The sequence below is a fragment of the Acidisphaera sp. L21 genome (assembly GCF_009765685.1).
Taxonomy (GTDB): domain Bacteria; phylum Pseudomonadota; class Alphaproteobacteria; order Acetobacterales; family Acetobacteraceae; genus LMUY01.
Genome location: NZ_LMUY01000096.1, coordinates 2525 through 59692 on the forward strand (window position 1 = coordinate 2525; position 57168 = coordinate 59692).

Annotated in this window: 52 protein-coding genes and 2 pseudogenes (1 of these 54 running past the window's edge); 23 read left to right on the forward strand and 31 right to left on the reverse strand. The window is 65.8% G+C overall.

The features are described 5' to 3' along the window. A partial coding sequence (locus GSQ76_RS19225) for a metallophosphoesterase N-terminal domain-containing protein (RefSeq protein WP_216851169.1) occupies positions 1-1139 on the reverse strand: 1139 nt, incomplete at its 3' end. 93 nt (positions 1140-1232) lie between these two features. Further along, the gene (locus GSQ76_RS19230) at positions 1233-2177 is read right to left on the reverse strand and encodes a 3-hydroxyacyl-CoA dehydrogenase NAD-binding domain-containing protein (protein WP_158745736.1); all 945 of its coding nucleotides are present in this window, start codon (positions 2175-2177) and stop codon (positions 1233-1235) included. Positions 2178-2349: 172 nt separating this feature from the next. Between GSQ76_RS19230 and GSQ76_RS19235 the strand changes: the two genes are divergently transcribed. The 5 genes from GSQ76_RS19235 to GSQ76_RS19255 all read left to right on the forward strand — a co-directional run bounded on the left by GSQ76_RS19235 (position 2350) and on the right by GSQ76_RS19255 (position 6484). Beyond that, a complete protein-coding gene (locus GSQ76_RS19235) occupies positions 2350-2946 on the forward strand; it encodes a TetR/AcrR family transcriptional regulator (RefSeq protein WP_158745737.1) in 597 nt (198 codons plus the stop codon). Beyond that, on the forward strand, positions 2943-4160 hold the full coding sequence (locus tag GSQ76_RS19240) for a polyhydroxyalkanoate depolymerase (RefSeq protein WP_335904920.1): 1218 nt from the start codon (positions 2943-2945) through the stop codon (positions 4158-4160). Before GSQ76_RS19235 ends, GSQ76_RS19240 begins: the two co-directional genes overlap by 4 nt. A gap of 111 nt (positions 4161-4271) precedes the next feature. Beyond that, positions 4272-5912, forward strand: coding sequence for a long-chain-fatty-acid--CoA ligase (locus tag GSQ76_RS19245; RefSeq protein WP_158745738.1), 1641 nt, complete (start codon positions 4272-4274; stop codon positions 5910-5912). A gap of 56 nt (positions 5913-5968) precedes the next feature. After that, positions 5969-6211: a hypothetical protein gene (locus GSQ76_RS19250; protein WP_158745739.1), complete on the forward strand. Its 243-nt coding sequence runs from the start codon at positions 5969-5971 to the stop codon at positions 6209-6211. Between the two features lie 24 nt (positions 6212-6235). Beyond that, positions 6236-6484 (forward strand): hypothetical protein, encoded by a 249-nt coding sequence (locus GSQ76_RS19255; RefSeq protein WP_158745740.1) that lies wholly within the window; start codon positions 6236-6238, stop codon positions 6482-6484. A 19-nt stretch (positions 6485-6503) separates the two neighbouring features. On the opposite strand, the gene GSQ76_RS19260 is transcribed toward GSQ76_RS19255, so the two are convergent. The 5 genes from GSQ76_RS19260 to GSQ76_RS19280 are packed head-to-tail and all read right to left on the reverse strand — an operon-like array spanning position 6504 to position 13832. Then, positions 6504-7646 (reverse strand): acyl-CoA dehydrogenase family protein, encoded by a 1143-nt coding sequence (locus GSQ76_RS19260; protein ID WP_158745741.1) that lies wholly within the window; start codon positions 7644-7646, stop codon positions 6504-6506. A 29-nt stretch (positions 7647-7675) separates the two neighbouring features. Then, positions 7676-8884: an acyl-CoA dehydrogenase family protein gene (locus GSQ76_RS19265; RefSeq protein WP_158745742.1), complete on the reverse strand. Its 1209-nt coding sequence runs from the start codon at positions 8882-8884 to the stop codon at positions 7676-7678. 8 nt (positions 8885-8892) lie between these two features. Further along, a complete protein-coding gene (locus GSQ76_RS19270) occupies positions 8893-10077 on the reverse strand; it encodes an acetyl-CoA C-acyltransferase (RefSeq protein WP_158745743.1) in 1185 nt (394 codons plus the stop codon). Between the two features lie 6 nt (positions 10078-10083). Continuing rightward, the gene (gene pimA / locus GSQ76_RS19275) at positions 10084-11754 is read right to left on the reverse strand and encodes a dicarboxylate--CoA ligase PimA (protein WP_158745744.1); all 1671 of its coding nucleotides are present in this window, start codon (positions 11752-11754) and stop codon (positions 10084-10086) included. Beyond that, on the reverse strand, positions 11754-13832 hold the full coding sequence (locus GSQ76_RS19280; protein ID WP_216851170.1) for a 3-hydroxyacyl-CoA dehydrogenase NAD-binding domain-containing protein: 2079 nt from the start codon (positions 13830-13832) through the stop codon (positions 11754-11756). Before GSQ76_RS19280 ends, pimA begins: the two co-directional genes overlap by 1 nt. Positions 13833-14084: 252 nt before the next feature. Between GSQ76_RS19280 and GSQ76_RS19285 the strand changes: the two genes are divergently transcribed. From GSQ76_RS19285 to GSQ76_RS19300, 4 genes are all read left to right on the forward strand, one after another. Further along, a complete protein-coding gene (locus tag GSQ76_RS19285; RefSeq protein WP_158745745.1) occupies positions 14085-15038 on the forward strand; it encodes a nitronate monooxygenase family protein in 954 nt (317 codons plus the stop codon). Between the two features lie 13 nt (positions 15039-15051). Beyond that, the gene (locus GSQ76_RS19290; protein WP_158745746.1) at positions 15052-15750 is read left to right on the forward strand and encodes a gamma-glutamylcyclotransferase; all 699 of its coding nucleotides are present in this window, start codon (positions 15052-15054) and stop codon (positions 15748-15750) included. A gap of 161 nt (positions 15751-15911) precedes the next feature. After that, positions 15912-16250: a helix-turn-helix domain-containing protein gene (locus tag GSQ76_RS32820; RefSeq protein WP_158745747.1), complete on the forward strand. Its 339-nt coding sequence runs from the start codon at positions 15912-15914 to the stop codon at positions 16248-16250. A 460-nt stretch (positions 16251-16710) separates the two neighbouring features. Then, positions 16711-17544, forward strand: coding sequence for an NADPH-dependent oxidoreductase (locus GSQ76_RS19300; protein ID WP_158745748.1), 834 nt, complete (start codon positions 16711-16713; stop codon positions 17542-17544). Position 17545: 1 nt separating this feature from the next. Here GSQ76_RS19300 and GSQ76_RS19305 read toward each other — a convergent pair whose 3' ends face one another. Then, positions 17546-18346 (reverse strand): DUF3750 domain-containing protein, encoded by an 801-nt coding sequence (locus GSQ76_RS19305; RefSeq protein WP_174247371.1) that lies wholly within the window; start codon positions 18344-18346, stop codon positions 17546-17548. 73 nt (positions 18347-18419) lie between these two features. Here GSQ76_RS19305 and GSQ76_RS19310 point away from each other — a divergent pair, with 73 nt between their 5' ends. Both GSQ76_RS19310 and GSQ76_RS19315 read left to right on the forward strand, forming a co-directional pair. Continuing rightward, on the forward strand, positions 18420-18629 hold the full coding sequence (locus GSQ76_RS19310; protein WP_158745749.1) for a hypothetical protein: 210 nt from the start codon (positions 18420-18422) through the stop codon (positions 18627-18629). Continuing rightward, positions 18626-20023 carry an amidase gene (locus GSQ76_RS19315; protein WP_158745750.1) on the forward strand — a complete coding sequence of 466 codons (1398 nt, stop codon included), beginning with the start codon at positions 18626-18628 and terminating at the stop codon, positions 20021-20023. Before GSQ76_RS19310 ends, GSQ76_RS19315 begins: the two co-directional genes overlap by 4 nt. A 102-nt stretch (positions 20024-20125) precedes the next feature. Here GSQ76_RS19315 and GSQ76_RS19320 read toward each other — a convergent pair whose 3' ends face one another. The 3 genes from GSQ76_RS19320 to GSQ76_RS19330 form a co-directional block, all read right to left on the reverse strand. Beyond that, positions 20126-20320: a hypothetical protein gene (locus tag GSQ76_RS19320; protein WP_158745751.1), complete on the reverse strand. Its 195-nt coding sequence runs from the start codon at positions 20318-20320 to the stop codon at positions 20126-20128. A gap of 160 nt (positions 20321-20480) precedes the next feature. Then, positions 20481-20945 carry an OsmC family protein gene (locus GSQ76_RS19325; RefSeq protein ID WP_158745752.1) on the reverse strand — a complete coding sequence of 155 codons (465 nt, stop codon included), beginning with the start codon at positions 20943-20945 and terminating at the stop codon, positions 20481-20483. Next, a complete protein-coding gene (locus GSQ76_RS19330; protein ID WP_158745753.1) occupies positions 20942-21868 on the reverse strand; it encodes a threonine/serine dehydratase in 927 nt (308 codons plus the stop codon). The genes GSQ76_RS19325 and GSQ76_RS19330 overlap by 4 nt, the downstream gene beginning before the upstream one ends. 100 nt (positions 21869-21968) lie before the next feature. Between GSQ76_RS19330 and guaA the strand changes: the two genes are divergently transcribed. Continuing rightward, entirely contained in the window at positions 21969-23537 is a 1569-nt protein-coding gene (gene guaA, locus GSQ76_RS19335; protein ID WP_158745754.1) for a glutamine-hydrolyzing GMP synthase, read from the forward strand. Between the two features lie 83 nt (positions 23538-23620). Here guaA and GSQ76_RS19340 read toward each other — a convergent pair whose 3' ends face one another. Continuing rightward, complete coding sequence (locus GSQ76_RS19340) at positions 23621-24220, reverse strand: NADPH-dependent F420 reductase (RefSeq protein ID WP_158745755.1); 600 nt, start codon at positions 24218-24220, stop codon at positions 23621-23623. A gap of 40 nt (positions 24221-24260) precedes the next feature. After that, entirely contained in the window at positions 24261-24995 is a 735-nt protein-coding gene (locus GSQ76_RS19345) for an SDR family NAD(P)-dependent oxidoreductase (RefSeq protein ID WP_158745756.1), read from the reverse strand. A gap of 267 nt (positions 24996-25262) precedes the next feature. Between GSQ76_RS19345 and GSQ76_RS19350 the strand changes: the two genes are divergently transcribed. The 6 genes from GSQ76_RS19350 (at position 25263) to GSQ76_RS19375 (ending at position 32437) form a co-directional block, all read left to right on the forward strand. Continuing rightward, positions 25263-26156 (forward strand): LysR family transcriptional regulator, encoded by an 894-nt coding sequence (locus GSQ76_RS19350; protein ID WP_158745757.1) that lies wholly within the window; start codon positions 25263-25265, stop codon positions 26154-26156. 157 nt (positions 26157-26313) lie between these two features. Next, positions 26314-27492 (forward strand): alanine--glyoxylate aminotransferase family protein, encoded by a 1179-nt coding sequence (locus tag GSQ76_RS19355; RefSeq protein ID WP_254070509.1) that lies wholly within the window; start codon positions 26314-26316, stop codon positions 27490-27492. Positions 27493-27520: 28 nt separating this feature from the next. Continuing rightward, positions 27521-28672, forward strand: a complete 1152-nt coding sequence (locus GSQ76_RS19360) for a serine hydrolase (protein ID WP_158745759.1) — start codon at positions 27521-27523, stop codon at positions 28670-28672. Positions 28673-28861: 189 nt separating this feature from the next. After that, positions 28862-30727 (forward strand): ribonucleoside-diphosphate reductase subunit alpha, encoded by a 1866-nt coding sequence (locus GSQ76_RS19365; protein ID WP_158745760.1) that lies wholly within the window; start codon positions 28862-28864, stop codon positions 30725-30727. Between the two features lie 108 nt (positions 30728-30835). Then, positions 30836-31900, forward strand: a complete 1065-nt coding sequence (locus tag GSQ76_RS19370; protein WP_158745761.1) for a ribonucleotide-diphosphate reductase subunit beta — start codon at positions 30836-30838, stop codon at positions 31898-31900. A gap of 333 nt (positions 31901-32233) precedes the next feature. Then, positions 32234-32437 carry a hypothetical protein gene (locus GSQ76_RS19375; RefSeq protein WP_254070510.1) on the forward strand — a complete coding sequence of 68 codons (204 nt, stop codon included), beginning with the start codon at positions 32234-32236 and terminating at the stop codon, positions 32435-32437. An 11-nt stretch (positions 32438-32448) separates the two neighbouring features. Here GSQ76_RS19375 and GSQ76_RS19380 read toward each other — a convergent pair whose 3' ends face one another. Next, positions 32449-33198 (reverse strand): tRNA1(Val) (adenine(37)-N6)-methyltransferase, encoded by a 750-nt coding sequence (locus GSQ76_RS19380; RefSeq protein WP_254070511.1) that lies wholly within the window; start codon positions 33196-33198, stop codon positions 32449-32451. Then, the gene (locus GSQ76_RS19385; RefSeq protein ID WP_335904921.1) at positions 33195-33488 is read right to left on the reverse strand and encodes a DUF2007 domain-containing protein; all 294 of its coding nucleotides are present in this window, start codon (positions 33486-33488) and stop codon (positions 33195-33197) included. Before GSQ76_RS19385 ends, GSQ76_RS19380 begins: the two co-directional genes overlap by 4 nt. A gap of 142 nt (positions 33489-33630) precedes the next feature. Here GSQ76_RS19385 and GSQ76_RS19390 point away from each other — a divergent pair, with 142 nt between their 5' ends. After that, a complete protein-coding gene (locus GSQ76_RS19390; protein ID WP_158745831.1) occupies positions 33631-34566 on the forward strand; it encodes a polyprenyl synthetase family protein in 936 nt (311 codons plus the stop codon). Positions 34567-34597: 31 nt separating this feature from the next. On the opposite strand, the gene GSQ76_RS19395 is transcribed toward GSQ76_RS19390, so the two are convergent. Beyond that, positions 34598-36655, reverse strand: coding sequence for a methyl-accepting chemotaxis protein (locus GSQ76_RS19395; RefSeq protein WP_158745762.1), 2058 nt, complete (start codon positions 36653-36655; stop codon positions 34598-34600). Between the two features lie 444 nt (positions 36656-37099). Here GSQ76_RS19395 and GSQ76_RS19400 point away from each other — a divergent pair, with 444 nt between their 5' ends. Next, positions 37100-37867, forward strand: a complete 768-nt coding sequence (locus GSQ76_RS19400; protein ID WP_158745763.1) for an SDR family NAD(P)-dependent oxidoreductase — start codon at positions 37100-37102, stop codon at positions 37865-37867. Here the strand turns inward: GSQ76_RS19400 and GSQ76_RS19405 are convergent, their stop codons facing one another. The 7 genes from GSQ76_RS19405 to GSQ76_RS19430 form a co-directional block, all read right to left on the reverse strand. Further along, positions 37868-38686, reverse strand: a complete 819-nt coding sequence (locus GSQ76_RS19405; RefSeq protein ID WP_254070512.1) for an alpha/beta hydrolase — start codon at positions 38684-38686, stop codon at positions 37868-37870. Beyond that, positions 38683-39444, reverse strand: coding sequence for an ABC transporter ATP-binding protein (locus tag GSQ76_RS19410; RefSeq protein ID WP_158745764.1), 762 nt, complete (start codon positions 39442-39444; stop codon positions 38683-38685). Before GSQ76_RS19410 ends, GSQ76_RS19405 begins: the two co-directional genes overlap by 4 nt. Continuing rightward, on the reverse strand, positions 39437-40231 hold the full coding sequence (locus GSQ76_RS19415) for an ABC transporter permease (RefSeq protein ID WP_158745765.1): 795 nt from the start codon (positions 40229-40231) through the stop codon (positions 39437-39439). Before GSQ76_RS19415 ends, GSQ76_RS19410 begins: the two co-directional genes overlap by 8 nt. Continuing rightward, positions 40231-41175 (reverse strand): ABC transporter substrate-binding protein, encoded by a 945-nt coding sequence (locus GSQ76_RS19420; RefSeq protein WP_158745766.1) that lies wholly within the window; start codon positions 41173-41175, stop codon positions 40231-40233. Before GSQ76_RS19420 ends, GSQ76_RS19415 begins: the two co-directional genes overlap by 1 nt. Before the next feature lie 83 nt (positions 41176-41258). Next, on the reverse strand, positions 41259-41417 hold the full coding sequence (locus GSQ76_RS30910) for a hypothetical protein (protein WP_174247372.1): 159 nt from the start codon (positions 41415-41417) through the stop codon (positions 41259-41261). 129 nt (positions 41418-41546) lie between these two features. Beyond that, the gene (locus GSQ76_RS19425) at positions 41547-43616 is read right to left on the reverse strand and encodes a methyl-accepting chemotaxis protein (protein WP_158745767.1); all 2070 of its coding nucleotides are present in this window, start codon (positions 43614-43616) and stop codon (positions 41547-41549) included. A gap of 139 nt (positions 43617-43755) precedes the next feature. After that, positions 43756-44748 (reverse strand): glycosyltransferase family 4 protein, encoded by a 993-nt coding sequence (locus tag GSQ76_RS19430; RefSeq protein ID WP_158745768.1) that lies wholly within the window; start codon positions 44746-44748, stop codon positions 43756-43758. 361 nt (positions 44749-45109) lie between these two features. Here GSQ76_RS19430 and GSQ76_RS19435 point away from each other — a divergent pair, with 361 nt between their 5' ends. After that, complete coding sequence (locus GSQ76_RS19435; RefSeq protein ID WP_158745769.1) at positions 45110-47332, forward strand: polysaccharide biosynthesis tyrosine autokinase; 2223 nt, start codon at positions 45110-45112, stop codon at positions 47330-47332. Positions 47333-47341: 9 nt separating this feature from the next. Here GSQ76_RS19435 and GSQ76_RS19440 read toward each other — a convergent pair whose 3' ends face one another. The 3 genes and pseudogenes from GSQ76_RS19440 to secA form a co-directional block, all read right to left on the reverse strand. Continuing rightward, a complete protein-coding gene (locus GSQ76_RS19440) occupies positions 47342-48184 on the reverse strand; it encodes a creatininase family protein (RefSeq protein WP_216851171.1) in 843 nt (280 codons plus the stop codon). Between the two features lie 79 nt (positions 48185-48263). Then, positions 48264-48353: pseudogene (locus GSQ76_RS32825) on the reverse strand (SEC-C metal-binding domain-containing protein); the annotation flags it as partial. 98 nt (positions 48354-48451) lie between these two features. Next, a pseudogene (gene secA, locus GSQ76_RS19445) lies at positions 48452-50981 on the reverse strand (preprotein translocase subunit SecA); the annotation flags it as partial. Between the two features lie 199 nt (positions 50982-51180). Between secA and GSQ76_RS19450 the strand changes: the two are divergent. Both GSQ76_RS19450 and argJ read left to right on the forward strand, forming a co-directional pair. Continuing rightward, complete coding sequence (locus tag GSQ76_RS19450) at positions 51181-52191, forward strand: peptidylprolyl isomerase (protein WP_158745771.1); 1011 nt, start codon at positions 51181-51183, stop codon at positions 52189-52191. Positions 52192-52229: 38 nt separating this feature from the next. Continuing rightward, on the forward strand, positions 52230-53408 hold the full coding sequence (argJ, locus tag GSQ76_RS19455; protein WP_158745834.1) for a bifunctional glutamate N-acetyltransferase/amino-acid acetyltransferase ArgJ: 1179 nt from the start codon (positions 52230-52232) through the stop codon (positions 53406-53408). 48 nt (positions 53409-53456) lie between these two features. Here argJ and GSQ76_RS19460 read toward each other — a convergent pair whose 3' ends face one another. The 5 genes from GSQ76_RS19460 to GSQ76_RS19480 form a co-directional block, all read right to left on the reverse strand. Next, entirely contained in the window at positions 53457-53699 is a 243-nt protein-coding gene (locus GSQ76_RS19460) for a hypothetical protein (RefSeq protein WP_158745772.1), read from the reverse strand. Positions 53700-53859: 160 nt separating this feature from the next. Continuing rightward, on the reverse strand, positions 53860-55434 hold the full coding sequence (locus GSQ76_RS19465) for an outer membrane beta-barrel protein (protein ID WP_158745773.1): 1575 nt from the start codon (positions 55432-55434) through the stop codon (positions 53860-53862). Between the two features lie 13 nt (positions 55435-55447). Further along, the gene (locus GSQ76_RS19470; RefSeq protein ID WP_158745774.1) at positions 55448-56050 is read right to left on the reverse strand and encodes a polysaccharide biosynthesis/export family protein; all 603 of its coding nucleotides are present in this window, start codon (positions 56048-56050) and stop codon (positions 55448-55450) included. A gap of 77 nt (positions 56051-56127) precedes the next feature. Further along, a complete protein-coding gene (locus tag GSQ76_RS19475) occupies positions 56128-56805 on the reverse strand; it encodes an isochorismatase family protein (protein ID WP_158745775.1) in 678 nt (225 codons plus the stop codon). 14 nt (positions 56806-56819) lie between these two features. Then, positions 56820-57168 carry the end of a hypothetical protein gene (locus GSQ76_RS19480; protein ID WP_158745776.1) on the reverse strand. Its footprint extends 626 nt past the window's final position, so the window shows 349 of its 975 coding nt (coding positions 627-975); its start codon lies beyond the right edge, outside the window; it ends in the stop codon at positions 56820-56822.

Below are 57168 nucleotides of genomic sequence, written 5' to 3' on the forward strand. Positions count from 1 at the left end.
GCCACGGGGATGCCACGCTCGTCGTACGGACCGCTCCACCAACTGCCGGACACGGCGGCCAGGACGTGATGGTGATGGGTGGTGCCGGCGGTGTATCCATCCGCGGCCCCGAAATACCAATGCTCGTTGGTGTGGGTGTGACCGCTAAAGCTGACGGTGTTGGGGTGGGTCGAGATCGCGGCGAAGAAATCGGCGTTGTCGATATTGGCGACGCCGGGTTCGGTCCCCTGCTGGGTGCGCAGCGGGATGTGGTGAGAGATCACGACCAGGTCGTCGCGCGGCACGTTGGCCAACACATTGCGGACGAAGGCCAGTTGGTCCGGCCCGAAATGGCCGCGGTACTTGCCGAAGCCGTTGGGGCGCCCGGTGTCGGTCCCCAGGTATTCGACGTTATCCAGCATGAAGAACGTCACGCCGGCATATTGGAACGCGCTGTAGCGAGCGCCGAACACGCGCTTGAACGTCTCGCGCGAGTGGGTGTTGTCCGGGGCCTCCAGATTCATGTCGTGGTTGCCCGGGCAGTTATACCAGGGCAGCCCGATGGTGCCGACGATGCGGTTGAACCGATCGTAATAGGCCAGGTCGTCGAACATCAGGTCGCCATGGGTGATGCCGAACGCGGCCTCGACCCCGGCGGTGGTGATGACGACATCGTCGCGGATGTAGCCGATCTCGGCGATGGTTTCCGGCTGCGGGTCGGTGAACAGCAGGGCGTCGAACGTCGCCGGCTCGTCCTGCTTGCGCAGCGCGAAGTCGATCGAGGCGGGCAGCGGACCGGTTGGCGCGATGCCGGCAAACCGTTGCCCCAGATCGGGCGTGCCCTGCGGCACGTGCAGGTAGGAGAAGCGGGGGAGTTGAGTCGCCGGGTCAACCGGAGTCATGTAGCCGGCGGGCTTGATGACGAACACGCTATCCCCAGCGCGGACGGGTATGGCGTAGCGCCCATCCGCATCGGTCTTCACGACGTCGCGCCCGTTGGAAACCATGACGCCGGGCACGCCGCGCCGGGTGCCGTTCAGATCCTCGAATACCGTGCCATTGGCCGTTTCGCCCGTGGTCTGCGCGGCGGCCCCGTTCACCCCAGCCAGTGCCAGCCCCGCCGCCGCGGCGAAGGTCTGCCGCCGTGTCACGCCCATCATCGCGCTACGATCCTCGGTCCATTTTCCCGGCTTGTAGACGGTGCCCGCGCTGGCTTGGGTGATGTTCTGGTTGCAGCGACGGGCGGGCGGCAGCTATTGGGCCGGACGGCGGGTGCCGATAATCTGCAGCAACGCCACCAGCAGCGCGTCCCGCTGCGCCGCCAGCGCCGGCACGGGCGCGCCCTTCGTCTCCTCCGCCACGCCGTCGATGATGGCGCGGCAGACCTCCGGCGTCAGCGTTGGCTGACCCAGTGAGCGCCACCAGGCCTCGTTCGCCTCACCCAGGTGGTCGATGAAATGCGCCATCCCGCCCTCGCCGCCGGCCAGATGGAACGTCAAATGCGGGCCCATCAGCGCCCAGCGTAGCCCCGGGCCGTAGGCGACCGCGGCGTCCACGTCGGCGACACTTGCCACGCCTTCGGCCACGGCGTGCACGGCCTCCCGCCACAGGGCGGATTGCAGGCGGTTCGCCAGGTGGCCCGGCGCCTCCTTGTTCAGGCGGATCGGGTGTTTGCCGATGTGGCGGTAGAATGCCAGGCACGCGTCGATGGTTTCGGGGGTGGTGTCCTGGCCACCCACCACCTCCACCAGCGGGATCAGGTGCGGCGGGTTGAACGGATGGCCGATGGCGAAACGACCCGGCGTGCGCAAGTCTTGCGCCAGGTCTGTCATCATCAACCCGGAGGACGAGGACGCAACGATCGTATCCGGCGCCATCGCCGCCTCCAACTGGGCGAACAAGGCGCGCTTGGCATCGGTGCGCTCCGGCGCGCTCTCCTGCACGAATTGCACGCCCGCCACCGCCTGCTCCGGCGTGGCATGGAAGCTGATCGCGTCCTGCGAGGCGCAAGGGGCGCCCAATTGCTGGATCGCAGGCCAGGCGTTGGCGATGAAGCGGCGCACGAATGCCTCCCCTTCTGGTGCCGGGTCCCACACCGTCACCTGCAGCCCGCGCGACAAGAACCATGCGGCCCAACTGGCGCCGATCGTACCGGCGCCGATCACGGCGACGCGGCGCACCTTGGCTGGATCGGTCATTTGGCAGGTCTCCCCTCGATTTTCGTCGTAAACTGGGGCGGGAGCCATGGCCTGTCCACAGGGCAGGCCTTCGTTGCACGGATCTAGGCAGCGCGTGCAGCGCAGCATTAATGTGATCTTCACCAAACGATTGTTTGGTGGCAGCCCTACGAGAGTTACCGCAGCTTTGCCCTTGGACAGCACGAAACCCGACAGCCGCCGGCACGACATCCTGCACCATGCCACGCAGCTATTCGGCTCGCGTGGATATGGACAGACGTCGATCCGCGACATCGCGTCAGCAGTGGGGATGTTGCCGGGCTCGGTCTACTACCACTTCGCCTCGAAGGAGGCGCTTCTGGCGGCCGTCTATACCGAGGGGATCGAACGCTCGATCGCCGCGGTGGAGGCAGCGATTGTCGCCAAGACCACCCCATGGGACCGGCTGGAAGCCGCTGCCGTGGCGCATTTGAGCCTGCTGCTGGCGGATGGCGCGCTGGCGGCGATTATCGCCGACGGCCGCAACCAGCCGATCGCGGCCCGCGACGCACTCGTGCAGCAACGCAACCGGTACGAGGCGGTGTTTCGCCGCCTGGTCGCCGATGTCGACCTGCCGCCGGGCGTGCAGTCCGGTCCGTTCCGCCTGGCCCTGCTGGGGGCGCTCAACTGGGCGCTCACCTGGTATCGGCCCGACGGTGATCCGCCGGAGGTCGTGGCGCGCGACCTGTTCGCCGTGTTCCGCACCAATCAGACGACCTACCCCCTTGGGAGCCGTGAAATCCAACCATGATGCTTTATCAGATGTACGACCTGCAGCGCCTCGCGATGCAGCCGATGCGCGCCATGGTTTCGGGCGCGCTGTCCCTGATGGAAGACAACCCGCTGAGGGAGACGCCGTTCGGCCGCGTCACCGCTGCGGCGCTGGACAGTTTCGAGCATACCACCCGCACCTTCGTGAAGCCCGCCTTCGGCCACACCATGACCGTGATCGATGGCGAGCCGGTGGATATCACGGAAGAAATTTCCCTCCGCCTGCCGTGGTGCGACCTGCTGCATTTCAAGCGTGCGGTGAGCCGCCCGAACGACCCGACGCTGCTGATCGTGGCGCCGATGTCCGGGCATTTCGCCACCCTGCTGCGCGGCACTGTGCAGGCCTTCCTGCCGGACCACGAGGTGTACATCACCGACTGGCAGGACGCGAAGGACATGCCGATGTCCTCGCCAGTGTTCGACCTGGACGACTACATCGACTACGTGCAGCAATTCTGCGAGCATCTGGGTCCCAAGACCCACATGATCGCCGTCTGCCAGCCGGCCGTACCCGTGTTGGCCAGCACGGCGTTGATGAATGCCGAGGGCAATGCGCTGACCCCAGCCTCCATCACCCTCATCGGCGGCCCGATCGACACGCGGGAAGCGCCGACCGAGGTGAACAACTTCGCCAAGAAGCACGACCTGGAATGGTTCAAGAACAACGTCATCCAGATGGTGCCCTGGGGCAATGCCGGGTTCATGCGCACGGTCTACCCGGGCTTCGTGCAACTCGCCGGCTTCATGGCGATGAACCTCGGCCGGCACATGGAAGCGCATTGGCAGATGTTCACCCATCTGGTGGACGGCGATGGCGAGCCGTTGGCGTCCAAGCGGGCGTTTTACGATGAGTATCGCTCGGTGATGGACCTGTCGTCGGAATTCTACCTGCAGACGATCAACGCCGTCTTCCACGAGCACCTGTTGCCGCGTGGCCTGCTGGTATCGCGCAACCGCCTGGTCGACCCGGCCGCCATCACCCGCACCGCGATCATGACCGTGGAAGGCGAGAAGGACGATATCTCCGGTATTGGCCAGACCCGCGTTACCCACGCGCTGACGCCCAACTTGCCCGAGCATATGCACGAGCATTGGGAACAGCCAAAGGTCGGTCATTACGGGCTGTTCAACGGCGCCCGCTTCCGCAACGAGATCGCCCCCCGCATCAAGACCTTCATCGCGAAGCATAACTGAGCGACCCGGCGCCCTCTCCCACGTGCGGGAGAGGGTTCGCTGGCAGGACATGCCAGAACCACGCTAGGCTCCGCCGTCAACACCGGGACCAAACCCGGCGGCGGAGGAACCATGCTGAGCCTGATGCAAACGCGACCGCTGATGATCTCGTCCATCATCAAGCACGCCGCATTGAACCACGCGACGACCGAAATCGTATCCCGCACGGTCGAGGATACGATCCACCGGATCAGCTATGCCGCGATCGAGGTGCGGATGCGCCGCCTGGTGCGCGTGCTGCAGCGCCTGGGCGTGCAGCAGGGGGACCGGGTGGGGACGCTGGCCTGGAACGGGTTTCGCCATCTGGAACTCTACTACGCCGCCCCAGGCATGGGCGCGATATTCCACACCATCAACCCACGCCTGGGCACCGACGACATCGCGTTCATCATCGAGGACGCGGGCGATGCCGTGCTGTTCGCCGAGACCAGCTTCGTCGGGCTGATCGAGGCGCTGGCCCCACGCACGGCCGTCCGCCACATCGTCATGATGACCGACCCGGCGAATATGCCGGAGGTGAAGCTGGCGCCGAACCAAACGCTGCATTGCTACGAAACGCTGATGGCGGCGGCGGATGAGGATTACGAGTGGCCGGAGTTCGATGAACTGACCGCCGCCGGGCTTTGCTACACGTCCGGCACGACGGGGCGGCCGAAAGGTGTGCTGTACAGCCACCGCTCCACCCTGCTGCACGCGTTCGCAGTCACCTTGCCGGACACGTTCGGCCTACGCTCCGCAGACCGGGTGTTGCCGGTGGTGCCGATGTTCCACGTCAATGCCTGGGGCCTGCCGTTCGCCGCCCCGATGGTCGGCGCGGCGCTGGTGATGGCGGGGCGGCATCTGGACGGCGCCAGCCTGGCAAGCCTGATGAACAGCGAGCGCGTCACCTTCTCCGCGGGGGTACCGACGATTTGGCTGGGCCTACTGCAGCATCTGCGTGCGTCCGGTGCCCGGCTGGACACGGTGAAGTCGCTGGTGATCGGCGGCTCCGCCTGTCCGCCCATGCTGATCGACGTCTTCGCCAGCGAGTACGGCGTGCGCGTCGACCATGCCTGGGGCATGACGGAGATGAGCCCGGTCGGCACCTACAACAAGCCCAAGGCCGGTGAGGAGGTGCTGAGCGCCGCGGAACAGCGCCAGCGCCGGCTTGGCCAGGGCCGGCCGTTATTCGGCGTCGAGATGAAGATCGTCGATGACACCGGCGCCACCCTGCCACGCGACGGCATCGCGTTCGGCAATCTCATGGTCCGCGGCCATTGGGTATGCCAACGCTACTACGGCGACAACGCATCTGGCGGCGCCGACGAAAGCGGCTGGTTCGCCACTGGCGACGTGGCGACGCTGGATGCCGACGGGTTCATGACCATCACCGACCGCTCGAAGGACGTCGTCAAATCCGGCGGCGAATGGATCAGTTCCATCACGCTGGAAAACATCGCCGTCGCTCACCCGAGCGTGGCGGAGGCCGCGATCATCGCCGCGCACCACCCGAAATGGGACGAGCGGCCATTGCTGCTGGTGGTGCCGAAAAGCGGCATGACCATCGACCCGGCGGAACTACTGGCGAGCTATGCCGGGCACGTGCCGAAATGGTGGCTGCCGGATGGCGTGCTGGTGGTGCCCGAACTCCCCCATACCGCGACGGGGAAACTTAATAAGCTCGCATTGCGGACACAGTATGGACAGCATTTTTTGAATAATGCGGCTGAGTGAATGAACGAACCCGGCAAACCGGCGTTCAGTCATCCGCTGAATTTGGAGAGTGTCCCATGAAGACGATCGTTGCGTTGGCTGCCGTGCTTGCCCTGGGCACTGCCGCCCTTCCCATGTCCGCCCAGGCCGCCGGTTGCGCGTCGGGTGCGGCAGTTGGCGGCGTCGCCGGCCATATGGCGGGCCATCACGGCGTGTTGGGTGCTGCCGCGGGCTGCGCGGTAGGCCATCACGAGAATACCAAGCAGAAGCGCGCCGCGGCTGCCACGACGACGGCAGCCCCACCCGCCACGCAGCAATAACCCCTTAACGGAAAGACCACGCCGATGAAGACGTTTGCAGCGCTTGCAATCCTGGTGGCGGCTGGTTCCGTCGCCCTCCCGCATGACGCCGGGGCGGTTGGGTGCCTGTCTGGCGCCGCCGTCGGCGGGGTCGCCGGGCATTACGCAGGCCATCATGGCATCCTGGGTGCCGCGGCCGGTTGCGCCGTCGGGCATCACGCCAAGGTGGTCCAGCGCCGCCGTGCGGCCGAGGCCGAGCGGCAAGGCGCCTACCAGCAGCCTTACCAGCGTTGATGACGGAGTTGGGGGCGGTTCAAGCCGCCTCCAACACCCCGCTGCCTTCGGCCAGTTGCGCCAGATGCGTATCGGCGTCGCCGAACAAGATTTCGATCATCGACATGCGCTTGAAGTAATGGCCGACCATGTATTCCATGGTGACGCCGATGCCGCCATGAAGCTGCACCGCCTCCTGCCCTAGTTTGCGGCCGGAGCGTCCGATCTGCACCTTCGCCGCGGCTGCCACCTTGTGGCGCTCCACGGGATCGTCCTCCGCCACCATCATCGTTGCCAGCAGCGCCATGGAGCGGGCCTGTTCCAGCAAGACCAGCATGTCCACGGCACGATGCTGCAGCGCCTGGAAGTCACCGATGGCGCGGCCGAATTGCTTACGTTGCTTCATGTAATCCACGGTCGAGGCGTGCATCGCCGCCATGACGCCCACGGCCTCGGCGGCCAGGAACGCGAGCGCCTCGTCCACCACGCGCTCGATCGCCGGCAGCGCATTCGCCGGGTCTCCGAGAGGGATGCCTGTGGCCCCCGCCAGCGAGACCTCCGCTGCCCGCAATCCGTCCTGCGTCGGATAGCCACGGACCGACACGCCCTCGCCCGGCACGTCCACCAGGAACAGGCCGATCCCCGTGCGGTCGCGCGTGCTGCCGGCGGTGCGGGCGGTGACCAAGATCTTGTTGGCGCAATCGCCGTGCAGAACCACGCCCTTGTCACCCTCCAGCCGCCAGCGCGCGCCGTCCTGCCGGGCGATGGTGGCGACGTTGTGCAACTCGTAGCGGGATTGGGGCTCCACATGGGCAAACGCCAACAACAACTCACCGGACGCGATCTGCGGCAGCAAACTGGCCTGCGTCGCGGCGTCGCCGGCGCGGCGGATCAACCCGCCACCGAGGATCACCGTCGCCAGATATGGCTCCAACACCAGGCCGCGCCCAAACGCTTCGGCCACGATCATCGCCTCCACGGGACCGCCGCCGAAGCCACCGTGTTCTTCGGCGAAGGGCAGGCCCAGCAGGCCCAGTTCGGCAAATTGCGCCCACATCGTCCGGCTCCATCCGCCGGGCGCCGCCATGTTCGCGCGCCGTTGGTCGAAGCCGTACTTGTCCGTGATCAGCCGCTCGACGCTGTCCTTCAAAAGACGCTGATCGTCGTTCAGATCGAAATCCATTGATGCCCTCGGTTGCTGATGATGTCGGCTCAGAAGCCGAGGATCGCCTTCGCCAGTATGTTGCGCTGAATCTCGTTGGAGCCGCCGTAGATCGAGATCTTGCGCCAGTTGAAATAGGTCGGCGCCGCCTCCGCCGCATACTCCGGACCGATCGATTGCGGATCGTTATCGCCCTCCGGCTCCGCCCCGGCGTGGTATGGCATCGCATACGGGCCAACGAGTTCCATGAGCAACTCCGTCGTCGCCTGCTGGATTTCCGAACCCTTGAGCTTCAGGATCGAACTCATCGGATTCGGGACGCCTCGGGGTCGATCCCGCTCCCCGGCTACGACGCGAAGCTGGGTCATTTCCAGCGCGCGTAGCTCGATTTCCAACGCGGTCAGTTTCTCCCGAAAATGCCGGTCCTCGATCAGCGGTTTGTCGCCGATCCGCTCAAGCTTGGCCAACTCGCGTAGCCGCAACAACCGCGCTTTGGACACGCCGACGCGGGCGATGCCCGTGCGCTCGTTGCCCAGCAGGAATTTCGCGTAGTCCCAGCCCTTATTCTCCTCGCCAACGAGGTTCTCGTAGGGAACGCGCACCTCGTCGAACCAAACCTCGTTCACCTCGTGCCCGCCATCCAGCGTCTGAATCGGGCGGACGGTGATGCCGGGCGTCTTCATGTCGATCAGGATGAAGGAAATGCCTTGCTGCTTCTTCGCGGCATTCGGGTCGGTGCGGCAGAGGCAGAAGATCCAATCGGCGTGCTGCGCCAGCGTGGTCCAGGTCTTCTGGCCGTTCACCACCCACTCGTCGCCGTCGCGCACGGCCGACGTGCGCAACCCCGCGAGGTCCGATCCGGCGCCGGGTTCGGAGAATCCTTGGCACCACCAGATGTCCAGATTGGCGGTGGCGGGCAGGAACCGCTGCTTCTGCGCCTCACTGCCAAATTCCGCGATCACCGGGCCAACCATCGACGTGTTGAATGCCAACGGTGCTGGGACGGAGTTGGTCTGCATCTCGTCCAGCCAGATATAGGTTTGCACCGGCGTCCAATCCCGCCCGCCCCATGCCCGTGGCCAATGCGGCGTCGCCAACCCGGCCTTGTTCATCGCCTGCTGCGTGGTGATGAGGTCGGCCTTGGACACGTGCTCGCCCTTGCCGGCCTTCTCCCTGATCTCGGCGGGAATTTCGGTCCGGAAGAACCGGCGCATCTCCTCACGAAAGGCGCGTTCTTCCGGGGTGAAGCTGAGGTCCATGACGGCTCCTAATGCAGGATTTCGAACAGCCCGGCCGCGCCCTGGCCGCCGCCGATGCACATGGTGACGATGGCGTGTTTGGCCCCACGGCGCCGGCCCTCGATCAAGGCATGACCCGCCATCCGCGCGCCGCTCATCCCATACGGGTGGCCGATCGCGATCGAGCCGCCATCCACGTTCAGCCGGTCGCTCGGGATGCCCAATTTATCGCGGCAGTAGATCACCTGGCTGGCGAACGCCTCGTTCAACTCCCACAGGTCGATGTCCTCGACCCGCAGCCCCTTGCGTTCCAGCAGCCGCGGCACGGCGTAGATCGGGCCGATGCCCATCTCATCCGGCTCGCACCCGGCGGTCGCGTAGCCGCGGAATATGCCCAGCGGGGTCAGCCCCAGGCGTGCCGCTTCCTCCCCGGACATCATGACGCAGGCGGATGCGCCGTCACTCAGCTGGCTGGCATTGCCCGCGGTGATGAACTGGTTCTCGCCGCGCACCGGCTTCAGCTTGGCCAAGCCATCTAGCGTCGTTTCCGGGCGGTTGCACTCGTCGGAGGTCAACGTCACCGGTTCCCGGCTGACGGCTTTGGTCGCCTTGTCCACCACTTCCTTTGTGACGGTCATTGGGGCAATTTCGGCGGCCAAGCGCCCGGATTGCTGCGCAGCGGCGGTGCGGCGTTGGCTTTCCAGCGCGTATTCGTCCTGCGCCGCGCGGCTGATGCCATAACGCCGGGCCACGATGTCCGCCGTCTCGATCATCGGCATGTAGATATCGGGCGTGTTCTGCGCCAGCCACTCGTCTTGGTAGTGGAACTCGTTCATGTGGAACTGCACGAGGCTGATCGATTCTAGTCCGCCCGCCACCGCTACCGGCGCACCGTCATTGATGATGCGCCCGGCGGCCAATGCCATGGCCTGGAGCCCGCTGGAACAGAAACGGTTCACCGTCATCGCCGACGCGGTGGACGGTATGCCCGCCCGCAGCGCCGCCTGGCGGGCGATGTTGCCGCCGGTCGCACCCTCCGGATTGGCGCAGCCCATCACCACGTCTTCCACGCTGGCCGGGTCGATGCCCGCGCGCTCCATCGCGGCGCGGATCACGTGGCCGCCCAGATCGGCGCCATGGGTGATGTTGAACGCCCCGCGCTGCGCTTTGCCGATTGGCGTGCGCGCGGTGGAGACGATGACGGCTTCGGTCATGCTGGCTCAGGCCTTCTCAGTTTCGGACGCTCGTATTTTTTCTTCTTCGGCCAGTTCCTTCCGCGACAGCTTGCCCACCGCGGTGCGGGGCAAGGCGTCGCGAAATTCGACGGCCGTCGGCAGTTCGTGACGCCCCAGCCGATCCGCCAGGAACGCCCGCAATTCCTCCAGACTGAACGGCTCGGCGCCATCACGCAACTTCACGAACGCCTTGGCGGACTGGCCGCGATAGGCGTCGGGGATGCCGACCACGGTGCATTCCTCGACCGCGGCGTGCTCGTAGACCGCGTCCTCGATCTGGCGTGGATACACGTTGAACCCGCCGGAGATGATCATGTCCTTCTTGCGGTCGACGATATAGAAATTACCCCCCGCATCCATCCGGCCCACATCGCCGGTCAGGAAAAATCCGTCGGCAAAGGCGGTATCGTTCTCCTCGGGACGATTCCAATAGCCGGCGGTGACGTTGGGGCCACGAATGCGGATCTCCCCGGTTTCGCCCGGCGCCAGGACACGATGCGGGTCGGTCAGGTCGGCAACGTCCATCTCGATCTGCGGCAGCGGCAGGCCGATCAGCCCGGGGCGCATCGGCATGTCCGGCAGGATCACAGTGCCGGCGGGTGAGGTCTCCGTCATGCCCCAGCCACCGCCGACGCGACGACCCGTGAGCGTCTCGAACCGTTGGGCCACTTCCACCGGCAGGGGCGCGCCGCCGCAACTGGCGGTGCGCAGGCTGGTCAGGTCGCGCCGATCGATGCCGGGCTGGGCGGCCATGGCGATGAACATGGTGGGCACGCCGGGGAATGTGGTGGCTCGGCCCTTTTCGATATCATCCAGGATCTGCGCGGGCTCGAACCGTTGGCGTAGCAGGATCTCCACCCCGCCCTTTAGGCATCGCAGCAGAACGGTGGTGAGCATGTAGATGTGGAATAGCGGCAACACGCCGATGACACGGTCGTGCTGCTGCCAGGTTCGGCCGGTGCCGGCGTACCAGTGTTCATAGATCGACGTGGCGGCGGTGAGGTTGGCATGCGTGAGCATTGCCGCGCGAGGCAACCCGGTCGTGCCGCCGGTGTATTGCAGCACGGCGACTTCGGCCGGGTCCTGTTGTGGCCAGGGACCGGTGAATTCGGCCTCGCTGAGTTGCGCGAAGGAAAGGATCCGCGCATCCGGGGGGAGCGCCAGGGTTGGCGGCCCGGCGCCCCAGGCGGCGTCCTCACCGACAATCAAATGGTCCAGTGGCTCATCCGCCAGCAACGACAGCGCCTGCGGCAGCAGCGTCTTGTCGTCCGTGGTCACCAGGATGCGCGCGCCACTGTCGGCCAGCTTGCGCGCCAGCGCCCGGGGCGGATCCAGCGGGCTCAGATGCACCACGCGCCCGCCGGCGCGCAGCACGCCGAAGAAGCTGATCGGGTGATACGGCACATTCGGTAGATACAATGCCACCGATACGCCCGGCCCCACGCCCAGCCGGCGTAACCCGGCGGCGGCGCGATCCACCAGGTCGCCAAACGCGCGAAACCCGATCTGGCGGCCACGGAATTCGATGAACGGCCGATCGCCGAACGAAGCCACCGCGCGGTCCAGCAGAACCGGCAATGTGGTGACGTCCAGATCGGCGTCCCATCGCAGGGCGGGCGGGTACGACCGCTCCCACGCGAAGGGACGCGTGCCCATCAGGCGGCGGCTTTCGTCGGCGGGGCGAACCCGGCGCCCTGGTTCGCGAGGTCCCGCAACAGCTTGGCCGGGCGCAGGGTTTCGTCGCCGTTGCGGTCGGCATAAAAATCCAGCCGGTCGGCAATGTGCTTCAGCCCCACCGTGTCGGCGTAGTGCATCGGGCCGCCGGTCCGGATCGGCCAGCCGTAGCCGTTCATCCAGATGACATCGATGTCGGAGGGCCGGGTCGCGATCCCTTCCTCCAGGATGCGCGCGCCCTCGTTGATCATCGGGTAGAACATGCGCTCGAAAATCTCGTCATCGCCGATCGTGCGGGGGTTCACGCCCAGCTTGCGCTGCTGCTCGGCAATGATGCGTTGCACCTCCGGGTCGGGCGACGGCGTGCGTCCGTCATATTTGTAGTAGCCGGCATTGGTCTTCTGGCCGTAGCGCCCGGCCTCGCACAGCGCGTCGGCAATCGGCGCGGTGGTGCCGCGGCCCTGGCGGATGCGCCAGCCAACATCCAGCCCGGCCAGGTCGCCCATCGCGTACGGCCCCATCGGGAAGCCGAATTTCGTCACCACCGCATCCACCTGCTGCGGCAATGCTCCCTCCAGCAACAGCGCCTCCGCCTGGGCGCTACGCTTGTGCAGCATGCGGTTGCCGACGAAGCCATCGCACACGCCCACCACGGCCGACACCTTGCCGATGGCGCGCCCGATCGCCAACGCACGGGCCAGCGATTCGTAGCTGCTGGCCTTGCCGCGCACGATTTCCAGCAGCTTCATCACGTTGGCCGGGGAGAAGAAATGCATCCCCAGCACATCCTGCGGCCGCTTGGTGAAGGATGCGATTTGGTCGACATCCAGGGTCGACGTGTTGGACGCAAGTAGCGCGCCGGGCTTGGCGATCGCGTCCAGCTTGGTGAACACCTCTCGCTTCACCTCCATGGTTTCGAACACCGCCTCGATTACCACGTCCGCGTCGGCAATCGCGCTCCAATCGGTTGTGGCGGTAAACAGCGCCATGCGCTTGGCGACGTCGCCCTCTTGCATCGAGCCGCGGCTGACGGCGGTGCGGTAATTCTTTTCCACCACGCCCATGCCGCGATCCAGCGCGTCCTGCTTCAGCTCCACGATGGTGACCGGGATGCCGGCATTGGCGAAGCACATGGCGATGCCGCCGCCCATGGTGCCGGCGCCGATGATCGCGGCCTTCTTCACCGGGGCCGCTTTCAACCCGGCGGGCATGCCGGGCACCTTGGTGGCTTCCCGCTCGGCAAAGAAGGCGTGGCGCTGGGCTCGGCTTTCCTTGCTGTTGACGAGGTCGCGGAACAATTTGCGTTCGAGTGCGAGGCCTTCGTCGAAGGGCAGGTTCACGGCGCCCATCACCGCCTGCACGCACGCCGCGGGGGAAAGCTGGCCGCGGGCGCGCTTCAGCAGGGGGGCGGCCGCCTCGTCCAACAGGCCGGGATTGGCCCGTGCCTCCTGCAGCTTTTCATCCCGGTCACGCACCCTGGCGAGCGGCTTGCCGATGCACGACCGGGCGAAGGCCACCGCCTCCTCCCGCGTGGCGCACATGGCGTCGACCAGGCCCTCCGCCTTTTCGACGGGAATATGGGTGCCGGCGACAATGGCCTTCAGCGCGGCCACCGGGCCCATCAAACGCGGGAGCCGCTGCGTGCCTCCGGCGCCGGGCAGAATGCCGAGCTTCACCTCCGGCAAACCCAGCTTCGAACCCGGCGCGGCAACGCGGTAATGGCAACCCAGCGCCAGTTCCAAACCGCCGCCCAGCGCCACGCCGGACATTGCGGCGATGACGGGACGGTCGAACGCCTCGATCACGGCGATCACCTCCGGCAGCAGCGGCTGCTTCTGGATGGTGCCGAATTCGGTGATGTCGGCGCCGCCGGAAAACGCCCGGGGTGTGCCGATCAGCACCACGGCCTTCGCCTCCGGCTTGGCGCGCACCGCCTCCATCGCCTGCATCAGGCCGCCGCGCAGCACGTAGCCCAGCGCATTCACTGGCGGGTTGTCCATGACGATAACCGCCACGTCCCCATCCTGCTGCAGATCCACCGCGGCGTTAATGTTGCCCATGCTTGTCTATGTCTCCCGATATGCGGCGACGGGACTGCATCCGGCTGATGCGACTAAGGAGCATCCGAACTGTGCGGCCCGCACGACACCGCCAAATTCCAGCACGGTCGCGCTGACGCCCCGACGCAAATCCCTATTCCCCGTCGAACCGCGGGTCCTTGACCGGACCCGTCGTATTCCTGTTTCGTGATCCTGAGGCCTGACGCGCCATCGCGTCAATGCCGCGCCATCAGCAGCGATCGGATAGGTGTCATGCCGCTACCGCCCATATTCCAGCGCCTGCGCCTGCCCGTGATCGGCTCCCCATTGTTCATCGTGTCCAACCCAGACCTGGTGATTGCGCAATGCCGGGCCGGCATCATCGGTTCGTTCCCGGCGCTGAACGCACGGCCCGAACCAGTTCTAGAGGAATGGCTGAAGCGGCTGACCGGGGAACTGGGCGAGGCGGATGCGCCGTTTGCAGTGAACCAGATCGTCCACCGCAGCAACGACCGGCTGATGCACGATGTCGATCTGTGCGTGAAGTACAAGGTTCCGGTGGTCATCACCTCCCTGGGTGCGCGCGAGGAAGTGAACGAGGCGATCCACTCGTATGGCGGAATCGTTCTGCACGACATCATCAACGATACCTTTGCACGCAAGGCGATCGCCAAAGGCGCCGATGGATTGATCGCGGTGGCGGCCGGCGCCGGGGGGCACGCCGGCACCACATCGCCGTTTGCGTTGATCCAGGAGATCCGGGCCTGGTTCGATGGACCGGTGGCGCTGTCCGGCGCGATCGCAACGGGGAATGCGGTGTTGGCGGCGCAGGCGATGGGGGCCGATTTCGCCTATATCGGGTCCGCGTTCATCGCAACGGAGGAGGCGAATGCCGCCCCCGAATACAAGCAGATGCTGGTCGACAGCGCCGCGCGGGATATCGTCTACACCAACCTCATCACCGGGGTGCAGGGCAATTACCTGCGCGGTAGCCTGGAGCGGGCTGGGCTGGACCCGGAAAACCTGCCGCCCAGCGACCCCACCAAGATGAACTTCGGCAGCGGCCGGACCAAGGCGTGGAAGGACATATGGGGCTCCGGCCAGGGCATCGGTGCGGTGAAGGCGGTCGTGCCGGCGGCCGAACTGGTCGCCCGGCTAGGACGCGAGTATCAGCAGGCACGGACACGGTTGGGTCTGGCACAGGATCGGCCTATCATGGCGGCATGAGTTGCCGGGCCCCATGACGGACTTCGTGTTGACCCGCGCCCTGTTGGAGGCGGGTGGCATCGACGCAATGGTGGCCCGATCCGCCCCGGACATGCGGCTGCTGACCGAAGCCGAGCGGGCGGAGTCATTGCGGCAAACCCTGGCGGCACGCCCGGTGGGTGAGGCGGCCTGGCTGTTCGGCTATGGATCGTTGATCTGGAACCCGCAAATCCATGCGGTGGAACATCGCACCGCGACCGTTCGCGGCTGGCATCGGGCGTTCTGCCTGTCTACCCGTGCCGGGCGCGGCACCTCCGACAATCCCGGTTTGGTGTTGGGGCTGGACGCCGGCGGCAGTTGTACTGGCGTCGCCTTCCGTATCGCCGAAGATGTACTAGAGGCCGAACTCGCTCTGCTCTGGCGGCGGGAGATGCTGGCCGGCGCCTACGTTCCCCGCTGGCTGGATCTGGAGGATGAGCATGGCGCCCGGTTCGGCAGCGCGATTGCCTTCACGGTGGACCCACTGGGCAACCAATATGCCGGACAGCTTGCGCAGGATGCCGTGATCGCGCGCCTGGCCTCCGCCGCCGGTGAATTAGGCTCCTCGGCCGATTACCTGTTCCGAACCTGCGCCGGGCTGCATCAGGTTGGCATACCGGACGCGGAATTGGACGCGCTTGCGGCCGTGGTTGCCCTCGCGCAGCAGCGACCATCGGCACGCGAGGAAACTTGAATGGCGCTCGTGCGCTGATTTGCGAATAATGACGCAGCGCACAAACCACACAACGCCAAATTAACTAAAAATTAACTAAATCTCAAAACTACGAAAATTCGGTGCGTGTTCCTTTTAATCTAGTTTACAAGCACGCTTGCCCAAGCGCGGAGCCTTATTGGATGGGACCAAACACGCCTGACAGCGATGGTGATATACCCGGAAGGTCCGTTGACCGGCATGTTGGGGCTCGTCTGCGCGCTCGGCGCCTGGCGAACGGCCTGGCCGTAAAAACCATCGCGCAAACTCTGGGCGTGACGGAGGAGCGGGTGAGCCAATGGGAAGATGGTTTCTACCGTGTGCCGGCACACCACCTGCTCGCGGTCAGTCACCTTCTATCCTGCCCTCTCGGCGTGTTCTTTGAGGGTTTTCCCGCGGCAGGGTCGCCGGAGGATGAAATCGAGCCGACGGAAAGTCAGATCAATTGGCTTTTCCATCGGTATTCGGGGGCGAAGCACTAGACAACGTCTGCCCTTGCCTGGTTGTGGAATCGAGGATGGCGTAGGCGATATTCAGGTATCGCGTCGCACTTTCAATTCGGCCGGCTTTGTAGGCCGTTTCGGCCAAAGATATCGCCAGTGGCGCCGTTAGCGCCTTTCGGTTGCTTTCCCGGCGGATGAGGGAGGAACCGATATACACCATTCATAACCCTCCGTGCGTTCATGAAAGTCCCGGTAGTCGACCCGAACGCTCGTCGAGACGTCCCATTGTGGAGCAGGCATATTTGAGGTCACAACTCTGTTACGTTTATCATCGGTTCGAGATGCATGGGTTTGAGTATATTTTCTGAGGCTAGCATACATTCGCGACAACATTTGCCGAGGGCGATGATGGTCCAGTAATCCTATCGTGATGGCGAAATTGCGTCCCCAAGACGTGAAATTGCACTCGAACGCGAACTTTTGTCGGAGTGGACGCCAAATGAACGAGATTTCTGCCCGAGTTGCGGCTTTTCGGGCACGCTACGGCGCCGAATCGACGGCATTGCCGGAAGGTCCTTGGAACGCGGTCATTGCCAGCCTGCTTCAGCATCGGTCCGTTCGGGCGTTCCAGCCCAAAGCGGTGCCGCCGGGCACGCTGGAGATGCTGGTTGCGGCAGCGCAATCGGCCGCGAGTTCATCCAATATGCAGGCCTGGTCCGTCGTCGCCGTCACCGACCCGGCAACCAAGGCCGAGATGGCGCGCATCGCCGGGAACCAGGCCCATATCGTGCAGTGCCCGCTGTTCTTCGTGTGGGTGGCGGACGTGGCGCGGCTTGGCCGGGTGGGTGAGGCCGTTGGACAGGATTTCGAGGCGCTGCCCTATCTGGAAACCTTCCTGTTCGCCGCCTTCGACGCCATCTTGGCCGCCCAAAACGCCACGGTCGCGGCGGAAAGCATGGGGCTGTCCACCGTTTATATCGGCGCCCTGCGCAATGATGTGGAGGGCGTGGCCAAGGCGCTGGGGCTGCCGCCGGGCACGATGGGCGTCGTGGGCCTGTGCGTTGGCTACGCTGACGAGAGCGAGACGAAATGGCAGGTGAAGCCTCGCCTGCCGCAATCCGCCGTCCTGCATCGCGAACGCTACGACACCGCCGCCGAGCCTGCAGCGAATGCCGCCTACGACCGGGCGCTGCAGAGCTTCAGTGCGGCATCCGAACGGAACAGCTACACCTGGACCGAGCGGGTTATTTCCCGCGTGGGCAAGCTGAGAGCGCTCGCTGGGCGCGATCGAATCCGGGCGGCGATGGAGCGGCTGGGTTTGCCGCTGCGCTAGATTAGGCGGCGTCGTGCACCGGGGTCTGGCTACCCAGCCCCGGTGTCGCCGGGCCATCGGGGCCGCGCATGCCGAACCGGCCCAGCCCGGGCAGCTTGATCGCCGGGCGGCGCAAATCCACGCCTAGCACGCCGCCGAGGATATTGATCTCGATCCCCTCCACCCAGCCGACGGTTAGCCCGGCATAGCCGTCCAGCGACAGAGCCAGCCCGGTGCCAGATGACGTGCGGCGCAGCCAACGACCGTCATAGGGGTAGTCCTTGCCGATCGCGGTTGGCGGCAGCGTCACGCGAATTTCCGGCACTGCGTCCATGACGGCGGCCACGAAGGTGTTGGAGTTTGGGCCGGGCCAGGCGCGGTAATCGCCCTCGTTGCGCCACGCATACCCCTTGATGGCGGCCTGCATGCGCGGGATCAGCGCCGCGGCAAAGTCCCCGTCGGCTGCGAATACGACACTGGGCACGTGGCCAAACCAACGGCCATCTGGCTCGAACCCGTTCAGGCGGATCGGGCCGCCCCAGGCGGTGTAGTCGTAGCGCGTGTAGCTGTCGGCGCCGGCTGGCTTGAATACGATCCAGCTATGGGTCGCGAAAATGCCGCGCCAGCGAACCGTCTGGGCGGAGAAGATGCGCACCACCGCCGGGCCGTTGCGCGTCGCTGGCGGCAGCAAGCCGGCGCTGGACCGGTCGGCCGTTCGCCACCCTGCGCCGCTGCCATCCATGCGATACAGCACCGCCGACACGCCCAGCGGCAGCAGCCAGCCGATCGTGAACAACAACAAACCGATTTTCAGCATCCCCATGCCGCACAGATTTGCTGCGCTGCGGCAAAAGACAAGTCCCAACCGCTTTACCCCGCCCCCGGATTGGGAAACTGTGACCGCCGCACCGATGGAGGGCACCGAAATGGAAGAGTTCTGGGTAGAAGTCGCCAAGCGCGCTGGCTTGGAAAAGGCCCTGGCCGAGTTCCGCGACGATGTGGAGGCCGCCGCCAAATCCGCCGCCACCGCGGCCGCCGGCATCGGCACGGTTGCCGACACCCGCGCCGAACCCTGGCCGCCGATGCAGATGGAGACCCGCTCGTGACCGAGCTATGGTGGCTGAGCGCCACCGAGATCGCCGCCGCCTACAAGGCCAAGACGCTCTCCCCGGTCGAGTTGATGACGTCGCTGTTCGAGCGCGTGGCCAGGCTGGACCCGGTGCTGCACGCCTTCATCTTGCCGGACCCGGAGGCCGCGATGGCGGCTGCCCGCCAGGCCGAGGCAGAAATGGCGGCCGGGCGCAGCCGTGGCCCGTTGCACGGCATTCCCGTCGGGATCAAGGACATCATCGATGTCGCGGGGCTGCCAACGACCTGCCATTCCAAGATCCTGCTGGGCCAGGTGGCGGCTGCAGATTCGCATGTGGTGGCGCAGCTACGCGGTGCCGGGGCGATCATCATGGGCAAGCTGTCGACCCATGAATTCGCCATTGGCGGCCCGATCTTCGACCTGCCGTTCCCGCCAGCGCGAAACCCTTGGAACCCGAAGCATCATCCGGGCGGCTCGTCTTCCGGTTCGGGCGCCGGGCTGGCGGGCGGGCTGTTTCCGCTGGCGTTGGGGACCGATACTGGCGGCTCGGTCCGCAACCCGGCCAGCGCCTGCGGCATCGTCGGGCTGAAGCCGACCTATGGCCTGGTGTCGCGCCGGGGCGTGTTTCCGCTGTCGTTCACGATGGACCATGTCGGCCCGATGGCCCGCACCGCGGCGGATGCGGCAACCCTGCTGGACGTCATCGCCGGGTATGACCCGGCGGACCCGGGCAGCGCCGCCACCGCCGCCAGCGGGTTCACCAGCCAGATCGACCGTGGCGTGAAGGGGCTGCGCATCGGCTTCGTGCGCCATTTCCACACGACCGACATGGTGGCCAGTCCCGACGTTGCCGCCGCGCTGGAGCAGGTGGCAGCCGACCTCACCCGGCAGGGCGCGGCAATTCGCGACGTGACCTTGCCGCCGTTGGACGTGTTCCGGGCGCTAAACCGCGTGATCCTGCACGCCGAGTCTTGGGCGATCCACGCGAAATGGCTGCAGACACGCCCTGGCGATTACGGCAAGGCGACGCGGCACCGGCTGATGACTGGGGCCTTCCTCTCTGCCGGCGACTACGTGCAGGCGCAGCGCCGCCGGCTGGAGGTAATCGCCGCGGTGAACGAGGTGTTCCGCGAGGTGGACGTGCTGATGCTGGCCAGTGCCATGGACACGCCGGCGGAGATAGAAAATTGGCCGGAAGTGGAGCGCACCTATAGTCGGCAGGCGCGCGCGCCATTCAACGTCACCGGGCATCCGGCAGTGGCCATGATGTCTGGGCTATCGCCGGCCGGGCTGCCGACCTCGGTGCAATTCGTGGGTCCGGCGTTCGCCGACGGCCTGGTCCTGCGTGTGGCCGCCGCCTACGAGCGGGAAGCGACCTGGCACGGCAAGCGACCCGCCTTGGCGGCGTGAACCAGTGAACCGCCGTTAATTCACGACTTGGCGGAGTTTTTAACGGGATCTTCCCGGGGCTCCGCCATCACCTCACCTGCTTTTTGGCAGGTCCGTGACAGTCTAGTTCGACAAACCAGCGGATCCGTAGGCGTTTTCAAACGCGGCGCCAAACAAACGATGCGCAATTTCGACGAGATGCGCGGCATCATCTGCCTTGCCGTCAGCATAGGCCCGCTCCGCCAGGGCGAGAGCGGCGTGAGCGACCGTATGGTTGCTGTTCGAACTACGAAGATTGACCCGATTGACTGCACCCATAACCGTCTCCATCGCGCTCGTATACATCGTTCGGGCCGCCCCATTTGATGAACACGGGTGAACTGCCTATGAAGATAATACTGTTGAATTCTTAACAACGCCTTACGTTAACCCGCAAATGGCTACGATACAGGCTCGTATTAATCGAACCCGAACAAAGCTAGGCCCATATCGTCTCCGGGTCGTGATCCACGGTAAAATTCAATGAATTAGCGATAAAGCATTTCGCGTGCGCATCGTGATGCAGGGCCGCCAAAACCTGTTCGGATGGCGCCCCGGATACGGTGACGCGCGGACGAAGCACGATTTTCGTAAATTTTCCTCCGCCGTCGGCGCCGACTTCCATGAAGCCCTCGGCCCGGTCCTCGTAGGCGGTCACCACCACCTTGGCCGCGGCGCAGAGCCCGAGGAACCAGAGCATGTGACAGGCGGAGACGGATGCGACCAGAAGGTCCTCCGGATTGTGGCATGCCGGGTCACCGCGGAAGGATGGGTCGGACGAACCGGCGATGGCCGGCTTGCCGGCGATCCGGATGTCGTGCCGTCGTTCGTAGCCGACGGGCGTGGCGGTGCCGTTTCCGGTGTTGCCGGTCCATTCGACGGTGGCGACGTAGTGGTGGGTCATGGTAGCGCCACGATATTGGCGCCGCACAGGACCACACCTACCCGTTCCTCAGGCTGTGGCACGTAACGGCCAGACAGCAGGGCCGCCAGTGCCGCAGCGCCGCCGGGTTCGGATGCCACCCGGCAGCGTTCCCACAGGGCGCGCTGGGCGGCGATGATGGCGTCGTCCGGGACCAGCACAGATTTTTCGACATACGCCTGGGCGATCGGGAACATCAGACTGCCGACCCGGCGTGGCGCCAGCGAGTCCGCAGCGATACCTCCGCCCTCGGCATCCACCGGCTTCCCGGCAGCCAGCGCCCGGTTCAGCGTCGGGGCCAGCTCGGGCTCGACGCCGATCACGCGGGTGCGCCCCGCATACCAGGACGCGACGCCACCGATGAACCCGCCGCCGCCGACGGCGATGAGGACGGTGTCCAGATCCGGCGCCTGTTCTTCGAATTCCTGGCCCAGCGTGCCTTGGCCCATCAGGGTTTCCGGCGCGTCGAAGGCATGGATGGCGAGGCCGCCATGGGTGGCCAGGTGGGCTTCGCTGGCGGCCAACGCGTCCGCATAGGAGTCGCCGCCCACCACCAGGCGCGCACCGTAGGACCGGATGCGGTCCAGCTTGGCGGCAGACGCGATGGACGGCACGAAGATCGTCGCCGGCACCCCCAGCACTTGCGCCGCATACGCCACCGCCGCGCCGTGGTTGCCGCCGGACGCCGCCACCACGCCCTCCGCCGGCACCTCCCGCGTCAGCAGGCTGGCAAACGCGCCCCGCACCTTGAACGACCCGGTGTGCTGCAGGAACTCCAGCTTGAACGTGAGACCTGCGCAGGCCAACCCGAAATCCGCCGGCGCCAGCTGCATCACCGGGGTTTGCCGCACATAGGGGCGGATCCGCTCCCGTATCGCGTTGATGGCGGCGCGGTCGATGGTCATGGCGTGTCGTCTCCAGCGTTTGCGCCCGTATAATCCGCATGGCCGCCCAGCGGGAGAGGTTCGGGCTGGCATTTGCCCGCGCGTTGTGCTGGAAGGCGACATGATAGAGCTCGACAGGCATGACGAGCGTGTGCTCGTCCTCGATTTCGGTAGCCAGGTCACCCAGTTGATCGCGCGCCGCCTCCGCGAGAGCGGGATTTACTGTGAAATTTGGCCATTCAGCGCGGCCACCGACCGGATCGTGGCGTGGAAGCCCCGCGCGATTATCCTATCCGGCGGGCCGGCCAGCGTCACCGACCCGGCCAGCCCCCGCGCGCCCGACATCGTTTGGACGCTCGGTGTGCCGGTGCTGGGCATCTGCTACGGGCAGCAATTGATGTGCGCCCAGCTCGGCGGCGCCGTCGAGTCGCACGGCGTGCAGGAATTCGGCCGCGCCTTCGTCGACATCACCCATGCCTGCCCGTTATTCGAGGATACCTGGACCGTTGGCGAGCGCGAACAGGTGTGGATGAGCCACGGCGACCGCGTCACCGCCCTGCCCCCCGGGTTCCACAGCGTCGCCGCCAGCGAAGGCGCCCCGTTCGCCGTGGTGGCCGACGAGACCCGGCGGTTCTACGGCGTGCAGTTCCATCCCGAAGTGGTGCACACCCCGCACGGCGCCGCGTTGCTGCGCAACTTTACGCACGCCGTCGCCGGGCTGCAGGGTGACTGGACGATGGCCGAGTTCCGGCAGGAAGCCATCGCCCGCATCCGCACCCAGGTCGGCACCGGCAAGGTGATTTGCGGCCTGTCCGGCGGCGTCGATTCCTCGGTGGCGGCGGTGCTGATCCACGAGGCGATCGGCGACCAGCTCACCTGCATCTTCGTCGACCACGGCCTGCTGCGACGGGGCGAGGCGGAGGAGGTCGATGCGATGTTCCGCGACCGCTACAACATCCGCCTGGTGCACCGCGACGCGTCCGAACTGTTCCTGAATGCGCTGGATGGCGTGGTCGACCCGGAGCAGAAGCGCAAGACCATCGGCGGCCTGTTCATCGATGTGTTCGAGGAGGAGGCGGCCAAGATCGGCGGCGCCGACTTCCTGGCGCAGGGCACGCTGTATCCCGACGTGATCGAGAGCGTGAGCGTGACCGGTGGCCCGAGCGTCACCATCAAGAGCCATCACAACGTCGGCGGACTCCCCGCCCGCATGCGGATGAAGCTGGTGGAACCGCTACGCGAGCTGTTCAAGGACGAGGTGCGCAAGCTAGGCCGCGAGTTGGGCCTGCCGCATTCGCTGGTAGGGCGGCATCCCTTCCCCGGCCCCGGCCTCGCCATCCGCGTCCCCGGCGCCGCCGTCACCCGCACGAGCCTGGACACACTGCGCCACGTCGACGCGATCTTTCTGGAGGAGATCCGCACGGCCGGGTTGTACGACACGATCTGGCAGGCGTTTGCGGTGCTGTTGCCGGTACGCACGGTCGGCGTCATGGGCGATGGCCGCACCTACGACCAAGCCTGCGCCCTCCGCGCGGTGACAAGCACGGATGGGATGACGGCCGAGTTCTACCCCTTCGACATGGGCTTCCTCAGCCGCGTCGCAACACGGATCGTGGGCGAGGTCCGCGGCGTGAACCGCGTGACCTACGACATCACCAGCAAGCCGCCTGGGACGATCGAGTGGGAGTGAGGGGATATTGGGTCGCGCGCGCTGCCCGAACCAGCTAGCGCGCGCGACCAGTTCTTGGCGTCGATCACACCGTCGTAGATCGATTACTGCACCGTCTTGAACAAATCCTGGAAGATGAGCGGGCCCCAAACCCGGCCGCGAGCGTGCACCAGCGCCCCACCTTCGTTGAGCTTTCCCAACTTGACGGGTGCGAACCCGAGTTGCTTGGCCAAGGCCGCCACGGGTGCGATCGCGTCGTCGTCGTCGCTCGATAGAAATATCACGCGGTGGCCGCCCTCGACGGCCGGATCCGCGGCCAGGGTGGCCGCGATCAGGTGATTGAAGCCTTTGACGAATTTGGCGCCGGTGAATGCCTTCGCGACGTAGGCGGAGGACAGGAGGCCGTCCAGTTCTTCCAGGGGCACCTGTGCATTCATCGCGTCGATGACTGTCTTGCCGTTCCAACTCGGCAGGGCCTTGGCAACCTCGCGATGCTCCCCGAACGGGACTGCCAAGATGATCGTGTCGGCCTCAAGTGCCTCCTGCAGCGACTTGGCGATGACCGTGGGTCCAATCACTCGGGCCTGTGGCGCCAATGCCTCGGGTGGCCGGCGGCTCGCGACGGTCACGTCGATGTTTTTACGGGCGAAGGCGTGGGCGAGCGCCTGGCCTATCGCGCCGAAGCCGACAATCGCATAGCTCATGATGTTGCTCCAATTCGTATTGATATTGATTTTCAACCGTTCAGATGGCCGAGAAGCCGCCGTCGACGGACAACTCCACCCCATTCACGAAGCTCGAATCGTCCGACGCGAGAAACAGCGCGACCGCTGCAATTTCCTCAGGGCGACCCATCTTGCCGCGCGGTATCAGGGATTCGAACATCTGCTTCGCCTCCTCGGTGAGAACTTGGTCCTGCATTGGCGTGGCGATCGGCCCCGGGCTCAGCACGTTCACCCGGATGTTCCTGCCCTTCAATTCGTTGAGCCAAGTGCGGGCGAACGAGCGCAATGCCGCCTTGCTCGCCGCATACACGCCGTAACCAGGAAAGCCTTTCACCGACGCGACCGACCCGGTCATGAAGATCGATCCGCCATCGTTGAAGAGCGGCAACGCCTTCTGAACCGTAAACAGCGTGCCGCGCGTATTCAGGCCGAAGGTCGCATCGAAATGCTGCTCGGTGATCTCGCCCAGCGGTACGGCTTCGCCGATGCCAGCGCTTGCATACAGGACGTCGATCCTGCTCTTTTCCCGCTTCACCGTGTCGAACAGACGGTCTAGGTCGTCGAGATTGGCAGCGTCGCCGCGCACCCCGGTGACGTTCCGGCCGATCAGCTTGACGGCCTCGTCGAGCGTCTCCTGCTTTCGGCCCGTGATGAAAACATAGGCGCCTTCTTCGACGAACAGCTTGGCGCTCGCCAGGGCCATGCCGCTCGATCCACCCGTCACGACTGCAACCTTACCCTCAAGCTTGCCCATAACTTATCCCTTCGTGGTGTCGGGACAGCATCTGCCCCGGAGACCCCGAGTTGGGTCTGTCGGCGCCGGGCGTTGAGTGCAGAAGCGCGCACATCGGTGGTGCAAAATCGAACCGGCTGGACGATTGACCCGATTCGGTTTGGCCAGCGTCCGCGGCTTGCACCTGGGCCGCTTTTGTCTGCACAATCGATGAAGACCGCCCGCCCTGCCGGTCCATGTGTTAGACCTGAGCCTCGGAGGGCGCACCGCGCGGTGCGGGATTGCACCATGATCGACTGGGACGACGTTCGCTATTTTCTTGCCGTCGCACGCGGAGGCTCGGTGCGGGCGGCCGCCGAGCGCCTCGGCGTGAACCACGCCACCGTGCTGCGACGCATCGCCCAGCTGGAGGAACGCCTCGGGGTCCAGATGTTTGATAAGCGGCCGTCGGGCTACCGTCTGACGGAGGCCGGCGAGGAAGTCCTCGAGTTTGCCGACCAGATGGAAGCGTCGTCGCACCGGCTGGAGACCCGCGTTTTCGGACGCGACCAGAGCGTGCGTGGACTGCTGCGGGTTACGCTGCCGCCGCCCCTCGCGACACACCTGCTCATGCCGGGCTTCGCCGATTTCGTGCGTCTGCATCCGGAGATCGAGATGGAAATCCTGTCGTCCGGCGAGCTGGCAAATCTGACCAACCGAGAGGCCGACGTCGCGATCCGCGTCGTCTACGACCGCAAAACCCTGCCGCTCAATCTTCACGGCATGAAGGGACCGGAGTTGTTCGGCGGCGTCTACATGTCCCGCGATGCACTCGCCGCGTGGCGTGAGGATGCGCCTTACCCCCTGCGGTGGATCGTCATAAGCCTTCATGGAATCCCGAGCTGGGCGAGCGAGGGGGAGGTTCGCACCACAGGGGTGCCATTCAAGACCACGGACGCCGAGGCGCAGATCGTTGCTGTGCAGCAAGGGATCGGGATAACGACACTGCCGTGCTTCGTTGGCGATGCCGACCCTCTTCTTGTGAGGGTGCCGGGAACGGATCTGCACCTGTACGGCGCGGTGTGGCTCCTCACCCAGGGGGAGGCACGTAAGACAAAGCGCGTGCGGCTGTTTACCGAATTCGTATCGCGCAGGCTCGCGGCTTACGCGCCGCTTCTCGCGGGATTGCCGAACACGCCGTGACGCTCCCTCGGCAGGGCACAAAAGTGGTCGGCAGCTTTGCCGCCGACACCCTCGCGGATGACAAACCGCCCCCATCAATCGTCACCTCCACCGTTAGCGGCTTTGACCGGCCAATTCGTTTGCCGTAATCGCCTACGATCGAATGGGAGTAAGCACCGTGGCACGTAAGACAGGCCGTCAGTTCTTCGCCAATCCGGGGCCGACGAATATCCCCGACAGCATTCTGCGGGCGATGGACCGACCCACCATCGACTTCATGGACGGCGAATTCGCCGAATTATTCAACACCGCCGTGGGCGGCCTGAAGCGGGTCCTGCGCACGACCGGGGACGTGTTCATCTACACCGCCTCCGGCCATGGCTCGTGGGAGGCCACGCTGGTCAACCTGTTCTCCCCCGGGGATCTGGTGCTGGTCGTGGAAACCGGGTGGTTCAGCGAGGGCTGGGCGGCCATGGCGGCCAAGTTCGGGCTACGCACCAAAACGGTCGCGGCCCCCGATTGGCGCCGCGGCGTGGAATATGCCGCGATCACCGCGGCGCTGAAGGAGACGCCCGAGGCGAAGGGCGTGCTGTGCGTGCATAACGAAACGGCGACCGGCATGATGCTGGACCTGCCCTCGGTCCGCGCCGCGATCGACTCCGCCGGGTCGGACGCGCTGCTGCTGGTGGACACCATCTCCTCCCTCGGCTCGCTGGAATTCCGGTTCGACGATTGGGGCATCGATGCCGCCGTGGGTGGCAGCCAGAAGGGGCTGATGCTGCCGACCGGCTGCTCGTTCACCGCGGTGTCGGCCAAGGCGATGAAGGTGCATGCGTCGTCGACGATGGCCCGCCACTATTTCGACTGGTCGGAGATGACGAAGCGCTCGTTCCGCGCCTTCATGGGCACCATCCCCACCGGCATGTTCTACGGCCTGGCCGAATCGGTGCGGTTGATCGAGTTGGAGGGGTTGGACGGCGTCATCACCCGGCACCATCGCCTGGCCGAGGGCGTCCGCCGCGCCGTGCGCACCTGGTCCGGCAATGTCGGCGGGCCTGAGCTGTTTTGCCTGTCGCCGGATCGCCTGTCCGACTCGGTGACCGCGATCAAGTTCCCCGAGGGCTTCAACTCCGACGCCGTCCGCAAGACCGCGCTGGAGAAGTTCAACGTGTCCACCGGCGGTGGATTGGGCAAGCTGGGCGGCCAGGTGATGCGGATCGGCCATCTGGGCGATCTGAACGAGCCGATGATCCTGGGCACGCTGGGCGCGGTGGAAATGAGCCTGAAGATCAACGGCGTGCCGCACGGGCGCGGCGGCGTGGATGCGGCGATGGAGTATCTCGCCGAAGCCGCCTGATCCACGCCGAACGGAGGAAACGACCCCAATGAGCCAGAGACTGGCCGATATACTACAGGCGGCGGTGGCTCGTGGGGACGTGCCCGGCGCCGTGGCGATGGCGACGGATGGCACCAGCACGCTCTGCCAGGCGGCCGCCGGGGTGCGGCAGTTTGGCGGCGACGTGCCGATGACGCTGGACACGATCTTCTGGATTGCCTCGCTGACCAAGGCGGTGACCTCGATCGCGGCGATGCAGTTGGTGGAACAGGGCTGCATCGGGCTGTGGGATCCGTTGGGTCCGATCGTGCCGAAGTTGGCCGATCTGCAGGTGCTGACCGGGTTCGACGACGCCGGGCAGCCGGTGCTGCGCCCTGCCCGGCGTGAGGTGACGCTACACGACCTGCTGACCCATACCTCGGGCTTCTGCCAGGAAGTCTGGAACCCCAACATTCGCCGCTACATCGAGGTGACGGGCGTCCCCACCTCCGCCAGCGGGCTGAACGCGGCGCTGGATCGCCCCCTGGCCTTCGACCCGGGGGACCGCTGGGAATACGGCATCGGCATCGACTGGGCCGGCAAGGTGGTGGAGGCGGTGAGCGGGCAAGGGCTGGGCGCCTATTTCGCCGAGCATATTTTCGGTCCGCTGGGCATGGTGGACACCCAATTCGGCCGGCCGGACAGTGACCGGGTCGCGTCCAGCCATACCCGCCTGCCAGATGGCGGGCTGAAGCCCGGCAGTTCCGGGCGTCCTGGCAAGCCGGAGCTGGAGGGCGGCGGCGGTGGCCTCTACTCCACCGCATCCGACTATTTGAAGCTGTTGGCGATGTTGCTGCGGGGCGGCGACAATTTGCTACGGCCAGACACGGTGGCGTCGATGATGCGCAACCAGATCGCGCCCATCGCGGTGCGGGCGCTACCAACCGAGATGCCACACCTGTCGAATGACGCGGAGTTCTTCCCCGGAGTGGCGAAAGGCTGGGGCTACGGGTTCATGACGACGAGCACTGCCGGGCATGCCGGTCGTGCGGCCAACAGCGTCGCGTGGGCCGGGCTGGCCAATTGCTACTACTGGTTGGACCCAAGCAGCCGCATAGCTGGCGTGCTGATGGCGCAGCTTCTACCCTTTGCCGACCCGGCGGTGCTGGGGTTGTTCGACGCTTTCGAGACGAGCGTCTACGAGGCCCAACAAAACCGCTAGTGTTCCCGTTTTGTTTTCGTGTTAGACCCCTGTTCGTCGCTCTGTTGGGGTTCTTAGCATCATGATCCAGCGCAAACCGAACCGCCACATGCAAGCTCAAAAACCTTCGCAACACATTATATAGCGGTTGGCGGCGGCTCCACGACTACATAAGGTGGGGGCCGTTCTGTGGGTGATGGAGTCGGTGCGATGAATGAGATGACGAAGCCAATGCCCCTGTTGAGCACCGACGACGTGCAGATGCCGGGTTGCTTTCCCGTCCATGTCGACCGCTCCCGCGACGCCCTGCTGACGGATTTTGGTCGCGCCACGCTGGATGACCGCTACCTGATGCCGGGGGAGAGTTACCAGGATCTGTTCGCCCGGGTTGCCAGCTTCTACGGCGACGATGCGGATCACGCCCAGCGGATCTACGACTACATCAGCAAGCTGTGGTTCATGCCCGCCACCCCCGTGCTGTCCAATGGCGGCACCAAGCGCGGCCTGCCGATCTCCTGCTTCCTGAACGAGGCGTCGGACAGCCTGGACGGCATCGTCGGGTTGTGGAACGAGAATGTGTGGCTGGCGTCCAAGGGCGGCGGCATCGGCTCCTACTGGGGCAATCTGCGCTCGATCGGCGAGAAAGTCGGGCAGAACGGCAAGACCTCCGGCGTGATCCCGTTCATCCGGGTGATGGACAGCCTGACGCTGGCGATCAGCCAGGGCTCGCTGAGGCGCGGCTCGGCGGCGGTGTACCTGCCCGTCAGCCATCCGGAGATCGAGGAGTTCATCGAGATCCGCCGCCCCACCGGTGGCGACCCGAACCGCAAGGCGCCGAACCTGCACCACGGCATCCAGGTGTCGGACGCATTCATGCGCGCGGTCGAGAATGACGAGGCGTGGTCCCTGCTGTCGCCGAAGGACCAGACCCCGGTGCGGCAGATCAGCGCCCGCAATTTGTGGATCCGGATCCTGACGGCCCGCATCGAGACCGGCGAGCCGTACATCGTCTATTCCGACCACGTGAACAACGGCCGGCCGGAGCATCACAAGCTGGCCGGGCTGGAGGTGCGCACCTCCAATCTGTGCAGCGAGATCACCCTGCCGACCGGGATCGACCATCAAGGCATGCAGCGAACGGCGGTGTGCTGCCTGTCCTCGCTGAATCTGGAGACCTGGTTCGAGTGGAAGGACCACCCGCTGTTCATCGAGGACGTGATGCGCTTCCTCGACAACGTGTTGCAGGATTTCATCGACCGGGCGCCGGACGAGATGGAGCGGGCGAAATATGCTGCGGCACGCGAGCGCTCGGTCGGTCTGGGTGTGATGGGCTTCCACTCGTTCCTGCAGGCGCTGAACGTCCCGTTCGAGAGCGTGATGGCCAAGGTGTGGAACAAGACGATGTTCAAGCACATTCGCGCCGGTGCGGACGCGGCGTCGATCCAGTTGGCGACCGAGCGTGGCGCCTGCCCGGATGCGGAAGAATACGGCGTGCACGAACGGTTCTCGCACAAGATGGCGATCGCGCCGACCGCCTCGATCTCGATCATCGCGGGCAACGCCAGCCCGGGGATCGAGCCGATTGCCGCCAACGTGTTCCTGCAAAAGACGCTGTCCGGCTCGTTCACCGTGCGCAACCGCCACCTGCAGAAGCTGCTGGCCGAGAAGGGCATGGACCAGGACGAGATCTGGTCCTCCATCACGCTGAACAAGGGCAGCGTGCAGCATCTGGACTTCCTGTCCGATGACGAGAAGGCGGTCTACAAGACCGCGTTCGAGCTGGATCAGCGTTGGGTGGTGGAGCACGCGGCCGACCGCACGCCGTTCGTCTGCCAAAGCCAGTCGGTCAACCTGTTCCTGCGCGCCGATATTCACAAGCGCGACCTGCACCAGATCCACTTCCTCGCCTGGAAGCGTGGCGTGAAGTCGCTGTATTACTGCCGCAGCCTGTCGATCCAGCGGGCCGACAACGTCAGCGAAAAAGCGGTGGCGCCGACTGCCATCCTGCAGGCCGCCGTGGCGATGCCCATCGTCCCGGCGTCAACGAACTACGAAGAATGCCTCGCCTGCCAATAGGCTAAAGCTCGCCGGACTACTCTTACGGCCGAATGGGATTGGGACCCGCGCCTGCGCGGCGCGCCCGCCCGTTCGGCATTCCACCAACCCGATACAGGAGCCTCCCGCATGGATGGCAGCATCTCCCCCGCCGAGCCGACCCGGCAACCCAGCGTCCAAATGGACCTTCTGACCGAGAACCCGGTCTACAAGCCGTTCCGCTACCCCTGGGCGTATGAAGCATGGCTGACCCAGCAGCGCGTGCATTGGCTGCCGGAGGAAGTCCCGCTGGCCGACGACGTGAAGGATTGGCACCGCAGCCTGACCGCGCCGGAGCAAAATTTGCTGACGCAGATTTTCCGCTTCTTCACCCAGGCGGATGTCGAGGTGAACAATTGCTACATGAAGCACTACAGCCAGGTGTTCAAACCGACTGAAGTGCTGATGATGCTGTCCGCATTCAGCAATATCGAGACGATCCACATCGCGGCGTATAGCCATCTGCTCGACACCATCGGCATGCCCGAGCTCGAATACACGGCCTTCATGAAATACAAGCAGATGAAGGACAAATTCGACTACATGCAGGGCTTCCGTGTCGATAATAAGCACGAGATCGCCAAGACCCTGGCTGCATTCGGTGCGTTTACCGAGGGGCTGCAGCTATTCGCGTCGTTCGCAATCCTGCTGAATTTCCCACGCTTCAACAAGATGAAGGGCATGGGCCAGATCGTCACCTGGTCGGTTCGGGACGAGACGCTGCATTGCCTGTCGATCATCCGGCTGTTCCGCACCTTCGTGCAGGAAAATCCAGAGATCTGGACCGAAGCGCTGCGCACCGAGTTGGTCGAGATGTGCGCCACCATCGTCGACCACGAGGATGCGTTTATCGACCTGGCTTTCGAACTTGGCTCGGTCGAAGGGCTGAGTGCGGAGCAGGTGAAGCGCTACATCCGCTACATCGCGGACCGGCGGCTGATCCAGTTGGGTCTCGATCCACTGTATCTGGTGGAAACCAATCCGCTACCCTGGCTGGACGACATGTTGAATGCGGTGGAGCACGCGAATTTCTTCGAAAACCGCTCCACCGAATACAGCCGCGCCTCGACGCAGGGCAGCTGGGAGGAAGCATTCTCCTCCCAGGTGTTCGAGGAGTCGCAGCCGAGCGGTGCCATAACTCTGCCGCCGGTTTGACCTTGGGGGCGGCTGATTCTGGCACGATCCAAAATTAGCCGCCCGTCCAGTAAATATTGTTTTGACGCAGGGCTGTTTCATTAGTTAGCATACCGACATGAAACACGTAGTCTGCTTGTCTGATTAACACGTTAATCAACAAACATTGCGCCCTCTCTTCAAGAATGTGAACGTCTAGGTTCGATTGTGAATGCACCGCACGGCACGAGCGTGAAATACTTTTTGTATGGTGCCCTTTGACCAAAATCTGTTGACGTGATGCCGGTGACAGCATCGAGCGAGAGCGATTCGGCTCGCGACTCACCGCAATCTGTCCCACGGCTGGGGCGCCGGTTGTCGGACAAGATCCTGGTCGCGTTCCACCATGCCTGCGATATTTCCGATCTGGAGATCGCGGAGGCATTGCTGCACGCGTTGGAGATCATGGTGACGCGCAAGCCGGCCCCGCAGCAGAGCGGCCGGCGCCGCGATATGGAAAGCCTGGTCGCCGCGCACGAACGTCTATGGCAACTCCGCAACCCCGAATCGGACGAATAGGGCGCCATCCGCTAGCGCCAGGTGAGCGCGGCGCCTTCCCACAGGATCGCCCGTGCCTCGGCCGAAAATCCGTCGCCCTCGTGCAGTACCAGGCCCGGCAGGATCCGGCAGGGGCCGCGGCCGGTCTTGGTCGCCCGCAACAGCAGCAGGCGTGCCTCCTGCCCCGGTCGCGGCCATAGCGGCAGCAGCGTCGCACCGCCGCAGCCGGCCTTGGTCACGGCGTCCAGCGCCTGCGCGGTCAGCGTTGCGGGTACCAGCAGGGTCAACGTACCGCCCTGTCGCAGGCTGCGGCCCAGCCGGCCGGTCCATGCCTCCAACAGCCCGGGCGTCGCGCGCTTTGCCGCCTCCCGCATCGGCGTGGGGGAGGCCGTGCCCAGCGGCTCGTGCCAGGGCGGGTTGGCGATGGCGTGGTCGAAACGCGGCTCCGCCGGCAGGTCGCGGATGTCGCCGGCATCGACCCGCGCCAGTGCGAAACCATTTGCCTCGATATTGGCCTGCGCCAATTGGGCCAGGGCGGCATCGCGCTCGACCCCGATGGCGATCACGCCGGGAAGGCGGGCCGCCAGGCACAGCACACCGGCGCCGGCGCCGGTGCCGCCCTCGACCACTCGCTCCCCTGGGCGGGCGGCGACGCTGGCGGCCAGCAACACAGGCTCGATCCCCGTGCGATAGCCGGCGCTTGGCTGGCGGTAGGTCACACGGCCGCCCAGCAGCGTCCCCTGCGTCAACGTGAACCCGGCGGAGATGCTGTCGGTGGTCACGGCAGTTCGCCAGCCTCCCGCAAGACCCGCCGGGCCGCGCCGGCGTCGTCGTCGGCTACTGCGAGTCGCCGTGGGATGGCGCCGATGCTGCCCTCCATCGCGCTGACATGGGCGTCCAGCACGGTGGCATCGATTCCGGCATCGCGAAGCAGCGCGCCCAAAAAGCTCAATCGAACCGGGTCATTGGTGATCACGACGACGTGCATGGGCCTCATTCCGCCTGTCTGAATCGCTTCCGGTCGCCTTGACCGTTTTTTCGCGCCGCCGATATGGTAGAAGCCGAACACCATCCTACAATCTCGTCACTCACAAGTCGGAGTTCTCCGTTTGGGCGCCCTCGCCAGCCCTTCGCTACACGATCCGGTGCGCGGCCCGACCGCCGGTGGTGGAGGTGACGTGCTGACGCGACTGTCCGTGCTGATCGCCGATGACATGGTCGCGTGTAATCGCGCCATTATCGAGCAGATGGACAGCCCGGTCGCGCTCATCCCGCAACTCGCAGCCCACATCGTCGCGGCGGGCGGTAAACGGCTGCGGCCGATGCTGACGATCGGCTGCGCGCGGATGTGCGGCTATTCCGGCAAACGACACGTCCAGCTCGCCGCCTGCGTTGAATTCATCCATACCGCCACGTTATTGCACGACGATGTGGTGGATGAGAGCGTATTGCGCCGCGGCCTGGCCAGCGCCAACGCGATTTTCGGCAACAAATCCTCGGTCCTGGTCGGCGATTTCCTGTTTGCCCGCGCTTTCCAGCTGATGGTTGGTGACGGCTCGTTGGAAGTGTTGGAAATCCTGTCCCGCGCCGCGGCAACGATCGCGGAGGGTGAGGTGCTGCAGCTGACGACGCAGAACGACCTATCGACCTCCGAAGAACGGTATCTGGACGTGATCGGCGGCAAGACTGCGGCGCTGTTCGCGGCGGCCTGCCAGGTGGGCGCGATCGTCGCCGGGCGGCCAGCCAACGAGGTTGCGGCGCTAGCGGCCTATGGCGACAATATCGGCATGGCGTTCCAGCTTGTGGATGACGCGCTGGACTACTCGGCCGATCAGATGACGCTGGGCAAGACCGTTGGCGACGATTTCCGTGAGGGCAAGATCACCCTGCCCGTGCTCGCCGCCTACGAGGCCGGCAGTCCGGTGGAGCGGGAGTTCTGGACCCGCACGATCGAGCAGTCCGAGCAGGTGGACGCCGATCTGGAACACGCTCTGATGCTGATGGGCCAGCGCGGCGCGTTGGAAGCCACGCTGGAGCGGGCTCGCCGCTTTGCCCTGGCGGCGCAGCGTGCGCTGGAGCCGTTCCCGCCGGGTGAACTACGTCAGTGCCTGCACGACGTGGCGGATTTCACCGTCAGCCGGGGGGCTTAACAGCGGTCCGATAGCTATGCAGGGCGCCAGGCTAGGCGGCCTCGCGCACCGCATCGAGGAACCGCCCGATCTCGGATCGCAGCGCCCCCGTGGCGTCGGCGATCCCGTCGGCGAGCCCGGGCAACGCAGCCGCGACCCGACGGGCGTCCTGCGTGCGGTCCGCCGCCTCGGCAACCTTGGCGTGGGCGTGTTCGGCCCCGGTGGATGCGGTCTGTGCTGCCAGGGCGATCTCCTGCGTGGCGAGGCGCTGCAACTCCACCGCGCTGGCGACATCGCCGGCAGCCTCCGACACTGCACCGACCTGGGCCGACAGCGTGCCGATACCGTCCGTCGCACGGGTGGTGGCAAGCTGGATGGCGCCGATATGGCCGGCGACTTCCTCCGTCGCGCGGGCGGTCTGTGCGGCCAAGCTCTTGACCTCGGCCGCGACGACGGCGAAGCCCTTGCCTGCGTTGCCAGCCCGGGCGGCCTCGATCGTGGCATTCAGCGCCAGCAGGTTCGTGCGGCTGGCAATCCCGGTGATAACGTCCACCACCGCGCTGATGCGATTGGCGACCTTGGTCAGTTCACCGATATGCGCCAGGGCGGAACTGGCTTCCTTTGCCGCCTCGCCGACCGCGATGACGGCATCGGCCATGCGTTCGGACACGTCGTGCACGGTGCCCGACACCTTCTTCACCGCGACGGCGAGCGTTTCGACGTTGGTCACCGCCTCCGCCACGCCGGCTGCGGCGTCCTGGGTCTGCAGCGCCGTCAGGTAACTGGCATTGTCCAGGGTTTCGGCGGTGCGCTTCAGGGTCACTTCGCCCTCATGCACCTGAACCAGCTGAATGGCGCTGGCCTGTTCGAACAACACGGCGGCCTCGCCAAGCAAGCGGGCGGCCTGCAGCTTGGCAAGCTGCTCCCGCTCGGCCACCTGGCGCAGGCGCTGGGCGTCCGCCGCACTGTCGCGCAGCACCAGCACGGCTTGGGCCATCTTCCCCAACTCGTCCTTGCGCCCGACGCAGGGGATGTCGGCGTTCAGGTCGCCCTCGGCCATGCGGGCGACGGCGACGGTCAGATCCTGCAACGGCCGGGCGACCCGGCACAGCACTTGCCACGCGGCGCCCAGCGTTGCGGCGGCGGACAGGACGGCGCAGGCGCCGGCGAACAGAAGGCGCATCAGCGCACCACGGCGCGCATCGACGAAGCGGCGTGTCAGCTCATCGAACACGGCATTGCGCAGCAGTAGCGAGTTGGCCAGCATTGGGCTGGTCCAAACCCGGTATTGGGCCGGGGTGATGCCGATCGGCTGCCCGGTTCCCAGCGCGGTGATTAGCTCGCGGTAGGTCCTGTCGCCCTCGCCCATCACGGTGCGGGCCATGATCTCATTCGCCTCCCGCATGGCGGGGGGCGGGTCATTCACTTGCGCCATCGCCAGTTCGATGCGCTGCCACAGCAGCGTCACCCGGCCACTCAGTTCATCCATGTCGCGGATGCGAACCGGGGGCACGTTCTGCCCCAGCGAGGGCGACAGCAGCGCCGAGCGCAACCCGGCGGATTCCCGCAATTGCTGCGACAGATGGGCGATCTGCACGAATTGCCCGTAGCCGGGGGAGTAGCGGGTGACGTCCAGCTCGCCTATGTCGGCGATGCGCGACAGCACGCGCTGCATGTTGTCGGCGGACAGGACGAAGCCGCGGTCGGCATCGATCGGGCGGCTGATCGACGGTTCGCGCACGGCGCGGAACACGTCATCCTTGCTGCGCCGCAGCCGGTCCATCGCCGCGTTCAGCGAAGGCCAGGTGGCGCCGGCAAACGGCTGAACCGCCGTCAACGCGGCTTCGACACCGGCGCTGGCACCTTCCAGCGGCTTCATGGTATCGGCGGTGGCAGGCAAGGGGTCGCTATACAGCGTGCTCACCTTGCTACGAGCGGCAGATATCCGCTCGCTGAGAATCATCGCGGCATGAAGACCGGTGGCAGCCTTGATGGAGGCTTGGAGATCGGCGCGGTCCTGCACCGCATCGCATGCGCGCCAACTGGCACTGAACGTTGCGAGTATCCCCACAACTCCAATGCAGACGAGCAAGACATTACGAATTTGCATCTACACTGCCTGTTACACCGGCTAAACTTTTAGCAAATTGAGGTTTCAGTTTGCTTAATGGTTTAAGCCATCAGCCATAGGGTTGCCGCACCCAGGATGATGGCGACGCACCACAAAGCAGGATCGGTCGGGCTGAGCGCTGCCCGACGGACAGTGCAGCCATCCTCCACCGACATATCGCTGGAAATAGCCGATAACGCGGCTGGATCGGCCCGCAGCGAGCTTTGCAAGTGAGAGTGGGACGCGGTCGGTTTATGGGCCAGGAACATCGATTTACCTGCGAGAGTGACCTCCTCAGAATGACTGCATATCGTTAATATTTGTCTAATTTAACGATCTTGCATCACGTAAATTGAAGAAATTTCTTACCAGGGAGACAACCTGGCCTCATCCTGCGGCATCGGATTTACTGTACAGGCCTTCGATCACTAAGGGAGCAACGCCATGGATATCGATGGGAGTGTCTTCGTCGTCACTGGAGGCGCGTCGGGACTTGGCGCCGCGACAACGCGCATGCTGGTGTCCGCCGGGGCCCGGGTCGTGGTGGCGGACGTCAACCACCGGGCGGGCGAGCAGATTGCTGCCGAGTTGGCCGGCGCCGTCCGCTTCATCCCCACCGACGTGACGCAGGAGGCGGATGGGCAGGCTGCAATCGCCCTGGCGCAGCAGGCATTCGGCGGCCTGCACGGCCTGGCCAATTGCGCTGGCATTGCGCATGGCGAAAAAGTGGTGGGAAAGGACGGGCCGCACGCCCTGGCCGCCTTCACCCGCGTCGTCATGGTCAACCTGGTGGGCACGTTCAACATGACCAGGCTTGCCGCTGCCGCCATGGCTGGAAACACCCCGAATGCGGGTGGGGAGCGCGGCGTCATCATCTGCACTGCCTCGATCGCCGCGTTCGATGGGCAGGTGGGCCAGGCGGCCTATGCGGCCTCCAAGGCCGGGGTTGCCGGCATGACGCTGCCGATCGCCCGCGACCTGGCGCGCAACGGCATCCGCATCGCCACCATCGCGCCGGGCCTGTTCCGGACGCCGATGATGGAAGGGCTGCCGGCCGAGGTGCAGCAATCGCTCGGCGCCTCCGTCCCGTTCCCATCGCGGCTGGGGGAGCCGGCGGAATATGCCGGTGTCGTGCGGTTCGTCGTGGAGACGCCGATGCTGAATGGCGAGGTGATCCGGCTGGATGGCGCGCTGCGGATGGCGCCTCGCTAGCTAGCGCAGCAGATCCAGCGCGGCGCGGACCAACAGGCCACCGGGCTGGCGTAGTTCGTGGATGATGGTGAAGTGGTCGGCACCCGGCGCTGGTATCAGCGCGCCGGGCAGGTGGGCGGCGGACCGCTTGGCATGCAGGTCCCGGCTATCGGCCACCAGCGGCGGCAGTTCGGCCGTGCCGTAGGCGATCGCCATTGGCTTGGCGACATCCGGCAGCCGCATGGGTGACAGGGCGACGATCTCCTCGTCGGTCAATTGCAGCGCCTGGTTGAGATAGGTGTCGCGGATCGGCCCCAGTTCGAACAGGCCGGAGATGGCGAGCCCGGCGGTCACGAGCGGATGGCCGAGCCCCATCGCCGTCAGATGCCCGCCGGCCGACCACCCGGACAGGACCACGGGGCCGGTGACGCCGTGCGCGGCGCCGTGCGCGGCGAGCCAGTCCAGTGCGGCGACAATCTCGGCGTTGATCGCCGTCATCGTCGCATCGGGCGCCAGTGTGTAGCCGGGCAGCGCCACCGACCAGCCATGCGCCCGCAACCCGGCGCCCAAACAGGTGAACTGCTCCCGCGTGTTGCGTTGCCAATAGCCGCCATGGATGAACACGAAACAGGGCGCGGCCGGGTCGGCGGCGGGGAAGATGTCCCAGCGCTGCCGCTCCGCCGGGCCATAGGGCACGTCCAGGGAGCCCGGCCACTCCGCCCGGTATGCGGCGGAGGCGGCAATGCGCTCGGCGTTCAGCGTGGCGCTGTTCTTCACCCCGTCGGTGTTGTTGTAGGCGGCATCGCGCGCCGCCCGGCTCATCTGGCCCCATTCGATCACGCAGCATCCTCCCTCTGATGGTCGGAGTGCAGCATGGCGCTCAATCGCCGCCGCACTTCGTTGAACTCGGGTGAGGAAACGTCGCGGCGACGGGGTAGGTCAATGCGTTCGTCCGCCACGATGTGGCCGGGGCCGGGCGACATCACGATCACCCGGTCTGCCAGCAGGATCGCTTCCTCGATCGCGTGGGTCACGAACAGCACTGTCAAGCGGCGTTCGGCCCAGATGGTGAGCAACTCGTCCTGCAATCGCTCCCGCGTCATGGCGTCCAGCGCGCCGAAGGGTTCGTCCATCAGCACCAATTCGGCGTCGTTCGCCAGCACGCGGGCGATGGCGACACGCTGCTTCATGCCGCCGGAAAGTTGGTGCGGGAAAGCGTTGGCGAACCGGGTCAGCCCCACCGTCTCCACGAACCGATCGGCAATCCGGGCGACTTCGGCGGATGGCAGGCCGCGCGCCCTTGGCCCGAAGCCGATATTGTCCCGCACTGTCAACCAGGGAAACAGGCCGTAATCCTGGAATACCATGCCACGGCCTGGCCCCGGTCCGGTCACCGGCTTGCCCGACACCACGACGCGCCCGGCGCTCGCCGCCTCGAACCCGGCGACCACGCGCAGTAGGGTGGATTTCCCGCAACCGGAGGCACCCAGCAGGCAAATGAACTCCCCCCGCTGCACGACCAGGTCGGCGCCGCGCAGTGCCTCCACCGTACCGTAGCGCTTGCCGAGCTTGTCGATGACCAGGATCGGCTCAGCCATGCGACGGGCTCCAGCGCAGCAGGCGGCGGCCTAGTGCCAGCACCAGTGCGTCGGACAGAAAGCCGAGCGCGCCGATCACCACCATGCCGGCCACCACCACGTCGGTGCGCGACAATTGGCGGGCATCCATGATCATGGCGCCGAGGCCGGTCTGCACGCCGGTCATCTCCCCCACCACGATCACCACCCAGGCAAAGCCCAGCCCCAACCGCAGCCCGGTGAAGATGCCGGGTAGCGAGGCGGGCAGCACGACTTTGGGGAACATGCGGGTGGGCGATACGCCGAGCATGGACGCAGCCTCGAACAAGCGAGGTTCGACGCTGCGGACGGCGAAGATCGTGTTGACCAGGATCGGGAAGAACGCGCCCAGCGCCACCAGGAAGAAGGCCGAGCGGGCGCCCAATCCGAACAGGATCATCGACAGCGGCAGCCAGGCAGTGACGGGGATCGGCCGCAACACTTGCAGCAACGGGTCCAGCAAGGTGTGCGCCCAACGTAACCGGCCGACCAGCATGCCCAGGGGCAATGCCGCCAGCGCGGCCAGCAGGAACGCGCCATACACCCTGCCGACGGAGGCGGCGATGTGCGCCGGCAACCTGCCGCTGAAGGCGTCGCCCTCATCCCCGGTTGCGAGATCCACCAGGGCGGTGACGACCTCACCCGGCGTCGGGATCAGCCCGTAGGCTTGCCGGCTGGTCGCCAGCCACCAGGCGACCAGCAGGATCGCCGGCACGATCAAGCCCAGCAGCCGGCGAGGTGCCGCGGCAGACCGCAGCGCCGCCCCCATCAGGCGGCGGCGACCTGGTCGGAAAAACGCGAGTCGAAGAAAGTCGAGAAGTCGGGCAGCGCGCGGATCTGCTTCAGCGACAGCATCTGGTCGGCGTAGGTCTTGGCCTGCTGCACCATGGTGGGCGTCATCTGCCAGTTCAGCTCGACATTCGGGGCGGCGATCTCCACCGCGGCCTTCTGCATGCCCAGCTTGGCAACGGTCATCGCCACCATCGCGTCCGGGTTGGCCATCGCGTAGGCGCTGGCCTGGCGCTGCAGGCTCACCATCAGCTTGGCGAGGTCCGGCTTCTTCTCCAGCGTGTCGCGGCTAGTGGCCAGGATCATGTTCAGGCTGCCCATGGGGGTGGAGTAGGGATACTCCACGATCTTGCCCACGCCGGATGCGACCGACAGGCCGGGCCCAGGCTCGGCGCCGACATAGGCATCGACGTCCCCACGGGCTAGGGCGGCGTGCATTTCGCTAAACGACACGCGGACAGGCGTGATGTCGCGGACGGACATCCCCTCCATCCGCAGGCGTTCCAGCACGAACACTTCCTGCGTAGAGCCGGGCCAGATCGCCACCCGCTTGCCCTTCAGATCGGCCAGGGTGTTGATGTTGCTGGTTTTGCCGGCGACGATCGCCATGCCCTTGTTGCATTCCGAGCCGATGACCACCACCGGCTGATGTACCGCGGCGCCCAGAATACCGGCGGCGATGCCGAACGTGCCGAAATCGACGGTGCCGCTGACGACGGCATCCTTGCCGTCGGTCGGGCTCTCGAACGGGATGATTTCGACCGTGGTGCCGGCGGGCAGGAAGCGGTCGTAGAAATATGGGGTGATCGCGTGGATCAGCTTCAGCGTGCCCATGCGGATGACCGTCGCGGCCTTTGCCCGATGCATGATGGCGGGCGTGGCCAGGGCGCCAGCGATGGCGGCGCGACGTGTGATGCTCGACATGCGAACGCTCCCGACGATTGTCTCGGGCTCACGCAAATTTCATGCCGGTCACGTGGCCGCCCCGGGCCGGGGCGGCCTACTCACTACGACTCGACGGGCGCCTTGTCCTGCACGATCTCTGCGGCTGGGGCCTCGGCAGGGGTCGACGAACGCTGCATTTCCTCGCGGCGCTTGGCCTCTTTTTTGGCCAGTTTCGCCCGTTCGCGCTCGGCTTTCTGAAACTGGTAGTTCACTTTAGCCATGTGCGTCTCCTATCTGCCGCGCGCGGATCGGACGCCGCGCGCCACGGCAATCGTTGTTTGCGACGACCATTGCACGCAGCCGCCCCGCTCGCCAGCACCGCATGCCAGAGGCGCGGCGGAAACAGGCCGCTAGGCGACGGAGCGCACCTCGCTCACGAAGGTTCCCACGCTGTCGCGCAGCAGGCCGGTCGCCTGGCCGACGGCGGCGGACACCAGCGGCAGGCGCATGGCGCTGGCGCGAGCGGCCTCGGTTTGGATCGCAGCGCTGGCGACCTTGGACGTCGCGGCCTCCGTCCCGCTGGCGGCGGATTGGGCGGCCTGGGCGATTTCCTGGGTCGCAGCGCCTTGTTGGGTCAGCGCCTGGGCCACGTCATCGGCGGTGGCCGATACCGCACTCACCTCCAGCGACAGCCCACTGATTGCAGCGGTGGCTTCCTCCGTCGCGGACAGAATGGCCGTCACGTGGGAGCTGACGTCCTGCGCGGCCTTGGCGGTTTGCGCCGCCAACTTCTTCACCTCGGACGCGACCACGGCGAAGCCGCGTCCGGCCTGCCCTGCCCGCGCTGCCTCGATCGTCGCGTTCAAGGCCAGTAGATTGGTCCGGCCGGCGATGTCCACGATCAGCCGCAGGATGTCCTCGATCCGCCTGGCGGTGCCGGCCAGGTGCTCCACCGCATCAGCCGCCTTGTCCGCGCCCACGGCCGCGAACCCGGCAGCCCGCGCGGCGACCGACATACGGTCCGACACGTGGCGGACGGAGACGGCCAGTTCCTCGGTGGCGGCGGCGACGGCGGCGACGCTCGTGGCCGCCACGGCCACGCCCTCGGCAGCGCCCTTCGCCTCCTGCGCGGTCAGCGATGCGGCGTCCTTGATGGTTTGCGCGGCTTCGGACAATTCCGCCTCGGTCGCGGCCACCTGGGCCAGCGCGGCGGAACTGACATCCTCGAACCGCTTGGCCGCTTCGGTGAGCGAGGCAGCCATTTCGACCTTGCGTTCCTGTTCCAGGTTGGCCTGCTGGCGCAATTTCTCCGCCGCACTCGCGCGCTGGCGCAGGATGGCGATGGCGGAGGCGACCTCCCCCAACTCATCCTTCCAATCGGCGCCGGGCACGGGGACGCTCAGATCGCCATCGGCGATGCGGGTGACGGCGTGGGCCAATTCCCGCAACGGCCGCGCGACCCGGCGCATCACCTGATAGGAGGCCAGCAGGGTCACCAACAGTGCCGCCGTGCCGATGCAGCCGGCACGCCAGATCTGCAATATGGTGTCGTGCAGCGCCATCGCACGCTGCCGGGCAGCCTCGGCAAAGGCGGCATCGCGCAGTAGCAGGCTGCTGGTCAGGATCGGCTGGGTCCAGTTTCGGAACTCGATCAACGTCATCGGCGGCTTGGCGCCGGTCCGCAGGGCGTTGGCAACCTGCCGGTATATCCGGTCGCCCTCGCCCATGATGGACGTCTCGGTTGCGCCGCAGGCGGCCAGCACGTTGGTGCGGTCCTTCATCTGCGCCACGGTCAGCCGCAGCCGGTCCCACAAGGCGGCGGCGGCGCCGCTCAATTCATCGATGCGCTGCAGCTTTTCTTCGCCGGCCGACGCCAGCGTGGGCCCTCGCGCCAGCAAATCGGACAGCAGGATGGATCGCAGCCCCATCACCTCCCGTAGATCCTGCGACAAGCGGGCGATGCCGACCAGATAGCCAAGATCGGGAGAGCGGCGGCCGATGGCGCTTTCCAGTTCGTCGGCAACGCGGTTGACCTCCTGCTGGGCCTGGCTGATGGCGTTGACAAAGGTGGCGCCGGCTGCGGCGTGATGGGCGTCCTGCGATTGACGCAGCACGGCCAGCATGTGTTCGCGCGCCGCGTCCAGGTTGCGTTTGACGTCCTCCAGCCGCATGGCGGCCTGTGGATAGGTGCGTTCGGCGGTGTCGATGGCATAGTCGGCGGTTCGCCGGGCGGCATTATAGGGCTCGATGGCGGCCTCGCTCGGTCGCTCGGCCCGGGCGAAGATCGTACTCGCCATCCCCCGCTCCAGCGCCAGCTTCTCGCTGGCTATCAAGGTGAGTTGCAGGCTGTCCTTCAGCTTTCCCGCCGTCTCCAGCGTCGCCCGCTGCGATGCCGCGTCGACGATGCGAATGACGGCAGTGGTGATGGCCAGGCCACCAACCAGGCAAAAACACATCATCAGCATCGGGCGGATTTTCACAGAAGCTCACCCGGAAATTTGGCGGTGCAGCAATGATCGACGAATAAGGTTTAACGATGCTTAATTCTGATCGCGCTATCGTGTGCGACGGCGCGGCGCACGGCGGCGGCGGCAAAGCCGTGGTAACCCGGTTGTGCGCCTAGCCCGGCGGCAGTTGCCAGCCCGTCGCAAGCGCTTCGGCAGCCCGATAGGCCGCTTGTGCCATCACCGCGTAGAAACCGGGATCGCCGGCCAGCCGGCGCAGCGCGGCGGCGGCGGCGGCCTCGTCCGGATCCGCCCAGACCGCGTCGGCGTAACGCATATACACCGCCGTATCGTGGACCGGCACAGTTCGCGCAGGAACCAGCATCCCGGTGACTTCAGTCATGAAGTCGAGATTCCCGGAATAGGCCGTGGCGATCACGGGGACACCGAGCGCCATCGCCTCCAGCATCGGCAGTCCAAAGCCTTCTGCCCGGTGGAGCGACAGCAGCACGTCGGCCGACAGATAGAGGGAGCGCAGGGCGTCGTCATCCAGGAAGCCGTCGATCACTTGGATGTTCGGCCAAGCCTGTGCGTCGCCCAGCAACTCGGCCCGGTCGACACCCTTGCCGTTCAGCTTCACGAGCAACCGGGCGGGGCTATCCGGGCCGAACGCCTGGCAGAACGCCCGCACCGCGCCCGCCGGGTTCTTGCGCACGTAGCTGGAACGGCTGTCCGCCATGGTGAGCACGGTGAAGGGCTGGTCCGGCCGGAAGCGCGGCTGCGGGGCGACGGGGATGGCGTGCGGGACGACATGCATCGGTTGCGTGAAGCGCCGGGCCAGGCTGTCCCGGGCGAAGCGACTGGGGGTCCAGATCTCCTGCACCAGGCTTCCCGGCTGCGGCCAGTCCTTTGGCGGGGCGGCGAGTTCCCACGCCCAGTAGGCGATGCGCCAGGCATGGCGGGCTTGCGGCAGGACGCTGGACACCATGGCGGCCAGTTGGGGGCCGCCACTGTGGAACACGTAGGCCGACGCGGCCTGGTGCGGGATGCGAAACCGGGGGTTGCGCAACGCGGCCGTCGCGTCCAGCAACTCGGCCTGCAGCCCGGCGCGACGCAGCGCCGCCACCTGCAACGCCGCCCCGTGCGAGATGCCGTTGCGTTTCTGCACTGCGGCAACGACACAGACCCGGGACAAACGCCGCGGGCCCGACTGGGCACGCAATTGCAACCGGACGGCACTGGCCAGCAGTGCAAGGTAGGTTTCGGCGGCCAGACGGCGGAGTGATACAGAAATAACGGGATGCCTGACTCAGGCGCCTGAACTGGCCGCCGTGGGATCTTTAACCAAAGTGAGACATCGCTGCTAGTACATGCACACAAGCTTTACCCACGGATGCGGGACGAGATGAAGCACGCGATGTAATTTCCTCGCATTTGGTATATTACAGCCGCAGCATCCAGTAGCCCATGCATAGGTAAGCGGGCCAGGGATTTACTGCGGCAGCGACGGAAGGCAACTAGGCATCAGCATGTCGACCAATGTCACCGATCCGACGACGTTCCCGGCGATCAACTTGCCTGCGCCGGCGGACCCGTCATCGGTATCCATCGTCCGGCTGCTTGCGATACTTTGGGCCCGTAAGTTTTTCATCCTGGTCGTAGCCGCGTGCCTCGTCTGCGTGGCCGGCTGGCTCATCCTGCGCATGCCGGACGCCTACGTGGCCAATGCCTCCGTCATCATCGGCAGCCGGGACAGCGTCGGCGACCCCTCGCTATCGGACTCCAAGATGGCTGCGACCACGGATTCCGTGGCGATCCGCACCCAGGTCGACCTGCTAAAAAGCTTCTCCCTCGCCAAGCAGGTCGCCACCGAGCTTCACCTGGTCGACACGCCCGAGTTCGCCAACGCCATCTCCCCCCCGCTCTCAATCAGCCGCCGGATCGTCACGGGGTTGCGGTCAATGCTGGGGCGGGTCGATGCGCCGCCGCTGGATGCCGAGTCGACGCTGGACCTGGCGACGGAAATCCTGCTGTCCAAGATGGCGTTCACCAATGACGGCCGGTCCTACGTCATCACCATCGGGACCCGCACCGGCGATGGGCGGCTGAGCGCGGATATCGCCAACACCTACGCCCGCAACTACATCGACTTCACCCGCAAGGTGAAGACGGACGCCATCGCCCATGCCAGCAGTTGGTTCGATGCCCGGCTGAACGCGTTGCGCGACAGGGTGAACGCCGCGAACCTGGCGGTGCAGAATTTCCGCTCGAATAACGGGCTGATCCAGGATCGCGGCACCAGCAATTCGGCCGGCGGTGGCAACGTGACCGTGGTCGGCCAGCAGATGTCGCAGATCAACAGCCAGTTGAGCCTGGCATCCAGCGCGGTCGCGGAGAAGGCGGCGAGCCTGGGACAGATCCGCGCGGCGCTTGCGGCAGGCGGCAGCCTGGATTCGATCCCGGAGGTCGTCGCCTCCCCGCTGATCCAGCATTACCGACAGCAATTGGCCGATGTCAGCGGCCGGGAAGCGCATCTGGCGATTACCCGATCCGATGGTGACCCCGGCATGCGCTCGCTGAAGGCGGAGGAGGCGGACATTCGCGGTCGGATCGCCGGCGAGATCCGCAACATCGCCGCCAGCGTCGGCAACGAGGTCAATGCCGCCCGTGCGCGGGAAGCGGCGCTGCAGCAGCAATTGTCGACGCTGCAGAACGCCGTGTCCGGCCAGGGCCAGTTGGAAGTGCGCCTGACGCAGTTGCAGAGCGAGGCGGATGCGGCGCGCACCATCTACACTAGCTACCTCAACTGGTTCGAGAAGACGTCCAACGAGATCGGGCTGCAGACGCCGGACGCGCAACTGATATCGGCCGCCAATCCGTCGATCGGGCCGATGGCGCCGTCCAAACGGCAACTGATGGCGCTCAGCGCCCTCATTTCACTGGCCGTCGCCATGGTGTTGGCCCTGCTGCGGGAGCGGAGCGTCAGCGGGTTTCAGACCCCCGCCCAGTTGGAGGCGGAGACCGGGCTGCCGGCGATCGGCATCGTGCCGGAGCGGCGGGCGCCTCGGTTTGGGATGGGCGGCGATAACAGCCGGCATTTTGATGACGCCATCACGCTGACGCGCAGCATGTTGCAGCATCGCGGGGCGGCAAAGTCGCCCCAGGTCGTGCTGGTGACGTCGGCCGCGCCGCGGGAGGGGAAGACCTATTTCGCCCTGGCGCTGGCCAAGAACGCAGCATCCGCCGGGCGCAACACCCTGCTGATCGACGGCGATTTGCGCCGGCCGGAGATTGCGGCTGCGTTGGGCCTGAAGGGGGCCGCCGGGCTGGAGAATATCCGCGGTGAAGGCGGCTGCCGGGTGCAGACCTGCATGGTTGGCGGCCAGCCCTTCGACGTCATCACCGCATCGCCCGGCAACGCCAACCCGCAGGATCTGTTGGCGTCCAGCGAAGTCCAGGACATGCTGACTCGCGCGCGCTCGTTATACGACCTCATCATCCTGGATTCGCCGCCGGTGCTGGGCGCCGCCGACGCCCGGGTACTGTCTACCCTAGCGGACTGCACGCTGCTGATCGTGCAGTGGAGCCACACGCCGCAGAAGATGGTGACGGCCGCGATCGCCGCACTACGGCTGTATGGTGCCCGGATCGAGGGGGCAGTGATGACCAAGGTGGCGCCTGGCAAGCTGACGATGGAAGAGCCGCGCTATCGCAACGAGGCACCGCGGCGCTTCGTGCCGATGCTGAAATAGCGCGCGATTTCAGCCTGAGGCGATAATCGCGCCGGAGCGGATCTGCGCTACGGCTGCCGCGACCTTCAACGCCATCATCGCCTCGCCCCTGGCAATGCTGGAGCGGCGCGGGTCGCCGAACGAACCCAGGGCGGCAAACGCCTTCGGGTCGGTTGGCAGGCGGGACAGGTCCACACCCTCTGGCCGGACCGCCATCAACTCCGACGTATCGGTGAGGGTCGCGTGCTGGCCGATGGCAGCGTCCGATTCACCCTGGCTATGCAGATAGGCGGTTTCCGCCGCATCAGCGAAATAGGCGCCGACCGCCAGCACCTTCGTCCCCTTGCCGGCCCACTCGGCGGACAATTTCGCCGCCACCTGCGCCTGGGGCGCGAGGGACAGGCCGTGATCGGCCACGAAGCAAATCGTCTCGAACCCGGTCAGCTTCAGGCTACGGGCAATCCCCTCCAGGATGCCGGAGAACACGGTGGCAGGGACACCAATCGTGCCGGGGAAGGCCAGGTTATTGGTTGGCGGGTCGTAATCGCCCTGCGGCACGTAGGAGATGACGGGCGCGACCAGGGCGTCGCCCAACTCGGCGGCGATCCGTCGCGCGGCCCAGCCGACGATGTAGTCGTGCTTGCCGATGACCATGTGCGGGCCGTTCTGTTCCAGCCCGCCGCTCGGCACGATCGCGGTGCGGGCACCGGCGGCCACGGCGTCGCGCACCTCCATCCACGTCATGTCGGCGATCTGGCGGGTCAGCGGCAGGGCCAGGGCGGGCTTGCGCAACCCGGCGAGCGTGGCGCCCACGGCGCCCGCCCCGGCAAAGGCCAGCATACGGCGGCTCAGCACCCAGCGATTGGTCGTCAAAAATCCGCCCTCCAGGCCAGTCACATCTCGAAAGATGCGCCTGCGCCGGTTCAGGAACGGTTAAGCAGACCCCGCCGGGTCAGCCCATCTTGCCGTGACAGTGCTTGAACTTCTTGCCCGACCCGCAGGGGCATAGCGCATTGCGCGGCGTGTTGCGCCAGGTAGCCGGGTCGTCGGTGACCACCAGTTCCTCGCGATCCGGCAGGGTCATCACCCCCACTTGGTCGGAGGCGGACATGCTGAAGGCCGGGGCCTCTAGCACCGCTTCCGGGTGATTTTCCCACATCATCGCCGGCAGCGCCGGGGGCTGTGGCGGCTCGGCCTGCAATTGCAGCCCGGTCACGCTCGACGTCACACGCTGCTTCAGATCGTCCAGCATGGCGTTGAACAGGGCGAAGGCTTCGCTCTTGTATTCGTTCAAGGGGTCCCGCTGGCCGTAGGAGCGGAGATGGATGCCCTGGCGCAGCTGGTCCAGCACCAGCAAATGCTCTTTCCAGACCGCGTCCAGGCTCTGCAGCAGCACCGATTTTTCGACGAAGCGCATCAGATCCGGTCCGAACGCGTCGGCCTTTGCCGCCATATGCGCGTCGGCGGCGGCGTGCAGGCGTTCGCGGATGGCTTCCTCGTCGATGCCTTCCTCGGCGGCCCAGGCGGCAACCGGCAGATCCAGCCCCAGCAGGCGGCGCATGTCGTCGGCGAGCGCGTCGGCCTCCCACTGCTCACTGAACGCCTTGGGGGGGATGCGCAGGCTGACCGCGGCGTCGATCACTTCGGCGCGCATGTCGTTGATCGTCTCGGACACGTCGGTCGCCAGCATGAACTCGCGGCGCTGTCCGTAGACCTCTTTGCGCTGGCTGTTCATGACGTCGTCGTATTTCAGCACGTTCTTACGGGTGTCGAAGTTGCGCGCCTCGACCTTCTTCTGCGCCTTCTCCAACGCCCGGTTGATCCAGGGATGGATGATCGCCTCGCCTTCCTTCAGGCCCAGCTTCTGCAGCATGCCGCCCATCCGCTCGGACCCGAAGATCCGCATCAGGTCGTCTTCCAGCGACAGGAAGAACCGGCTGGCGCCCGGGTCGCCCTGCCGGCCGGAGCGGCCGCGGAGCTGATTGTCGATGCGGCGGCTTTCATGCCGCTCGGTCCCGATCACCATCAGGCCGCCGGAGGCCTGGACCGCAACGTGCGCCGTCGCCACTTCGGCCGCAATTTCGGCCGCACGGGCTTCGCGGGCCTGGTCTTCCAGTTCGCCCAGTTCCAGCTTCAACCGCATATCCAGGTTGCCGCCGAGTTTGATGTCGGTCCCGCGCCCGGCCATGTTGGTAGCGATGGTGATGGCGCCGGGTGCGCCAGCCTGCGACACTATGGTCGCCTCCTGTTCGTGGAACCGGGCGTTCAGCACCGCGTGCGGCACGTTCTTGCTGGTTAGCAGGTCGCTGATGATCTCGCTCTTCTCGATCGAGGTCGTGCCCACCAGGACCGGCTGGCCGCGCAGCCGCGCCTCGGCGATCAGGTTGGCCACAGCCTCGTATTTCTCGGAGGCGGAGCGGTAGACCTCGTCATCGCCGTCCTGGCGCTTGACCTGCACGTTGGTGGGGATCTCCACCACTTCCAGCTTGTAGATCTCGGCGAACTCGTCCGCCTCGGTCATTGCGGTGCCGGTCATGCCGGCGAGCTTCGGGTAGATCCGGAAGTAGTTCTGGAACGTGATGGAGGCGAGCGTCTGGTTCTCGGCCTGGACGGTGACGCCCTCCTTCGCCTCCAGCGCCTGGTGCAGTCCGTCGGAGTAGCGGCGGCCTTCCATCTTGCGGCCGGTGAATTCGTCGATGATGACGACCTTGTCGCTCTGCACGATGTAGTCGACGTCGCGCGCGAACAGCGTGTGGGACCGCACGCTCTGCTGCACGTGGTGCACCACGGTCACGTTGAAGATGTCGTAGAGGTTGCCCTCCTGCAGCACACCGGCCTCGCGCAGCATCTCCTCGACCCGTTCGGACCCGGGCTCCGTCAGCGTGACGGTTTTGAACTTCTCTTCCTTTTCATAGGTTTCCGGGTCCTTCACCAGTTCCCGCACGACGGCGTTGACCTGGCGGTACAGGTCGGAGCTGTCTTCTGCCGGGCCGGAGATGATGAGCGGGGTGCGGGCCTCGTCGATCAGGATGCTGTCGACCTCGTCCACGATGGCGTACGAGAACTCCCGCTGGGCCATGTCCTCCAGCCGATACTTCATGTTGTCGCGCAGGTAATCGAAGCCGAACTCGTTATTGGTGCCGTAGGTGATGTCGGCGTGGTAGGCGACCCGGCGCTGCTCGTCATCCAGTCCGTGGACGATGATACCGGTGGACAGCCCCAGCCAGCCATATAATTGGCCCATCCATTCGGCATCGCGCCGGGCCAGGTAGTCGTTGACGGTGACGACGTGCACGCCCTTCGCCGGCAGCGCATTCAGGTAGACGGGCAGCGTCGCCACCAGGGTCTTGCCCTCGCCGGTCTTCATTTCGGCGATCTTGCCGTCATGCAGCACCATGCCACCGATCAACTGCACGTCGAAATGGCGCATGCCGAACACGCGGACCGCGGCCTCCCGCACCACGGCGAACGCCTCGGGCAGCAACTGGTCCAGCGCGGCGCCATCGGCCAGGCGCTGGCGGAACTCGGCCGTCTTGGCTTGCAATGCCCCGTCGCTGAGCGCCTGCATGGCGGGCTCAAGGGCGTTGATCTCCGGCACCCGGCGCTGATAGGCTTTCAGCGAGCGGTCGTTGGCGTTGCCGAAGATGGTACGAGCGAGGCTGGCGAACATTGTGGTTCCGGTGCTGGACTGGCGCGCTGTGAGAACTTGCGCGCTTTGAGATAGGAGCCGCGCCCCTCCTGGTCAACGCACGGACCAGGAATGCCATTTGATAGGAGCCTGGTTTGCCGCGACTTAATGGGGCCGCAACTTGGCGGCTGGCCGCGTTTCAGCCATAACGAAACCAACTCCTATACCGAGGTTATTCTCCATGCGCTTGTCGCTCACCGTCGCGGCCGCCCTGCTGTGCGCACCCGCCCTCCCGGCCGTCGTGCTGGCGCAGACCACTCCGGCGCCCGCCGCAGCCCCCGCCACGCCTGCGCCGGCTAGCCCGGCCGGGGCGGGCGCCGTCACCGACGGCGCCTCCGCCGTGCCAGCCGCGCCCAAGCCGGACGTGGTCGTGGCCAAGGTCGGCGACGAGGAAATTCACCTGAGCGACCTGTCGGAAGCGGCGCAGACCCTGCCGGACGAGGTCCGCTCGATGCCGCCGCAGGTGCTGTTCCCCATGCTGCTGGACCAGATGGTGGATCGCGAAGCCCTGGTGATCCAGGCCAAGAAGGACGGTTTCGCCAACGACCCGCAGGTCAAGCGCGCCATCTCCCGCGCCACCGACCAGGTGCTGCAGAATGCGGTGCTGAGCAAGGAAATCGCCCCCTCCGTCACCGATGCGGCGCTGAAGGCGAAGTATGACGCCGAAATCGCCAACAAGCCCGGCGAGGAAGAGGTGCATGCCCGCCACATCCTGGTGGATAACGAGGACCAGGCGAAGAAGCTGATCGACCAGTTGAACAAGGGCGGCGATTTCGCAGCCCTGGCCAAGGCCAACAGCAAGGACCCGGCGGCGCAGAATGGCGGTGACCTCGGCTTCTTCAAGAAGGGCGACATGGTTCCCGAATTCGCTGACGTCGCCTTCGCGTTGAAGCCGGGCCAGATCTCGCAGAAGCCGGTGAAGACGCAGTTCGGTTGGCACGTCATCAAGGTGGATGAGACCCGCACGGCCCCCGCCCCCAGCTTCGACCAGTCCAAGGAGGAACTGCGCCAGCAGATCATCCAGGCCGGGGTCCGCCGCGCACTGGACAAGGCCCGCGTCGGGCTGGTGGTGCAGAAGTTCAACATGGACGGCACGCCGATGACGGCCCCGTCGCCCACGGCGAACCCGACCTCCACCCCCACGACGGACATTCCGCCGACGCCGGGTGTCACGCCCGCCGTGCCGAAGTAAGCACCGTGGCCCTGCCCGTCTCCCCCCTCGCCATTCGCATGCCGGAGTTGTTGCCGCTGAAGGGCGTGCGGCTGGGGGCGACTGCGGCGGGCATCCGCTACAAGGGCCGGACCGACCTGGTGATGGTGGAATTGTCGGCTGGGACGACGGTGGCCGGGGTGTTCACCCAGAACAAATGTCCCGGCGCCCCGGTCGATTGGTGCCGCAGGGCGATGCAGGGCGGCCTGGCCCGCGGGGTGGTGGTCAACGCCGGCAACGCCAACGTGTTCACCGGCGCCGCCGGGGTGGTGACGGTGGGGGAGACGGCCAAAGCGGTCGCAAGCCTGCTGGATTGCCCCACCAGCGAAGTGTTCCTGGCCAGCACCGGCGTCATCGGGGAGGTGCTGCCGCACGAGCGGATCACCAACGCATTGCCGGCGTTGCACCCCACCCTGGCGCCCACCGGGTGGGAAGCGGCGGCCCGGGGCATCATGACCACCGACACCTTCCCGAAGGGCGCCACCCGCACCGCGGCGATCGGCGGCACCGAGGTCCGGATCAACGGCATCGCCAAGGGCAGCGGCATGATCGCGCCGGACATGGCGACGATGCTGTGCTTCATCTTCACCGACGCTGCGATCCCTGCTGCTCAGTTGCAGGCGATGCTATCGGCGGGCACCGAGGTCAGCTTCAACCGTACCACGGTCGACAGCGATACCTCCACCAGCGATACGGTGCTGCTGTTCGCCACCGGGGAGGCTGGCAACCCGGCGGGATCGCTGGACGATTTTGCCAAGGCGCTGGGCGACGTGCTGCTGGACCTGGCGCTGCAGGTGGTCCGCGATGGCGAGGGCGCGCAGAAACTGGTCCAGATCGACGTGCAGGGCGCGGTCGATGACGGCTCGGCCAAGCGGATCGGCATGGCGATCGCCAATTCCCCGCTGGTCAAGACCGCGATCGCGGGTGAGGACGCCAATTGGGGCCGCATCGTGATGGCGGTCGGCAAGGCCGGCGAGCCGGCGGACCGCGACAAACTGTCGATCGCGGTGGGCGGCACCTGGATGGCCAAGAATGGCACCGTGGCGCCGGATTACGATGAGAGCCCGGTGGTGGCCCACATGAAGGGCCGCGAGATCGAGATCACCGTCGATATTGGCCTGGGGAATGGCTCGTCCCGGGTGTGGACCTGCGACCTGACGCACGCCTATATCGACATCAACGGCTCCTATCGGAGCTGAGGCGGCTGGCGGGATGGTATGCATCCCGCCATGTCCCGAGCAGTTGGCCTAGCCAGACGCCGCGCGGGCTGCGGTCTTGTCGGCCTTCTCGGAACGGGCCTTCCAATAGACCATATCGGCCTCCTTGCTGAACATCACCCGAACCCCCTTGCCACCGAGGCTGACGCGGATCTTGCCGCCGTTGCGCGCGCGGTGGTCGGCCATCCAGCCAACGAACTCCGGGTCCTCGCTGGTTCTCCCGGCGAACTCGAGGACCCCGGCGATCTCCTCCTGTTTGTGACGTCTGACCATTGCGTGAAGCCTCCAAGCGTCGCCATGCGGCGAAATCGCGTTAATGGGGAAGAATGCCAGATGGCCCCGCAGCGCAAGGGCGAACCTCGATGGCGGAGCAGAAGAGCGCACTCGATATAGGGTGCACCGCGGGATAGCGCTTCGCCGGGCAGCCATGCGCCTAGATCCCGACGGTGAACCCGAGCAGCACCTGGTCGTCGGTATAGCTCGACCGGGTGCGAGATGATGATTTGAGGTGATCGAAGCTGGCAGACACCTTCTGGTTCTGGTTCTGGTTCAGCAGCCAGGTGGCCGTGACGCCGCCATTGTAGATGGTCTGCTGGCCGCCGTTGCTATCATACGACGCCTGCTCGTATCCAACGCGAGCGCTCAGAAGCAAGTTGCGCTGCAATTCGTGCTGCACCTGCAATTGCAGCGTTGTATCGGTATAACTCGGCGTCAGCGGATCGGTGGAATCGACGATGCGCCGGTTTGCCGTGGCTTCGACGGTGGTAAGCCTCGAGGGGCTCCAGATCACGTCGGCCTCCACGATCGGCGCGGCCTGCGATTTATAGGTGGAGGAGACGTAGTTGCGTTCCTGGTATCCCACCAGCGCGCGATATCGCCACAGCCCGTCTGCCACGTAATCCAGCCCACCCAACACCGACACGCCGCTGCTATCGCGCTTGGCGACGCCGGAGAGTTGGTGGCTGTAATTGCTTTGCGTGCCGCGGACCACCAGCACGGCGTGATGCAGAGGGGAGAACTCGTATCGGGCGGTTACGCCCTCGGTAACGGTGGCGTTGTCCAGGTAGCTGTTGCTCTGCGACACGCCGGAGATCCGGCTGGCGGAGAAGACGTAGTCGTTCAGGGTCGCGAACGGCTCCAACGTCAGGCGGGACAGGTTTAGCAGGTAGCTGGCCGTGCCACCGTTGACCTGGAACGGCACCGTGTCCTGCCGCCCGGCCACCGCATCCAGTCCCGTCGGCAGGATGTGCAGGTCCGAATGGGTGGCCGACAACACGAGGTGGTCCGCGGTGCCCACATCGTAGCGGCCGCCCAGCGACACGGTATCGTCGGTCCTGGACAGATGCGGCAGCTGGAGATAGCGCTGGTCCTGCACGCTGACGCTGGCGGCCACGCTATTGCGGCTCCAATCCGAGGCGATCGAGGCGATGCCCTGGGTGCTGAAGTAGGCGCTGCCAGCCTGGCCCGGCGTGGCGCGAGGGTCGGAGTCGAAGCCCACGCTCTCCCCGCCTTGCGCATGCATGACGAACGACCCGGCGCGGACGCCCGGCGGGTCGTAATCGGGGCGCGGGCGACTGAGCACGGTGGTGTTGGGCAGCGCCTCCACGATGGGGAGGTTGGCTGGCAGATAGCCCTCCAGTTCCTGGCCGCCGGTGGCGGTGCTGATGGCGCAGAGCGAGCCGACCAAAACCATGTGCAGCCAAATCCCGGGGCTGCCAACCGGCGGCATGGCGGGGGGCGGGGCCATGGCGGCGGGCGATGCCGCCCTTACCGGGGTGTAGAACGCGATGGCCGGGCTGGCGATCTGCCACACCGGGTCTGCCCCGATGGCCCAGGGGCCGCGGCCCTCTGGGAGGGCGGCGGCGCTGGCGGGTGGCGCAGCGTAGTTGGGGCGCAAATGCGGCGGAAACTGCCGCAGCCTGCGGACGTGCGGCGGCCACTGCCACAGGGGCGACGGCGACGACCAACGCGCAATTTCGGCATAGGTCATGGCTGCCTCGCCCGGCATGCGTTGCCTCCCCTTAGAACCGGCGCTCGAAAATGGTGACCACGTCGCTGGGCTGGATCAGCGCCTGCCGATTGACCTTGCCCTCCACGACATGCCCGTCGCTATTGCGCACGATCGACGCGTAGGACTCGACCGCGCGGTTGGTAAACCCGCCCGCGACGCTGACGGCGGACAGCAGGGTCATGCCGGGCTGGTAGGGATACTGCCCCGGCCGAGTGACCTCCCCCAGGATGAAGATCGGGCGATACACCGTAACTTCGGCCGAAACGCTGGGGCTTTTGAAGATCTTGGCCGCTTCCAGGCCGTTGGCGATCTTCTTGGCGACATCCTGCACCGACAGGCCGGCGACCGGGATTTCACCCAGCAGCGGCACCGAGATGCTGCCGCTATCGCCAACCCGGAACTCCCCGGTCAACTGGTCCTCACCAAAGGTGATGATGCGGATGCTGTCGCCACTGCCGAGGCGATAGGCCGCTGGCGCGTCATGCTGGCCCGGCAGCAGCGCCAGGTTTCGCCCGGGCTCGCAGCCCGCCACGCCCAGCATCAGCGCGAGGGAGGCGATGATGCCAAAGGTCCGCGCAGGACGGCGCAGGTTGGACAAGGTAAGAAACGTCACGATGGCGCCTGAACTGTGCGACTCGATCATAGCCTCACGCAAACGAGAGATCGACTCTTACCTCGTCACACGCCGGGTCAGGCTGGGCGCTGCTTCATCCCGAGTAGGGCGGCGCGCACTTGCTCCACGGGCATGACGTCGGCGTATTTCATCGACATGTCGTAAAGATTGGCAAAATGCGGGCTTTCGTGCCGGTCGGTTGTGCATTCTTCCGGCACGATGGTGCGGAAGCCGTGCGACAGGCTGTCCACCACGGTCGCCCGCACGCAGCCGGAGGTGGAGCCGCCGGTGACGATGAGCGTATCCACCCGGTGCCACATCAGCAGCGACGGCAGGTTGGTCTCGTGGAAGGCCGACGCCATGCGCTTGTTGATGACCACGTCGCGGTCGTGGTCGATCACCAGCCGGTCGTCGAATTCCGCCCGGCGGGAACCGATTTTCACGTTCTGCAGCGAGTCGGGCGTGTTGCTGCGGGTGCCCCAGATGCCGCAATCCTCACCGGAGGGCAGGTAGGCCACATGGGTCCAGATCACCGGGGAGCCGAGGTCGCGGCACAATGCGCTCAACTCGTTGATGTATTGCATCTGCTTGGGGTCGGTCTCGTAGGCGGTCACGTACTCGTCCGGCAGGGTGTAGGCCTTCTGCGGATCGACGTTCACGATCGCGACCTTCTGCCCGAACCCGAAGCGGGCGCGGGTCGGGCGCTGCTTCAACTCCTCAAACAAGGTGCGGGCGGATTTGTTGGAGTGTTCCATGGTGCCGGGTCCGATCAGGAGGCGAGGAATTCGGCGAAATAGTCGTCGACCGAGACCAGCTTGCTGGTGAGCCCAAGGCGGTGGCCCATGGCGCAGAACGCCTCCATCGTTTTGCGGTTGGCGTCCATGCCGTGGGCGTAGATCCCAGTGCCGATGGCGGCCGCTGCCTCGTCCCGCTCCTGCTCGAACCAGGGGGAGGCATAGGGAAAGCCCTCGATGGAGGATAGATAGGCGTCCTCGCACCGGCTGAAGGCGTCGGTGACCTTGCGGGCAAGGCTCTTATCCGCCTCCCACACGTCGCGGCGCAGCACCATCAGGTGTTGGGGCGGGAACAGGCCCGTTTCCTTGTAGTATTGCGTCTCC

Coding starts and splice junctions, on each gene's coding strand:
- GSQ76_RS19230 (WP_158745736.1), bottom strand. CDS start 2,177: ATGACCGATCCAGCCAAGGTGCGCCGCGTCGCCGTGATCGGCGCCGGT.
- GSQ76_RS19240 (WP_335904920.1), top strand. CDS start 2,943: ATGATGCTTTATCAGATGTACGACCTGCAGCGCCTCGCGATGCAGCCG.
- GSQ76_RS19245 (WP_158745738.1), top strand. CDS start 4,272: ATGCTGAGCCTGATGCAAACGCGACCGCTGATGATCTCGTCCATCATC.
- GSQ76_RS19250 (WP_158745739.1), top strand. CDS start 5,969: ATGAAGACGATCGTTGCGTTGGCTGCCGTGCTTGCCCTGGGCACTGCC.
- GSQ76_RS19255 (WP_158745740.1), top strand. CDS start 6,236: ATGAAGACGTTTGCAGCGCTTGCAATCCTGGTGGCGGCTGGTTCCGTC.
- GSQ76_RS19260 (WP_158745741.1), bottom strand. CDS start 7,646: ATGGATTTCGATCTGAACGACGATCAGCGTCTTTTGAAGGACAGCGTC.
- GSQ76_RS19265 (WP_158745742.1), bottom strand. CDS start 8,884: ATGGACCTCAGCTTCACCCCGGAAGAACGCGCCTTTCGTGAGGAGATG.
- GSQ76_RS19270 (WP_158745743.1), bottom strand. CDS start 10,077: ATGACCGAAGCCGTCATCGTCTCCACCGCGCGCACGCCAATCGGCAAA.
- pimA (WP_158745744.1), bottom strand. CDS start 11,754: ATGGGCACGCGTCCCTTCGCGTGGGAGCGGTCGTACCCGCCCGCCCTG.
- GSQ76_RS19280 (WP_216851170.1), bottom strand. CDS start 13,832: ATGGGCAACATTAACGCCGCGGTGGATCTGCAGCAGGATGGGGACGTG.
- GSQ76_RS19285 (WP_158745745.1), top strand. CDS start 14,085: ATGCCGCTACCGCCCATATTCCAGCGCCTGCGCCTGCCCGTGATCGGC.
- GSQ76_RS19290 (WP_158745746.1), top strand. CDS start 15,052: ATGACGGACTTCGTGTTGACCCGCGCCCTGTTGGAGGCGGGTGGCATC.
- GSQ76_RS32820 (WP_158745747.1), top strand. CDS start 15,912: ATGGGACCAAACACGCCTGACAGCGATGGTGATATACCCGGAAGGTCC.
- GSQ76_RS19300 (WP_158745748.1), top strand. CDS start 16,711: ATGAACGAGATTTCTGCCCGAGTTGCGGCTTTTCGGGCACGCTACGGC.
- GSQ76_RS19305 (WP_174247371.1), bottom strand. CDS start 18,346: ATGGGGATGCTGAAAATCGGTTTGTTGTTGTTCACGATCGGCTGGCTG.
- GSQ76_RS19320 (WP_158745751.1), bottom strand. CDS start 20,320: ATGGGTGCAGTCAATCGGGTCAATCTTCGTAGTTCGAACAGCAACCAT.
- GSQ76_RS19325 (WP_158745752.1), bottom strand. CDS start 20,945: ATGACCCACCACTACGTCGCCACCGTCGAATGGACCGGCAACACCGGA.
- GSQ76_RS19330 (WP_158745753.1), bottom strand. CDS start 21,868: ATGACCATCGACCGCGCCGCCATCAACGCGATACGGGAGCGGATCCGC.
- guaA (WP_158745754.1), top strand. CDS start 21,969: ATGATAGAGCTCGACAGGCATGACGAGCGTGTGCTCGTCCTCGATTTC.
- GSQ76_RS19340 (WP_158745755.1), bottom strand. CDS start 24,220: ATGAGCTATGCGATTGTCGGCTTCGGCGCGATAGGCCAGGCGCTCGCC.
- GSQ76_RS19345 (WP_158745756.1), bottom strand. CDS start 24,995: ATGGGCAAGCTTGAGGGTAAGGTTGCAGTCGTGACGGGTGGATCGAGC.
- GSQ76_RS19350 (WP_158745757.1), top strand. CDS start 25,263: ATGATCGACTGGGACGACGTTCGCTATTTTCTTGCCGTCGCACGCGGA.
- GSQ76_RS19360 (WP_158745759.1), top strand. CDS start 27,521: ATGAGCCAGAGACTGGCCGATATACTACAGGCGGCGGTGGCTCGTGGG.
- GSQ76_RS19365 (WP_158745760.1), top strand. CDS start 28,862: ATGAATGAGATGACGAAGCCAATGCCCCTGTTGAGCACCGACGACGTG.
- GSQ76_RS19370 (WP_158745761.1), top strand. CDS start 30,836: ATGGATGGCAGCATCTCCCCCGCCGAGCCGACCCGGCAACCCAGCGTC.
- GSQ76_RS19385 (WP_335904921.1), bottom strand. CDS start 33,488: ATGGTGTTCGGCTTCTACCATATCGGCGGCGCGAAAAAACGGTCAAGG.
- GSQ76_RS19390 (WP_158745831.1), top strand. CDS start 33,631: ATGGTCGCGTGTAATCGCGCCATTATCGAGCAGATGGACAGCCCGGTC.
- GSQ76_RS19395 (WP_158745762.1), bottom strand. CDS start 36,655: ATGCAAATTCGTAATGTCTTGCTCGTCTGCATTGGAGTTGTGGGGATA.
- GSQ76_RS19400 (WP_158745763.1), top strand. CDS start 37,100: ATGGATATCGATGGGAGTGTCTTCGTCGTCACTGGAGGCGCGTCGGGA.
- GSQ76_RS19410 (WP_158745764.1), bottom strand. CDS start 39,444: ATGGCTGAGCCGATCCTGGTCATCGACAAGCTCGGCAAGCGCTACGGT.
- GSQ76_RS19415 (WP_158745765.1), bottom strand. CDS start 40,231: ATGGGGGCGGCGCTGCGGTCTGCCGCGGCACCTCGCCGGCTGCTGGGC.
- GSQ76_RS19420 (WP_158745766.1), bottom strand. CDS start 41,175: ATGTCGAGCATCACACGTCGCGCCGCCATCGCTGGCGCCCTGGCCACG.
- GSQ76_RS30910 (WP_174247372.1), bottom strand. CDS start 41,417: ATGGCTAAAGTGAACTACCAGTTTCAGAAAGCCGAGCGCGAACGGGCG.
- GSQ76_RS19435 (WP_158745769.1), top strand. CDS start 45,110: ATGTCGACCAATGTCACCGATCCGACGACGTTCCCGGCGATCAACTTG.
- GSQ76_RS19450 (WP_158745771.1), top strand. CDS start 51,181: ATGCGCTTGTCGCTCACCGTCGCGGCCGCCCTGCTGTGCGCACCCGCC.
- argJ (WP_158745834.1), top strand. CDS start 52,230: ATGCCGGAGTTGTTGCCGCTGAAGGGCGTGCGGCTGGGGGCGACTGCG.
- GSQ76_RS19460 (WP_158745772.1), bottom strand. CDS start 53,699: ATGGTCAGACGTCACAAACAGGAGGAGATCGCCGGGGTCCTCGAGTTC.
- GSQ76_RS19465 (WP_158745773.1), bottom strand. CDS start 55,434: ATGCCGGGCGAGGCAGCCATGACCTATGCCGAAATTGCGCGTTGGTCG.
- GSQ76_RS19475 (WP_158745775.1), bottom strand. CDS start 56,805: ATGGAACACTCCAACAAATCCGCCCGCACCTTGTTTGAGGAGTTGAAG.